Origin of the sequence: Anaerorhabdus sp. (assembly GCF_036637135.1) — a bacterium.
GTDB lineage: Bacteria > Bacillota_I > Bacilli_A > Erysipelotrichales > Erysipelotrichaceae > Anaerorhabdus.
The window spans coordinates 1-44,360 of record NZ_JAVWNC010000014.1; the positions used below are offsets into that span (position 1 = coordinate 1).

General features: G+C 31.6%; 44 protein-coding genes, 1 tRNA gene and 1 riboswitch. Of the genes, 8 read left to right on the forward strand and 37 right to left on the reverse strand.

The window, feature by feature from the left end; all coding sequences use genetic code 11:
• Nucleotides 1–133 (forward strand): GHKL domain-containing protein (locus RR643_RS11690; RefSeq protein ID WP_442881412.1); only part of this gene is annotated, 133 nt, incomplete at its 5' end.
• A 274-nt stretch (nucleotides 134–407) separates the two neighbouring features.
• Nucleotides 408–605: a hypothetical protein gene (locus RR643_RS11695; protein WP_442881413.1), complete on the forward strand. Its 198-nt coding sequence runs from the start codon at nucleotides 408–410 to the stop codon at nucleotides 603–605.
• Here the strand turns inward: RR643_RS11695 and RR643_RS04030 are convergent.
• The 4 genes from RR643_RS04030 to RR643_RS04045 form a co-directional block, all read right to left on the reverse strand.
• Nucleotides 583–1,047 (reverse strand): GNAT family N-acetyltransferase, encoded by a 465-nt coding sequence (locus RR643_RS04030; protein WP_332482392.1) that lies wholly within the window; start codon nucleotides 1,045–1,047, stop codon nucleotides 583–585. The genes RR643_RS11695 and RR643_RS04030 overlap by 23 nt on opposite strands.
• Before the next feature lie 22 nt (nucleotides 1,048–1,069).
• Nucleotides 1,070–1,516 carry a GNAT family N-acetyltransferase gene (locus RR643_RS04035; protein WP_332482393.1) on the reverse strand — a complete coding sequence of 149 codons (447 nt, stop codon included), beginning with the start codon at nucleotides 1,514–1,516 and terminating at the stop codon, nucleotides 1,070–1,072.
• Between the two features lie 586 nt (nucleotides 1,517–2,102).
• On the reverse strand, nucleotides 2,103–3,410 hold the full coding sequence (locus RR643_RS04040; protein WP_332482394.1) for a type II restriction enzyme: 1,308 nt from the start codon (nucleotides 3,408–3,410) through the stop codon (nucleotides 2,103–2,105).
• Nucleotides 3,403–4,257, reverse strand: coding sequence for a DNA adenine methylase (locus tag RR643_RS04045; RefSeq protein WP_332482395.1), 855 nt, complete (start codon nucleotides 4,255–4,257; stop codon nucleotides 3,403–3,405). The genes RR643_RS04040 and RR643_RS04045 overlap by 8 nt, the downstream gene beginning before the upstream one ends.
• Nucleotides 4,258–4,376: 119 nt before the next feature.
• Between RR643_RS04045 and RR643_RS04050 the strand changes: the two genes are divergently transcribed.
• Nucleotides 4,377–5,096: a TRM11 family SAM-dependent methyltransferase gene (locus RR643_RS04050; protein ID WP_332482396.1), complete on the forward strand. Its 720-nt coding sequence runs from the start codon at nucleotides 4,377–4,379 to the stop codon at nucleotides 5,094–5,096.
• A gap of 12 nt (nucleotides 5,097–5,108) precedes the next feature.
• Here RR643_RS04050 and RR643_RS04055 read toward each other — a convergent pair whose 3' ends face one another.
• The 4 genes from RR643_RS04055 to RR643_RS04070 form a co-directional block, all read right to left on the reverse strand.
• Nucleotides 5,109–6,977 (reverse strand): DUF262 domain-containing protein, encoded by a 1,869-nt coding sequence (locus tag RR643_RS04055; RefSeq protein ID WP_332482397.1) that lies wholly within the window; start codon nucleotides 6,975–6,977, stop codon nucleotides 5,109–5,111.
• A gap of 867 nt (nucleotides 6,978–7,844) precedes the next feature.
• Entirely contained in the window at nucleotides 7,845–9,692 is a 1,848-nt protein-coding gene (locus RR643_RS04060; protein ID WP_332482398.1) for an AAA family ATPase, read from the reverse strand.
• A gap of 135 nt (nucleotides 9,693–9,827) precedes the next feature.
• Nucleotides 9,828–10,769 (reverse strand): AAA family ATPase, encoded by a 942-nt coding sequence (locus RR643_RS04065; protein WP_332482399.1) that lies wholly within the window; start codon nucleotides 10,767–10,769, stop codon nucleotides 9,828–9,830.
• The gene (locus RR643_RS04070) at nucleotides 10,760–10,942 is read right to left on the reverse strand and encodes a hypothetical protein (RefSeq protein WP_332482400.1); all 183 of its coding nucleotides are present in this window, start codon (nucleotides 10,940–10,942) and stop codon (nucleotides 10,760–10,762) included. The genes RR643_RS04065 and RR643_RS04070 overlap by 10 nt, the downstream gene beginning before the upstream one ends.
• Before the next feature lie 132 nt (nucleotides 10,943–11,074).
• Here RR643_RS04070 and RR643_RS04075 point away from each other — a divergent pair, with 132 nt between their 5' ends.
• The gene (locus tag RR643_RS04075) at nucleotides 11,075–12,010 is read left to right on the forward strand and encodes a DUF6076 domain-containing protein (RefSeq protein WP_332482401.1); all 936 of its coding nucleotides are present in this window, start codon (nucleotides 11,075–11,077) and stop codon (nucleotides 12,008–12,010) included.
• A 127-nt stretch (nucleotides 12,011–12,137) separates the two neighbouring features.
• Entirely contained in the window at nucleotides 12,138–13,250 is a 1,113-nt protein-coding gene (locus RR643_RS04080) for a tyrosine-type recombinase/integrase (protein WP_332482402.1), read from the forward strand.
• Nucleotides 13,251–13,299: 49 nt separating this feature from the next.
• Here the strand turns inward: RR643_RS04080 and RR643_RS04085 are convergent, their stop codons facing one another.
• From RR643_RS04085 to RR643_RS04095, 3 genes are all read right to left on the reverse strand, one after another.
• Nucleotides 13,300–13,644 carry a MazG nucleotide pyrophosphohydrolase domain-containing protein gene (locus tag RR643_RS04085; protein WP_332482403.1) on the reverse strand — a complete coding sequence of 115 codons (345 nt, stop codon included), beginning with the start codon at nucleotides 13,642–13,644 and terminating at the stop codon, nucleotides 13,300–13,302.
• A gap of 280 nt (nucleotides 13,645–13,924) precedes the next feature.
• Nucleotides 13,925–14,001 (reverse strand) — tRNA-Arg (locus tag RR643_RS04090).
• A gap of 42 nt (nucleotides 14,002–14,043) precedes the next feature.
• A complete protein-coding gene (locus tag RR643_RS04095) occupies nucleotides 14,044–14,505 on the reverse strand; it encodes a metallophosphoesterase (protein WP_332482404.1) in 462 nt (153 codons plus the stop codon).
• Between the two features lie 118 nt (nucleotides 14,506–14,623).
• Between RR643_RS04095 and RR643_RS04100 the strand changes: the two genes are divergently transcribed.
• On the forward strand, nucleotides 14,624–14,917 hold the full coding sequence (locus RR643_RS04100; RefSeq protein ID WP_332468855.1) for a hypothetical protein: 294 nt from the start codon (nucleotides 14,624–14,626) through the stop codon (nucleotides 14,915–14,917).
• 22 nt (nucleotides 14,918–14,939) lie between these two features.
• Here the strand turns inward: RR643_RS04100 and RR643_RS04105 are convergent, their stop codons facing one another.
• The 4 genes from RR643_RS04105 to RR643_RS04120 are packed head-to-tail and all read right to left on the reverse strand — an operon-like array spanning nucleotide 14,940 to nucleotide 20,671.
• Complete coding sequence (locus tag RR643_RS04105) at nucleotides 14,940–15,938, reverse strand: D-alanyl-D-alanine carboxypeptidase family protein (RefSeq protein ID WP_332468856.1); 999 nt, start codon at nucleotides 15,936–15,938, stop codon at nucleotides 14,940–14,942.
• 30 nt (nucleotides 15,939–15,968) lie between these two features.
• Nucleotides 15,969–17,732: an excinuclease ABC subunit UvrC gene (gene uvrC / locus RR643_RS04110; protein WP_332482405.1), complete on the reverse strand. Its 1,764-nt coding sequence runs from the start codon at nucleotides 17,730–17,732 to the stop codon at nucleotides 15,969–15,971.
• A 2-nt stretch (nucleotides 17,733–17,734) separates the two neighbouring features.
• Nucleotides 17,735–20,032 (reverse strand): endonuclease MutS2, encoded by a 2,298-nt coding sequence (locus RR643_RS04115; RefSeq protein ID WP_332482406.1) that lies wholly within the window; start codon nucleotides 20,030–20,032, stop codon nucleotides 17,735–17,737.
• Nucleotides 20,033–20,671, reverse strand: coding sequence for a CvpA family protein (locus RR643_RS04120; protein ID WP_332468859.1), 639 nt, complete (start codon nucleotides 20,669–20,671; stop codon nucleotides 20,033–20,035).
• An 84-nt stretch (nucleotides 20,672–20,755) separates the two neighbouring features.
• On the opposite strand from RR643_RS04120, the gene rnhC reads away from it, so the two are divergent.
• Entirely contained in the window at nucleotides 20,756–21,607 is an 852-nt protein-coding gene (rnhC, locus tag RR643_RS04125) for a ribonuclease HIII (RefSeq protein ID WP_332468860.1), read from the forward strand.
• On the opposite strand, the gene RR643_RS04130 is transcribed toward rnhC, so the two are convergent.
• The 10 genes from RR643_RS04130 to RR643_RS04175 form a co-directional block, all read right to left on the reverse strand.
• The gene (locus RR643_RS04130) at nucleotides 21,604–22,092 is read right to left on the reverse strand and encodes a deoxycytidylate deaminase (RefSeq protein WP_332468861.1); all 489 of its coding nucleotides are present in this window, start codon (nucleotides 22,090–22,092) and stop codon (nucleotides 21,604–21,606) included. The two genes, rnhC and RR643_RS04130, sit on opposite strands and share 4 nt — an antisense overlap.
• Before the next feature lies 1 nt (nucleotide 22,093).
• The gene (locus RR643_RS04135) at nucleotides 22,094–23,341 is read right to left on the reverse strand and encodes a rhomboid family intramembrane serine protease (RefSeq protein WP_332468862.1); all 1,248 of its coding nucleotides are present in this window, start codon (nucleotides 23,339–23,341) and stop codon (nucleotides 22,094–22,096) included.
• Between the two features lies 1 nt (nucleotide 23,342).
• Nucleotides 23,343–24,257 carry an RluA family pseudouridine synthase gene (locus tag RR643_RS04140; RefSeq protein ID WP_332468863.1) on the reverse strand — a complete coding sequence of 305 codons (915 nt, stop codon included), beginning with the start codon at nucleotides 24,255–24,257 and terminating at the stop codon, nucleotides 23,343–23,345.
• A complete protein-coding gene (lspA, locus tag RR643_RS04145) occupies nucleotides 24,244–24,714 on the reverse strand; it encodes a signal peptidase II (protein ID WP_332468864.1) in 471 nt (156 codons plus the stop codon). The genes RR643_RS04140 and lspA overlap by 14 nt, the downstream gene beginning before the upstream one ends.
• A gap of 75 nt (nucleotides 24,715–24,789) precedes the next feature.
• On the reverse strand, nucleotides 24,790–25,296 hold the full coding sequence (locus RR643_RS04150; protein ID WP_332468865.1) for a hypothetical protein: 507 nt from the start codon (nucleotides 25,294–25,296) through the stop codon (nucleotides 24,790–24,792).
• 2 nt (nucleotides 25,297–25,298) lie between these two features.
• Nucleotides 25,299–27,137 (reverse strand): ABC transporter ATP-binding protein, encoded by a 1,839-nt coding sequence (locus RR643_RS04155; RefSeq protein WP_332482407.1) that lies wholly within the window; start codon nucleotides 27,135–27,137, stop codon nucleotides 25,299–25,301.
• Nucleotides 27,130–28,926 (reverse strand): ABC transporter ATP-binding protein, encoded by a 1,797-nt coding sequence (locus RR643_RS04160; protein WP_332468867.1) that lies wholly within the window; start codon nucleotides 28,924–28,926, stop codon nucleotides 27,130–27,132. Before RR643_RS04160 ends, RR643_RS04155 begins: the two co-directional genes overlap by 8 nt.
• Nucleotides 28,927–28,985: 59 nt before the next feature.
• Nucleotides 28,986–29,240, reverse strand: coding sequence for a TIGR03905 family TSCPD domain-containing protein (locus tag RR643_RS04165; RefSeq protein ID WP_332468868.1), 255 nt, complete (start codon nucleotides 29,238–29,240; stop codon nucleotides 28,986–28,988).
• Nucleotides 29,241–29,283: 43 nt separating this feature from the next.
• Complete coding sequence (locus tag RR643_RS04170) at nucleotides 29,284–29,958, reverse strand: potassium channel family protein (RefSeq protein ID WP_332468869.1); 675 nt, start codon at nucleotides 29,956–29,958, stop codon at nucleotides 29,284–29,286.
• A 9-nt stretch (nucleotides 29,959–29,967) separates the two neighbouring features.
• Complete coding sequence (locus RR643_RS04175; protein ID WP_332468870.1) at nucleotides 29,968–31,365, reverse strand: TrkH family potassium uptake protein; 1,398 nt, start codon at nucleotides 31,363–31,365, stop codon at nucleotides 29,968–29,970.
• A 148-nt stretch (nucleotides 31,366–31,513) separates the two neighbouring features.
• Between RR643_RS04175 and RR643_RS04180 the strand changes: the two genes are divergently transcribed.
• Nucleotides 31,514–33,316 carry a DEAD/DEAH box helicase gene (locus RR643_RS04180; RefSeq protein WP_332468871.1) on the forward strand — a complete coding sequence of 601 codons (1,803 nt, stop codon included), beginning with the start codon at nucleotides 31,514–31,516 and terminating at the stop codon, nucleotides 33,314–33,316.
• Between the two features lie 42 nt (nucleotides 33,317–33,358).
• Here the strand turns inward: RR643_RS04180 and rbr are convergent, their stop codons facing one another.
• From rbr to purF, 12 genes are all read right to left on the reverse strand, one after another.
• Nucleotides 33,359–33,895, reverse strand: coding sequence for a rubrerythrin (rbr, locus tag RR643_RS04185; RefSeq protein WP_332468872.1), 537 nt, complete (start codon nucleotides 33,893–33,895; stop codon nucleotides 33,359–33,361).
• A 59-nt stretch (nucleotides 33,896–33,954) separates the two neighbouring features.
• The gene (locus RR643_RS04190; protein WP_332468873.1) at nucleotides 33,955–34,776 is read right to left on the reverse strand and encodes a ZIP family metal transporter; all 822 of its coding nucleotides are present in this window, start codon (nucleotides 34,774–34,776) and stop codon (nucleotides 33,955–33,957) included.
• A gap of 82 nt (nucleotides 34,777–34,858) precedes the next feature.
• A complete protein-coding gene (locus tag RR643_RS04195) occupies nucleotides 34,859–36,457 on the reverse strand; it encodes a putative ABC transporter permease subunit (protein ID WP_332482408.1) in 1,599 nt (532 codons plus the stop codon).
• On the reverse strand, nucleotides 36,454–37,158 hold the full coding sequence (locus RR643_RS04200) for an ABC transporter ATP-binding protein (RefSeq protein WP_332468875.1): 705 nt from the start codon (nucleotides 37,156–37,158) through the stop codon (nucleotides 36,454–36,456). Before RR643_RS04200 ends, RR643_RS04195 begins: the two co-directional genes overlap by 4 nt.
• A gap of 12 nt (nucleotides 37,159–37,170) precedes the next feature.
• Nucleotides 37,171–37,830: a DUF1648 domain-containing protein gene (locus RR643_RS04205; protein WP_332468876.1), complete on the reverse strand. Its 660-nt coding sequence runs from the start codon at nucleotides 37,828–37,830 to the stop codon at nucleotides 37,171–37,173.
• Nucleotides 37,827–38,096, reverse strand: a complete 270-nt coding sequence (locus tag RR643_RS04210) for an autorepressor SdpR family transcription factor (RefSeq protein ID WP_332468877.1) — start codon at nucleotides 38,094–38,096, stop codon at nucleotides 37,827–37,829. Before RR643_RS04210 ends, RR643_RS04205 begins: the two co-directional genes overlap by 4 nt.
• Before the next feature lie 108 nt (nucleotides 38,097–38,204).
• Nucleotides 38,205–38,714, reverse strand: coding sequence for a DNA topology modulation protein FlaR (locus RR643_RS04215; protein ID WP_332482409.1), 510 nt, complete (start codon nucleotides 38,712–38,714; stop codon nucleotides 38,205–38,207).
• 59 nt (nucleotides 38,715–38,773) lie between these two features.
• Complete coding sequence (locus RR643_RS04220; RefSeq protein WP_332468879.1) at nucleotides 38,774–40,213, reverse strand: sensor histidine kinase; 1,440 nt, start codon at nucleotides 40,211–40,213, stop codon at nucleotides 38,774–38,776.
• Nucleotides 40,197–40,868 (reverse strand): response regulator transcription factor, encoded by a 672-nt coding sequence (locus RR643_RS04225; protein WP_332468880.1) that lies wholly within the window; start codon nucleotides 40,866–40,868, stop codon nucleotides 40,197–40,199. Before RR643_RS04225 ends, RR643_RS04220 begins: the two co-directional genes overlap by 17 nt.
• A gap of 63 nt (nucleotides 40,869–40,931) precedes the next feature.
• The gene (locus RR643_RS04230; protein ID WP_332468881.1) at nucleotides 40,932–41,759 is read right to left on the reverse strand and encodes an Mrp/NBP35 family ATP-binding protein; all 828 of its coding nucleotides are present in this window, start codon (nucleotides 41,757–41,759) and stop codon (nucleotides 40,932–40,934) included.
• 44 nt (nucleotides 41,760–41,803) lie between these two features.
• Nucleotides 41,804–42,511 carry a DUF554 domain-containing protein gene (locus RR643_RS04235; protein ID WP_332468882.1) on the reverse strand — a complete coding sequence of 236 codons (708 nt, stop codon included), beginning with the start codon at nucleotides 42,509–42,511 and terminating at the stop codon, nucleotides 41,804–41,806.
• A gap of 46 nt (nucleotides 42,512–42,557) precedes the next feature.
• Nucleotides 42,558–43,952 (reverse strand): amidophosphoribosyltransferase, encoded by a 1,395-nt coding sequence (purF, locus tag RR643_RS04240; protein ID WP_332468883.1) that lies wholly within the window; start codon nucleotides 43,950–43,952, stop codon nucleotides 42,558–42,560.
• A gap of 247 nt (nucleotides 43,953–44,199) precedes the next feature.
• Nucleotides 44,200–44,297: riboswitch (purine riboswitch) on the reverse strand.
• Between the last annotated feature and the right edge of the window lie 63 nt (nucleotides 44,298–44,360).

The following is a 44,360-nucleotide window of genomic DNA, read 5'->3' on the forward strand; positions in this document are numbered from 1 at the left end:
TAAAAAGAAAGAAGATGGTCATGGATTGGGTTTAAAAACGATGAGAAATATCGCTGAGAAATACAATGGAAGTATAGTTATCGCTCAAAAACAAAATGAATTTATTGTTGATATTGAACTTAAAAACTTTTAAGGAAACTGATTAGTTTCATTATAAAAATCACAATTTCCTATTAATAGCTTTCATAACTGATGAATCACGTGTTATCTATCTCAGTGATCATCTTATCAAGCAACTTACAAAAAGATATAACGATATGAAACAATAAACGAATTTTGATTCCACTACATTTTATATTATCAGTGATTTATCGATTCTCTTTCAAAAAACTATCACGAATAACAAAAAGTATATCTTAGATACCTATAACGATTGTCATCCTGATAATCAGTTACCTAGGATTAGAATTCATGACTTTAGACATTCACATGTATCCATGTTGATTAATTCAGAGGTTGATACATTCACGATAGCAGAACATCTTGGTCACTCCAAACAAATGGTTGAGAACGTTTATGGGCATTTGTTTCCAAGTAAAAAGAAAGAGATACTTAATGTACTCAATAACGTTAAAATGAAATTTATAAAATATTTTTCACCATAATAAACTCATCATTGCGATATACTTCTTTAAATCCACACATCATAAATAAACTAATTGAATTGTTGTCTATGGCGATATTATCATATATCTCTGTTATACCGAGATTTTTCGCTTCATTAAGTAGCGCTAGTAATCCTTCTCTACCAAAACCGAGACCTCTATAACATGCTTTAATAATTATGCTGCAAACATAACAATTAAGTTCATCATCATAATGAAAACTTGCTTCTCCAACAAATCCATCTGTATTTATATCATAGATATATCTATAGAACTTTTTGTTAGGATTAATAATCCATCTATCGTACCAGTTCTTCCACTTCTCTTTAGGAAAATTTATAGTCCCACCATAATTTTCGTTATAAGACATTGTATCTGAATCCGATAACAATTCTTGTCTAAAAACCAAATCATTATAATTAGGTTTAATTAATCGAATCATTTTTCACCTCTACAGTTCTAATTTATCTTTCTAATTTAACAATATACTCTGTTGTACCTTCTTCAAATTTTTTCTCACCAGTTAAATAAAATCCATGTCGCTGATAAAACGAGATAGCTCGAATATTTTTCTCTAATGCCCATAAATGATTTGCATGATGTACCTTGATCGCATATTCAATAAGCTCATTTCCAATTCCTTCACTTTGAAAAAATGTGTCTACGTATATTTTACAAATTTCTATATTATTCATTTGAATAAAGCCTTTTATAAGACCATTATCAAATACATATAGGTTTTTTATTATCTCATCTTTTATAAAGTAATTATCCACCAAAGAAACAACTTGTAGCTCACCAAATGAAAAATCTTCATCTTTAAATATTGGAAAATAATTCATTCTATTATTAAAGACATATATTTCAGCTATCCTTGATAAATCTTCTATCTTAGCTTCTCTAATTTTCATTTATTTTCTCCACAAATTCTAATTTGTATTTATATTATACCATCATCTAAAAACTTAACCGTGCTCTTTTAAGACAAAACTCTTAGAAATAGTGGCATTAATTTAAAAACATATCAGAATCGTATCAAGAATTTTGACAGTCATGATCATAAAAGCCTTTAAACATTGCCTACTGCACACATTGTAAAATAAGTCTAGAAAATAAAATCATATCAAAATCATATCAAATTCGGATTTTCATAAAAAAAGCCCCATTTAATGGGCTGATTTAACTAATGGCGTCCTCGAAAGGATTACTTAAAATTGTACACTAGTTTTCATATAGTTCATAAGTTGTTATAAAATCTGTATAATTCACCAATTCCGTACTGTACACCTAGTTTCATATCAAAATCGTATCAAATTACTTCAAAGAATTCTATATTATAGAATTCTAAAAATTAATTAGATTTTAAATCTCTATTCTTTTATCTTAAAGAATTGGACTATTATACTTTCTTACCTTAACTGAGAAGTCTTAATACTACTTAATACATGATCATGTTTTCTTCTTGATAGTTTTACTTATTAAGAATATCAAAAGATTTTAATCGCTAATTAAATTTATGATCCATTTACACCATCCTAATACCGAACTAGCTCTTCGCCCAATTTGTCCTTCGCCACAAACATTGTTTTTCAACATTTTTTCTTTCACAAAAGTAATAGTTGGTACTTTTCCATTAAGAGAAATAAAATCAAAGCAATCTGCAAATATCTGATGTTGTAGCATTAATTCCACAAAAGTTAATTGTCGTTTCTTATACCCCATTTTAAACAATTTATTGCCTAAATCAGTTAAAATAATTAAAATATTATTATCTTCATCTTTTATTTTATCAAACAAACCTAAATACTTACCCGCATTATAGTAATAATCAGATTGTCTCAATTCAAACTCCATTAGTTCAGCAATTTCTTGACTTGACATTGGATTATTATATAAATGTTCAAGTAAAGAAATAATTCTATCAAATCGATCTGCTTGAATAAAAGGAATATCAGTATTATCCATATTATCATTTGTAACTACAGCTGTTTCTTGTTTTATCTGATTAAGTTCATTAAAAGTTATTGAAGTATCTTCTAAAGAATAACATTTTTCTTTGACTAGCTCTATTGAAGAATAATCATTAACATCTAAAAATCTATACTCTAATATTCTGTATATCTTGTTTGAATACACTGAATATATCAGCCTAATAGGTTTATTAACTTTTTCTTTCCATAGTCTATAAGGATAGTAAAGTTGCCTAATATGAAAATCTTCATAAACTACATTCTTTGCTTCCATAATAACAATAGAACTAGAATTTTCAAAACCACCATCAATTTCACATTGAGCATTTTCAACATGAACTTCGCGTTTTACACCGCTAAATGAATCTACTTTAAAATCAAAAATGCCAGTTCCCATTCGACCATTAAATGTACAATAATTCTCATCTGACTCTAAAAAATCACTTAAGGCATTAGACAATAATAAAATATTAATGGCATTTGACTCCGAATTAATATTTTCAATATTTATGGACTCCAATTCAGGTAACTCTATCATCTTAAATTCATTTAAACTTCTTGAACTCTCTGGAAATTCTTTATATAGGATAAAGTCACTTAAAATATAAGATGATCTAGAAGTAGGCAAAATATTTATTTTATTATCAATCAGTATTTTAGGTAAAGTTTCACTACTATCCCACTTTGCCATTAATCGTGGTTCTCTAAATTCTTTTATTTGTGATGACTTTATATTGAAATATCCATTTTTCTTTAATTTATTAAGAATATCATATTTTTTAAGTATTTTAATCCATGCATCATTTGCTGATAACTTAGTATTTTCATCATTCATTATAAATTAACACCTCATCAATTTCCCCACGATCATTGCCTTTACTATTAACACTTCGTTTAGCTTTTACTATTTTAATTTTAAATCCTTCAATGCTTCCATATAAATCAACAATTTCATCACAATATGAATTTGATTGCAAAAATTTAACCCCTTTTTTATGAAGTTTGATACATTCATCTCTTAATTCAACTTGAGATTGATAATTAAATCCACCTTCTGTATAACCAGTAAAAGCAGATGTATCAGATATAGGCATATATGGTGGATCTAAATAAACAAAGCTACCCTTTCTTGCCTTTTTCAAAACATCTTTATAGTCACCGCTAATTATTTTTATGTCATTTTTATTAAAATAGTCTGACATCGCCATAATAACCGTGTTATTAACAATATCTGGATTTTTATATTTACCATACGGAGAATTAAAAAAACCAGAAGAATTAACACGATATAATCCGTTGTAACATGTTTTATTTAAATATACTATTCTTGCTGCTCTTTCAATATCTGATAAATTTGTATACTCATTTTTTCTATCTAATCCACGAATCCTATAAAAATATTCTTCAGAATTCATCTTTTTATGATGCATAAGTTCAATAATTAGTTCTTGAGGATTTTCTTTTATAACTTTATAAACATTAATTAATTCTTCATTAAAATCATTAATAATTGCTTTTTTAGGCTGTAAATCAAAAATTACAGCACCTCCTCCAACAAACGCTTCAATATATGATGAAAAATGACAATTTAAAAATGGTCGTATTTCATCCAACAATTGTCTTTTTCCGCCAACCCATTTAACTATAGGTTTCACTAAAGGATTCTTTTTACATTTTGTCATAAGTCACCTCTATTCTACATTATTCTAACATAATTAATAACATTTATGGGGATCAATATTTTCTTTATTTTTTAGGAGTTTCGACTATTTTTACAAATAAATAAATAGGAGGGATTATGATGATAAACTATGAACAAATGAAAACAACGATATGGAGTTTTCCAGATAGAGGTACATGGGCAACTCATAAAGGTGACTATAGAGGTAATTGGAGTCCTCATGTTCCGAGAAATTTGATTTTAAAGTATACAAAACAATGTGATTTAGTTTTTGATGGTTTTTTAGGTTCTGGTACTACTGCAATTGAAGCAAAATTACTTGGAAGAAATTTTATTGGGGTTGATATTAATAAAAATGCTTTAGAAATAGCAAGTTCAAGATTGAAATTTGAGTCTGATTTTGACTGCGATATACAACTTAGACTAGGTACAAGTGAACAACTTTCATTTATCAAGGATAATTCAGTAGATTTTATCTGTACGCATCCTCCTTACGCTAATATTATTAAATATAGTGACTCAATAGGTGGTGATTTATCTTTATTAGATTACACTTATTTTCTTTATAGTATAGAAAATGTAGCTAGGGAGTATAAAAGAATTTTAAAGAAATACTCAATCTGTTGCTTCATGATCGGAGACATAAGAAAAAGAGGAAATATCATTCCTCTAGGCTTTTTAACAATGCAAAAATTCATTGACACTGGATTTACACTTAAAGAAATAATTATTAAAGAACAACATAATTGTCGATCAACCAATAAGTGGATAAATAAAAATAACGATTTTTATTTGATTGCACATGAATATATTTTTGTACTCCAAAACATTGTCGCATAAATCGGAAATATATTAAAAATTAATCTTATCTTTAAATTTTTTATACATAGCCTCTTGTAATAAGTTTATTTTATCAAAAAATTCATCAAAAGAATTGTTTGAATCGTTAAACAGTTCCTCAAGAGAGTTGAGATATTCGAACGAATACTCACAACCTTCTTCCACCCAAAAATCAGAATTTGATCTTTCGAGTGTTCTAAGATATGCGATTTTATCACTTAAACACTTATTCCCTAAATCGTTATTTATTTGTTCATTTATGGGTATTAAGTTTATGAACATATTTGTCTTTCTAACTTGCTCACTAGTATATTTTTTGTCCGTACCATTCTCTACATATTTTTTGCAATCATTAATAATAAAATGTTCATTAGATAAACTTAGTATGTGCATGAAATTTTCACTATTAAAGTTTAATTCCGTCTTGTCATCACTAAATTTAAAACATTCAAACATTATTGCGAATTGTAGAACCGTAAACTTAATATTTCTTGCAGTTATATTTTCTAATTGTTCTTCCATACAAAATTTCTGAGTGAAATTTAATTTAGGTTCAAGATCATTTTGCAATAGTGAACTAGTTAAAACAAGTAAATTTTCTTTAAATTCACTAATACTCCCAATATTTTTTACTACGCTATTTAACCCCTTCCTTGTCGATAGTGAATCAAACATAAAAGAATAAAAATAGCTGTAATTGATATTTTTTTCACCATTTTCTAAATAATCATTTACACCGCAAACAAAACAATAAGTTATTAGGAATTTATAAATAGATACACAATTTCTAAACAAAAATTTAACCATGCTAAAATAAACATCTCTTCTCGAAGGATCAATACCGTTTAGTTTAAAAACATCTAAAAAATAAGGTGAATCTTTTGAAATATCATTAGTTATAAACTTTCGATTCAAAATAATTAAGCTAATTGTATTGTCTATAATTCTATCAATTGTTGCTGCTCGTGGAATTAATTCCATTATATGAGTTCCTTTTTCATATTCACGAAAATTAGAACCATTTTGCAAAGAAACATCTTCTGATAAGAGAAAATCCTTATCAAAGTTTACGTTTTTTATTGATTCTAGCTCCGAAGCATTTCTAACAATACAAAATAATACATTATACAATAAATCTACTAACTTTATTGAATTGTCTTTGTCAAATAGTTCGAAAAATTCTGTTTTTAGAGAAATCCATTTTGTCTTTGCGGATTGATTATTGCCATTTTTTTTGAAAAAATAACCTTTAAAAATATCCTCACTATCCAACTTTACACCTTTTACATTTATATCAACAAAACTATCAATAGCATCATTTTTTTCTTCATCCGTCAATAAAATTAAATTAAATCTAGATTCTAAAATGTTAGAACAAAAGTCGTGAATTTTTTGTTCTTCAAGATGTTCTAAAAATGAATTTATACAATTGTGAATCTCTACAAATCGTTCTTTTTGTTTGAAGGGATCTTCTGTTTCATCAAATAAATCCTTATCAAAAAAATTTATAAATGTTGGATTATTTAAGTTGATTAGAGAAAAGCTCTCAAATTCGTTCGAAATTTCTGAATATTTTGCTGCCAAAATTGTAAGCAAAATGTATATAACTGTCAACCGTTGTTGTCCATCAATAACCTCAAATTTTCTGATATCTTCCGATAGATAAACATTACCCAAAAATTTATCTTTTTTTAAAATATCAGACAATAATTGGTTAACATTTTGAACATCCCAACGAATTTCTCTTTGATACTTTGGAATTTCTATTATTCTATTGCTACTAAATCTATATATTTCTCGTAAAGTTCCTTCCACTCTAGCTCTAATTAAGAACTCTTCATTGTTCAGAAACTCTCTCACTGTACAAATTGTACCAATCATATATCTACCTCTATAATTTCATTATTTCAATTATACCATTATGTATAAACTTAGCCAATAATTACAGTAAAACTGAATAGTTAATATCCATTAAGTCTAGATCTTCAATATTTACTTTCACTCTTACAAAATTAAAATATATTTGATAGCTGTCTTTTACAATACATTACATAAATCTCAAATTTCCATTTTTGACCCCATAACAAAAGTGGTTATAATCACCTATTCATTGCAGTTACTCCATATTCTTTGGTTTTGGTGACCCCACTTTTGACCCCACGCCTTAAATATGACCCCACTATCAACTTTATTCAAATTTTGTAATTAGCCCTTTACAGTCGGCGTTGCCGGCTGATGTGATATGTGATGGGGAGTGTTTTGACCCCACCACTTTAACCTGCAATCTAAACCTAGGCATAAGATTTTGATAGTTCGAATTATGTTGTTATTCTGAATTCGGCGTACAACCCGCTCACGTTCGCTCAAGGTATCTAGGGTCGAGTATTTATCACACCTTTTTTCAAACGGGGCACAAGAGGGCACAAACTGCCCTCAAACAAAAAAACACCCTGCGTACAGGGTCAGGTTAAGCTGGATTTAGTTAGGTTGGCACTAGCTGGCACTCATAAATGGCGATAAATAGGCACTTTGGTCAACAGGGTCAACTACATAGGCACACACATTCTAGTCGGCACTGTCGGCACTTTTTATATTTTTCAATATTATTATACTTATCTAAATCATAACTCTGAATACACTTAAAAACATCTCTATAATCATTTTTCATAATCAAGAGATGCATTTTAATTTTCTAAATTTCTTTAACGATTATTTTTTTCACCTTTAATGAAATATAATTGTTAATTATTATTCCTTGTTAAAAGAATTAAATAATTTACTCCATTTATCAACATAATCTTTCTCTACTTCAACGTTTTTTTCCAACTGCCTTTTAACAGTTCTTGCAAGTTCAACTTTCCAACCAATTACTAATTCAACGGCATGTTTTGATGCAAATTTTTCAATTTGTGGGAGTATAGCGATAGATTTGTCATATTCATCTTTAAATTCCATATCTTCTACATTTCTAAACAGTCTATCAATATATTTCTCCATTATTGCAAATGGAATAATATCTTCAATCTCACTATTTTCTAATTGAGAAAATGCTTCAATTTCTAAAAGCTTTGTCTTTTCACTACTGTATAATCCTAGTTCAAGTTTATTTTTTGCATCTTTTCCACTTTTATCACTATCAACAATAACATAAGGCAATTTTCCATTTTTTCCACCTACTAAACTCGTTATCCCTGATACTCCTTTTACTCCTCCTGATGGAATAAAAATAAGTTCATTTTTCGGAGTAAATTTCTTATTTTTTATCAAATATATCTTTATTGCATTAAGATAACATTGATCAGATATGCCTTCAACAATTATTGGCTGACACCCTTGAAGAAGGATATCAGAAACAGTTAATCCTAATGCTGAATGAACTGCATAAATTGACTGTTCATTACATTTATCACCAGCTGCGCGTAAGTCACTTGATACTACAGTGTATCCATCACTATCCGAATAAACAACCTTCACTCGATCAATGTGTGTTGTGTCTATTAGAAAAGGCGAGTGAGTAGTATGTATAATTGGATTAGTTATAGATAAATTATCGAAAAATACTGTTAAATCTTTTTGTGCCATCGGATGCAAAGTTAGCCCAGCTTCATCCAAAAGCAAAATAGCACCTTTATGTGCATCTTGACTTTCTACAAGAAATGTAAGATAAAAACTTAAGAACCATTGCAAACCAGTACTCCGGCGCTCCAATTCAATTTCTTCAGTACGTCTATCATCTGAAACCCATATTTTGAAGAAATCACCATCCGCCTGTAAACGAAAACGATATTCTCCTTGTTTCCACCATTGTTTGAAATCTTTAGTTAATTTTGCAGATGCAGAATTAAGTAAAGTTGTTCTTTCTTCCTTACTTTTTGTTGCTTTCTCAATGTCAGCAGTAGTAATTTCTTTTTTCGTATATTGTGAACCACTGTAATGAGTGAATTCTTGAGGATCCTTTCCTAATTCTAGTACTTCTTCAGGTTTCAACCCTACATAATCAAATAATACACGAAGAGTCCTTACTTTATCATCATTATCAAAACCATCAATTTTATCTCCATTCAAAAGTTTTATTACATGTGGTAGATATATTTGAGCATCCAAATTTCCGTAATTTGAATAATATACAAATTTTGGAATTTCTTTTACAATATATTTTTCAGGATTATACGTTTTTTCTACATCATCTTTTTCATCTTTTTTTGTTACTTTCTCAACTTCTACTTCGATATTTTCTTTATAAAACTTTACACTGTACATTTCATCATAAAATCGTGATACTAAAACACTCTCTACATCCTTCCCGTAGAAAGATTTCATATGTCTTTTCTGATCAGAATCTAAATCAAAAAAAGCAGAAACAAAACAAATTTCATTTTTTCTACTACGCCAACTTGCATATTCCTTATTAGGCATATCATGAAGAGCATCTATTTCCCCATTGCGAGCAGGATTTAACTTCCACAAAGCCAAAATGATGTTAGATTTACCAGCTTCGTTTATACCAACTAAAGAGGTAACATCATCACATTCAATCCACCCACTATCAATAACAGATCTAAAATTTGTAACATTAAATTTTTTAAGTTTCATCATTATAAGCGCCTTCTTTCAATATTATTTGTATTTTACATTTTTAGTTTAGTTAACTAAATAGTAATAATTTCATTATTACATTACCATTAAAAAAAAAATTTCACAACAAAGTATCCCTCAAATTACTTAATTTTACTAGTTTACTGGGTCATTATATTTGAGAATGCATTTTCTTTTACCATTTGTTCTACCTCTTTCAAAACTAATTCCATTTGAGTCAAGAATACTTTTATTTCTATCCAGTAGAGATGCAATCGCTACTGGATTCAGTTTTAATTTTAAAGTTGATGCTAACTCTTGTGCTGACATCGTTACTTCTTTTTTTGATACTACATAATTGATGATAGCGGATAAGTTATAGTCAATTTCTTCAACAAGTTCCACGTTAGAGGGATTCCATCGACAAGTTTTTTTATCAAATTCTATCACTAGATTACTTTCTTCTATATCTCGTCCTGCAGCATAGAGTGTGGCGATAGTTGTACTATCATTCCTACTCAATCGAAGGATACAATCTGCAGAAGCACTCAACCCTCGCCCAATTACTTTTTCAATTTGACTATTCGCTTTGCCTTTCTTCTCATGGATCACTAGAATCAAGGAAATATTATAGGAATCTGCTATCGCTTTATATTTTCTCGCAACTTGTAAGTCATGATCATATTCTGCAGTTACGGCTCCAGCTTCAGCTAATAAGAAGTGATCCACAACAATACATCGACATTTAGGATTCTTATTCATATACTCGTGAAGTATATCTTCTAGTGACTCACCATTTTGCATTTCGGTAATAAAATCTAGATTTTCAGAAAATGATTTCTGTTTTCGCATTCGATTGTTTAGACGTGCATCTGTATCTTCAAGTGCTAAGTATAATGCTTCACTTTTTTCTACTTCATGTTCCATAAATGATTCACCATTACAGATAGATCCAGCTAACTGGAGTAATAAGAACGATTTTCCTATCTTCTCTCTTCCAGTAAATACAGTTAAGCCCACTGGTAGCAAGCCTTCTACAATATAATTTATTGAGTTATATTTTTTCCCCATGATATTAAATGAGTTCTTTACTTCCAAGTCATCATCTCCTCTCTGATTCTATATTTTTCAAAGAAATATTCCTTTGATACCCTACCCGTTACTGTGCAATATCCATTTTGTTTTAGTTCTCGATTCAGTTCACGAATGATTTCGTAGGCTTTTGTACGTTTTACTTTCACTATGCACATTACATCTTCTACTGTTAACACACCATCACTCCTTTATGTAGATAATTATTTTATATCTTGTACATTTTCTATTTATATGTTTTAATTAGAACATAGGATAGAGAATGTGTCAATAATATTTAATGATTTATATTATTTTCTACAGGAGGAATTATGATTACAAAACAAAGATATGGATATTACAAATCTAAAAAAGGAATAGAAGTATTTACCTTTGGTGATTCAAAAGTCGAGCTACCTTTCTTTACCTTTATTTCTGATTTTTTAAAGACAAGTGATGTTGAAGAGGATGTTTCACCTTTTAATCAGTTCTTAAACAACAAGACCATCAGTTATGAAGAAGAATTGAAAAAGATAAATACGCCACGTTTTTCAATAATCCAACGGTTGTATGCATGTTATTACTTAACTCTCTTTCAACAAGATGAATCAAAAGAAATCCATGAACTTCATGAAATCTCAAAAACAATTAAAAATCTAAAAGGTTCACTTATCGATTTGATAAATTACACTTTAGATGATTCAAACCCTAAATTTGCAAACCTAGATTATGAAGACCGCCTTTCTGAATGCATTAAAAAATCAAAATATAGTGACTATTTATTATCACAGTTAAATAAGGGTGTTGTATTCAGTTATACGAATGATAAAAAAGAAGTATTTGAAAAAATAAGTGCTGAAGATCCAGCAAGTCTTATCCAAGGTATTGTTATGTATTACTTTAGAAAAGGAATTAAGATTAAACGCTGTAGAAACTGTAATCGCTTCTTTATTCCTTCTCGACTCTCTCAAGACTATTGTGATTATATTGCACCTCACTACACAGATAAGACTTGTCGAGATATAGGAGCAACTAAGAACTTTGCAGAAAAGAAAAGTGATGATACGGCATATCAACTTTACTCAAAGTATTACAAACGAGTATATCGCTATGTATCTACAGGTAAGTTATCTAAAGATGATTTTCAAAATTGGAATATCTCTGCTACTCTTGGACGTGATTCTGTTCAAGCTGGCAAACTTAGTCTTAATAAATACACTGAAAAGTTGGATAAACTATTTACCGAAGTATTAACCCATACAAAATAAAAAAAGTTCCTGTATTGGCGTACAGGAACTGGTCGCAATACCACAAAGGTGATACCACAAATATCCAATGGAATTATATCATCTTTGTAGGATATTGCATAGATAACACTACAAAGGAGATGAACGTATGCCTGTTTATCAAGATAAAAACAAAAACTATTATGTATCAAAGAGTTACAATGATCCATTGACTGGATATCCGAAGAACCATTGTAAACGAGGATTTAAAACAAGAAACGAAGCCAAGCGATATGAAAGTAAATTCGATATTAACCTACGTTGTGCTCAATCGACAAACTACAATGTTGAAGTTCTTGTCGATATGTTTCTCGATTATAAGAAAGAACGTGTAAAATCAAGAACATACTATGACATTAAAAAAATCGCAGATAAACATATCACACCAACCTTCAAACATTTAGGAATTAAAGATATCAAACCCCCAATGATCGAACATTGGCAAAAGCAGTTACTAGAAAAGAATTACAGTAATGATTATCTTGAAGCCATTCAAGGATTATTCTCACGTATCTTCAATTATTGTATTTCAAAAGAAATTGTGGATACAAACCCTGTAAAGATTGTCGGATTTGTAAAGAATCAATCCAAATCAAGTCGTAAGTTACAATTCTATACTACAGATCAATACTTGAAATTTAGAGGCAGTATAACTGACGAAAGATACTTACTTGTATTCGACCTACTCTACTTTACAGGAATGAGAATTAGTGAGTTACAAGCTAGAACTTGGAGTGATTTAAACTTTGATGAAAATACATTATACGTTCATTCCAATTATGATTGTAAGAATCATGTGATTACCCCTTCTACTAAAAATGGTGAATCACGTATCATTTATCTCAGTGATAATCTTATGATTCAACTTAGAAAAAGATATAATGAAATGAAGCGATATAAAAACTTCGATTCCACAAAATTCTACATTATTAGTGATCTATCTATACTTTCTCAAAAAACTATCTCTAATAATAAGAAGTATATCTTAGATACTTATAATGATTCACATCCTGATGATCAATTACCTAGAATTAGAATTCATGACTTTAGACACTCTCATGTATCGATGTTGATTAATTCAGAGGTTGATACATTCACGATTGCAGAACGTCTTGGTCACTCCAAACAAATGGTTGAGAACGTTTATGGACATTTGTTTCCAAGCAAAAAGAAAGAGATACTCAATGTACTCAATAACGTTAAAATCACTTCCCTAGCCTAATTACTGGCTTAAGAAGTGATTTTTTTAATTTTACAAAAACTGAGATTTGTTATTCTTTATTGTTTGTTCTGCAATCTTTTACAAACTGCTCTAAATTTACTCTATGATTATACTTTATGGATGCAGTTTTATCCTTAGAGATTATAACATCATTCATATCAATACTATTTAAAGCAGCAATGGCAATTGTGTAGTGAATCACATCAGCTAATTCATTACCTAATTGGGTTTGTAAGTCTTCTTGATCAGCAGATTTTCTGCCTGCTTTTTTATTAAGAACTTCAGCTACTTCACCAATTTCCTCTACGAGTTTCATAAACAGGCTTTGATCAACTCCACCATTTTTATAATGATCGAATAAGTATTCTTGCAGTTCATCTATTGTAATTTTCACAGTATCTTCTCCTCATATAAATTTAGTTCATAGTTATATTATACCATCATCTAAAAACTAAACTGTGCTCTTTTAAGACAAAACTATTAGAAATAGTGCCAAAAAACTAAATTCGCATCAAAAACGTATCAAGAATTTTGACAGTCATGATCATAAAAGCCTTTAAACATTGCCTACTGCACACATTGTAAAATAAGTCTAGAAAATAAAATCATATCAAAATCATATCAAATTCGGATTTTCATAAAAAAAGCCCCATTTAATGGGCTGATTTAACTAATGGCGTCCTCGAAAGGATTCGAACCTTCGACCGTACGCTTAGAAGGCGTATGCTCTATCCAACTGAGCTACGAGGACACTGCTATATTATAATAACAAACGCTATCATAATTTGCAACCTTATTTGTACTCTTTTCTCACTATATCCACTACACTACCTTCAATTGTAAGTATTGCGTATGATGGTGTGCTGCCATCACGATTGCGTGAGATAGATCCCGGATTGATTAGATAAATTCCATCCATCTTCCTACATTCGAAGATATGTGTATGTCCAAAACAAACAATATCACAATTACAACTTTTTGCTTTGTTGATTAATAACTCTCGATTATCTAAAAACATTAAGCGATGACCATGAGCTACTAATATACGATGTTCACCCAACTCAAGTACTTTAAAATCAGGTAAATCACCAAAAAAATCATTGTTTCCTCGAACAGCGGCATACCCTGATAAATATTCAGCAGGTAATTCACTATCTCCACAATGGATAAATGCTTCTGCATCTTGATGCATGTTTAAAATATCTCTTAATGGTTCTACTCTTCCATGATTGTCACTTATAACTACTATTTTCATAAATATTAAGATTCCTTTATAATTAATGCCCCTATAATTTTACTAGAAAACAAGAATTTATCAAGAAGAACTTATCATTCTCATTCTTATTTGCTATAATACTCCTAGAGGTGTTACTATGAACAACTTACTTACTTTATATCAAACTTATATTAATCCGATTGTTATTGGATTGTTTGTTGTTATGATTATTATAACATTGTTTTACTTTGTTCGCCTGCTTCTTAGTCTTCGGGGGTTATCGAACAATGTTAATGAGTGTCAAATTCAAATGGATGATATTCATCAACAACTTATTTTAGTTGAAACAAAACGTGATGTTGTTAGTTCTTATTATAAAAAGAAGAAAGCTCAACTTAATTTCTTAGTATCTTGTTTATTCTTCTTACATATTCTAAATCATAAAGATTAAAGGAAAGTTCTCACTTTCCTTTTTAATTTGATATAACTTCACTTAGGCTAAGATTATTATCATGTAGATAACGAGCCATTTCATGACCTACATATCTAAAATGATAGCTTTGTTCTGCTTTATTTGTAAGATAAGCATTTTCTACTTTATATGATTGTACTAATCCAAAACGGTATGCATTTTCTTTTAGCCAGTTGTATTGTTCCGTTTTTGCAAAGTCATTATTGGATAATCCTTCTAATACGAAATCAACACTAAGTCCCAATTGATGTTCAGAATGACCTGGCATGAATTCCATCTTACTCACACTGTCTCCATAGACCTCTTTAGCAGCCTTGTAGAGCTTATCTTGTTCAACATAAGAAATATATCCATTGTCTACTAATAAACCGCCACATGCCCTCTTTATGGCTAATTCTTCATCAATCGCTTGGCATAGGTTTTGCAATGGTTCTTGTAATGCAACATCAACTTCGATATCTTTATCATCTACCGTTGGAATATTTTCATTCAACAATTGTAAATTAAATGGTTTTCTTATACTCAATGTATGGGTATCATCAACAAATGCATTGGCATTCCCCGCATTTGTCACAAGAATTGCATTGGCATTATATGGATCACCATGATCAATCCAGTACAATACTTCATCAAATCGATAATGTACAAGATAATTAGCCAAGGTCATTACATCCATCGCATTACGAGTACGTTCCACCATATTTACAATTGATGCAGGTGTTTCATCCCACAACAATTTATTTAATTCTCGATATTCTGATGCATGATAAATATTGAAGTTATTCTCTTGAATATAAGCAATAAACGTAGCTGGTGCTATGGAGTATTCTATAATGTACTCTATCTCTTCATCATTTAAATATTTTCTAATTAAGCGATTATTTTCTTCATTTTTATATGGATAACGTGATAATTTATCGTAATTCACATTCATAAATGCAAAACATAAGATAGATACAACGAGAATCATGCTTACAAATAGAGCACGTTTAGTTTTCATCTCATTCACCTCTTTCAGTATTATAGCATATTATTCTTCATTCGACTCGCTTAATATTTGGACAACATTCTCAGCGATTTCTCTTGGTAATACTTCCATAAGTTGTTCAATGGAAGCATTTTTTATTTGTTTAAAACTACCAAAATGTTTAAGTAGTTTTTTCTTTCTTACTTCCCCTATACCCTCAATTTCATCCAATATAGATTTAGTTTGTGCTTTTTGACGAAGTTTTCGATGATACGTAATCGCAAACCGATGCACTTCATCTTGCATTCTTGTTAGTAGAAAGAAGAATGGACTATTCTTATCAATTTCTTTTAACTCACCCATTTGATTCATCATGCCTGAGGTATTGTGTTTATCATCCTTTACAAGACCAAATAAGGGGATATCTAAACCTAAAGGATCCAGAATTTGTTTCGCTGCTTCGATTTGTTGAATACCACCATCAACTAAGATACAATCGGGCATACGTACCTCTTCAATCATCAACCGATAATAGCGACGATAAAGAACTTCTTTCATAGAATCTACATCACTGTTCGTCGTATGTAATTTATAGATACGATATTCTGCTTTATTAGGTCGTCCATCATCAAATACAACACATGCCGCAACTGTAAAAGCTCCTGATATATGACTGTTATCGAAGATCTCTACGCGATGTACATCACGATGAGCTAACTCTGAGAATATTTTCATCATGGATGCATCATCATCTAGTTTCGCTTCTATAACATCAAACTTCAAATACAATTGATTCTTTGCATTATTTTCAGCTAAGTCTAATAATTTCTTGCGATAACCTTTTATAGGCACCGTTATCTTTGTTTCCAATGCCTCTTCTAGTACTGTAATATCATCTAAATTTGGCAATACAATCTCTGGTGGTAGTGGATGTTTTTGATAGTATTGTGTCACAAATGAAATAAATTCATCTTGTTCCTCACCATATAGAGGTGACAATGATAATTCACGCTCCAACAACTTACCTTGTCGTATAAAAAATCCTTGAATCGATAAATATCCTTTATCACAATAATAACTAAAGACATCACGATTTGATTTATCTTGTGTTTGTACTTCTTGTTTATCTGCTATGTGTTCAATGGATTGAATTAAATCTCGATACTCAATCGCATTTTCATATTGCATCTTTTCTGTTGCGTCTTGCATTTTCATTTTTAAATCATGCAAAATCTCTTTGTTGTCTCCATTTAAGAAACGTGTAATTTTTTCAACAATACTCAAGTATACTTTAGGATCCACTTCATATTCACAAGGACCAAGACATTGTCCCAAATGGTAATATAGACATACTTTCTTTGGCATCACTTTGCATTTTCTAAGTGGATATAGGGTTTGAAGTAATCGTATTGTTTGATGAGCTGCAGTTGCATCAGGAAAAGGACCGAAATACTTACTTTTTCGATCTTTTTTAGTTTCTCTTACCACTGTTAAGGTTGGATAATCTTCTTTTGTAATCTTAATGTATGGATATGTTTTATCATCCATAAACATAATGTTATATCGCGGACGATGTTTCTTAATTAAATTAATCTCTAGTAATAGTGCTTCTTTCTCTGTCCGAGTAATAAAGAAGTCAAAATCTTTTACATGACTTACCATTTTCGTCGTTTTGAAATCATGTGCTCCAACAAAGTATTGATTTACACGATTCTTAAGTTTCTTTGCTTTTCCAACATAAATAATGGTACCTGTTGCATCTTTCATCAAGTAACATCCAGGTTCCATTGGTAAATTTTGTAGTTTTGCTTGTAAATCAGTATTCATCTTTAACCTCTAAGTGTTACCACTGTTGCTCCTGTTGATCCCTCATTTGGAGCTCCTAGTCTATAGTTTACTACATCCCTATCACTCTTTAAATACTCATGCACAGCTTTTCGTAATGCGCCTGTACCATCACCATGTATAATGCGAACTGTTGCCATGTGATTGAACTTTGCATCATCCATGTATTTTTGTAAAACAGGCAATGCTTCCTCTACTCTTAACCCAATCAAATTACATTCTAGTTTAAAAGATTGAATTTTCTCTGTACGCATAGAAAATACTTTTTTAGGCTTGGTAATGACTTTGTGTGTGTGTTTAATTTTATCTTTCGTTGATTTTACCGTTATCCCATTTAAATCGAGCGTGATTTGGTTTTTATTTACTTGTATTATTTTTGCGATCTGATGTGATTGTCGAATTTCAATTGTATCTCCTACTTTGAATTCTTTTTCTTCAATCTCTTCTTCCTCTTCTTCATCAAGAAGTGTTAATTTTTTCTTCACATCCAAAACTTCATGGTATTTTTCTGTTTCTTGTTTCTTTCTCATTTCATCTAGTATGGCTTGTGCTTCTTCTTTCACCATATGTAAATAGTCTTCAGCTTCTTGTTTTGCTTTCTCGATATTCTTTTCTTTATTTCTTTCAAAAACTTCTTTCTCATTTTGAAGTTCTTTAAACATTTTATTTTGAATCGTTTGTTGTTCAACCAATTTTTCTTTTAATTGTTGGTTCTCCAATACTTGAAGTTCTAGTTTTTCAATTAGACGATCTTCTTCTGTTTTTTGTTGATTCTTTAAAAACTCAGCACTCTTAATAATGCTTTCTTTTAAATTATATCTTCGTGCAATTTCAAATGCATTACTTTGTCCTGTTAAGCCTTCAACAAAATGATAGGTTGGTACTAATTTTTCTACATCAAATTGTACAGAAGAAACTAGAATGTCTTCATGTCGTTTTCCATATGCTTTCAATCGACCATAGTGGGTAGTCGCAACCACTAAACAACCTTTATCACGTAAATCATTTAATATTGCGATGGCTAAACTCTCTCCTTCTTTAGGATCTGTTCCTGAACCTAACTCATCCAATAAAACAAAGCTATCTTTTGTAGCATGTTGACTTACATCCGCAAGTTTTGATAAATGAGCACTGAATGTACTTAAAGATTGTAATACCGATTGATCATCTCCAATATCAATAAAGACATGATCAAAGAAAGGAATTTGTGCTTCTTCTGCACAAACTGGTATACCACAATATGTAAGGAGTACCGCTAAGCCTAAACATTTTAAACTTACAGTTTTACCACCTGTATTTGGTCCTGTAATTAATAAAACTCGGACTGGTTCAATAATACGATATGTGTTCTCTACAACCTTCTTTCGATCAATTAATGGATGTCGAGTATTCTTCAAATAGATTGATTTTTCCTGAGTTAATTGTGCAACACATGCATCTTCTTTTTTACCCCAAGAAGCTTTCGCAAATAGAGCATCTAATATCGCACATGTTTCTAAGTTATTTAAACAATCTTCTGCAATATTAGAAACTACTTCACTACATTCCCAACATATTCTTTCCATTTCTTCTTGTTCTTGATAAAGAAGACTTTGCTTACGATTATTAATTTCTACAAAACTACTTGGTTCAACATAAGCAGTTTGCCCAGAAGCACTTTCTCCATGAATAAAACCACCAAAACTATTTTTATCTCCAGCTTTAACCAAAACTACAACACGATTATTTCTCGTTGTTACAATATTATCAATCATTGAGGAAGCATGTTTTTGCATAAAACGATTTGTTTCAGTTTGTATTTCTCCATCAATTTTAAGTAAAGCTTTTCTAATACCTCTTAATGTATCACTTGCAGTATCTAAAATTTCTCCATCGTCACTAAAACAAGATTCAAGTTTATCTTGAACTTCTTTGAAAATCACAATGGATGAAACCAAATCTTGTAGTTCTTCACACTCTTCTTCAATTCCTTTTGTATAACTTACTATCCCACGTGTTGCGCGAATATGATTCATGGTTTGCACAAAATCAAGTGGTGTTAATGTCATACCCTTTTTCGCTTGTTCCAAAAGAAGTGTAATGTCTTTTAATCCAGTAAGTGGCATCGCTGAATATTTAATTGTACAAGCTAGTGCTTCTTTTATTCGTTTATTCTCTCTACGTAAAACTAATGGGCTAAAGCTTGGTTCAAGGGAAAGAATCTTCTGTTGACCAAGACTAAAAGCACAAAGATTTGCGATTTGATTCTTTATGACTTCAAGTTCAATCCCTGCTGTACTCATCTAATTACCTACCTCATCTAAATTGTTTTCTTCAAACCATTCTTTTAGTGCTTCACGATCATTATCAGAAAGTTCATTCATATCTTCAACTATATTGGATAATGCATTATTTTTCGATAGTGGTTCTTCTAAATCATTAATCAATGTGCTTGTGTTTGTTAAAATTGGTTGTAGCCATGATTGAGTAACATAATTACTTCCATTCGGTATAATAGGTAATGTTAATATAAAAGCCAACAAGACCATCCAAACGGTTGAATAAACGATACTAAATAATGATCCACAAATACTATTCAATTGTTTAAGAATAGGAATATTTTGTAGTACCTTAATGAGCGGTCTAATAATCATTAAACATAATTTTAAAACAATGAAAATAAGAATAAACCAAACAAATTGATTAACGTATCCATAAATAGCATCTTGAAATATGGATGCACTCAATGGTATTAAGTCTTTTGGCCATATTGCAAAATAGGATGCAAGTACTGGAGAAAATAACCACGCTATATAAATTACCGCAATTAATCCAATCAAATCTATTAGTTGTAAAACAAAACCCTTTTTATATCCCATGAAAAACATAACTATATAGAATAGTACAATGCCTCCATTAATCATCATATATGTTAACTCCATTTGTCTCCCTCTCAATCCTTATAATAATAACTAATTCTAAACCGAAGTGCAAATACTATGGTATGATATTAGCGAGGTAAATCTATGTCTACAATTACTCTTTTATTAACTGATCAACAAATAAAACAAATACAAACCACTTTTCAAAGTGAGATACAATCTAAAACACCACCCTATGCCCTATTCCAGTGCAAACTTGAAGGTTGTGTTATTACCGCCTATCAATCAAAAAAAGTTGTTTTTCAAGGTAATGATGCAGAACTATTTGCAAGTGCCTTCAGAAAGACTGAAATCAATGATGATCAAGCAGGAAGTGATGAGGTGGGAACTGGTGACTATTTTGGACCTATTTGTGTTTGTGCTTGTATTGTCACGAGTCAAAATCGACAACAACTTGCACAATTTCAAATTCAAGATTCCAAAGCATTAAAAGATGATTATATTATTCAAATTGCACCTAAGATCATGAAAATTTGTGAATACAGTCTCTGTGTACTTGATAATCATAAATACAATATTGTACAAAGAACGAATAATATGAATCAAATCAAAGCGAAATTACATAACCAAGCGTATGTTAATCTTTCAAAAAAGACAACACTACCTAAACATATCATCATTGATCAATTTACTCCTGAGAAAAACTACTATAACTACATCAAAGGTGAACCCACTATTATTCAAGGTATTCATTTTGAGACAAAAGCAGAGAATAAATATCTTGCAGTTGCATGTGCTTCAGTAATAGCACGATATGCATTTCTTGAATGTCTTAAACAATACGAGGAACATTACCACATGACATTTAAGAAAGGCGCTAGCGATTTAGTCGACCAAAATGCAGCAGAATTTGTCAAAGAATTTGGTTTTGATGAATTGCGTAATGTTGCGAAACTTCATTTCAAGAATACTGATAAATTAAAGGAATATCTCTAGATATTCCCTTTTTCTATATCAATATGAATTGCGATTGTTTCTTGTAACTGGATTAATTTTACACCAGCTGCAATTAACATTTTTTTACTTGCTTTAACCGCATCTGTATCCGCATATTTATCACATTCATACACAATCTTTTTAATACCCGATTGGATGATTGCTTTTGCACATTCATTACATGGAAATAATGAAACATAAATTGCACAGTTTTGAACAGGACGAGGACTGTTTAATATCGCATTAAGTTCTGCATGAACTACAAAGGCGTACTTACTCTCTAACATGCTACCTTCTCTTCCCCATGGAAATTCATCATCATTACAACCACGTGGTAATCCATTATATCCAATACTTACAACACGATTTGTTTCATCAACGATTACAGCACCCACTTGTGTTGAAGGATCTTTAGAACGTAAAGCAGATAAATGAGCCATGCCCATAAAGTATTGATCCCAATTTAATACATTTTCTCTTTTCATCTTATTTCACCTTTGTTAAATCAAATCCATAAAAGCGATTTAATTTTGCTCTCATATTATTACTATAACCACTTAATCCGGCAGAATCAAGATAATCTAAAACTGCTGTATCTGTTAAATAATATATCGGTTTTACATTGTAATTCTTATAACATTGATACCCTAATAATCCAAGTAATAACACAGAAGCAACCATTGCATTTTGTCTAAATACCTTCCATGTCTTATTCTTCGTTAGTAATACCGCAATAAATAATCCACCTATGAAACCACCAATATGTCCAAACATTGAAACACCTGGTATAAATGTAATCAACAAGTTAATTAATAATGTTGAAATAAAACTTTTCGCAACAGCTGGATTGTAGATGACTTTAGAATCAAAACCATACACTAGAAGCGCTGCCATCAAACCATACAATCCTCCACTTAATCCAACAGTAAGTACATTGTCTTGTGCTGCAAAGATAAACAAGCTACCGCATAGAATTGAACCTAGAAGAATAAGTAAGAATTGCCATTTTTTATAAATTCGTTCACAAATTTGTCCAAGTGACATTAATGCAGCCATATTCATTAAGAAATGGAATAAATCAACATGAACAAACCCTACTGTTAATAAACGAAAGAATTCATTTCCTGCAACAATAAACGCTTTATAGTATGCACCCATAATAATACTCGCAGTTACAGCTCCATTATCAATAGAACTTGCGATGAGATTTGTAATCACAAATACAATTAAACAAATAATTCCAATACCATATGTCAAATAAGGCATATCTTTAAATTCTACTTTTGCCTTCTTACGAGGATTGAATGTATCAAATGGTGTTTGTAATTTTGGACCTGATTCTTTGTAGTTATTGATTTCGATAACTGCATTTTGTAAATCAGGGAAAGCATTCGAAATATCTTCACCTGACAAAGATTCATTGTTGATCCCAACTTGAATAAATTCTTCTTCACTTGCTTCAATAACTTCATCTGTCACATGAATATCTAACAACTTTGCATTTTTATGAAAGAACTCACAAATTGCTTTGCTTGTTTCTAATAATCTTGGTTTTTCAAATGTTGTTTGTGAAGCTGCCGTTAATGAAATACGAATAACTGGGTATTCATCACTATTGTTACTTCCTAACCAAATTTCATGATTATTATGTTTTATATCCACAAACTTATATTGATATTTCGCTACAAAGTATTGCGCCAGTTTCATCAAGATTAAGTCTTTTTCAATTGCCATATTAATAACCTCGCATTTCTTCAATTAATGCTTTGAAGTATTCAGGTAATGGTGCTTCAAAAGTCATTGTCTCATTCGTTCTTGGATGTACCAAAGTTAATGCCTTCGCGTGTAAAACTTGTCCCTCCGTATCATTTCTTGTATTACGGAATGAATACTTTGGATCTCCTACAATTGGAAAACCAATGTATTGCATATGAACACGAATTTGATGTGTTCTTCCAGTTTCTAGTTTAAAACTTACTAATGTATATCCTTTAAATCGTTCTTCAACACGAAAATGAGTGACTGCATCACGACCATTTTTATCTGTTACCGTCATTTTTTGACGATCCTTACTATCACGGCCGATAGGTGCATCTATCGTTCCATATTCATGTGGTAATTCACCATGCACAATGGCAATATAATCTCTAGAACATGTTTTATTAGATAATTGTTTTGATATTGCTTCATGTGCTTTATCGTTTTTACACGCAACAATACAACCTGTAGTATCTTTATCAATACGATGCACAATACCTGGTCTTAAAACACCATTAATACCTGATAAATCTTTACAATGGTAAAGTAATCCATTAACCAATGTGTTATCTGGATTACCAGCACCTGGATGGACTACCATCCCTTTTGGTTTATTAACTACAATAATATCTTCATCTTCATAAAGAATATCCAAGTTTAAATCTTGTGCAAATGCTTCAAGTTCTTTTACCTCTGGGATATCAATTGTGATTTCATCATTCACTTTAACTTTATAATTGTTTTTCTTGATTTCATCATTCACAAAAATAAGTCCTTGATCTAATAATTGTTGAATTCTTGATCGAGAAAAATCCTCATTCTTTTCTGATAAGATTTTATCAAGGCGGTTACCCGCTTCATTTTCGTCAATTGTATAATTAATTCTTTCCATCTGTCTCCTCCTTCTTAAATAATGTAATGATTATGAGTAGACCAATTCCTATACATAGTGCTGAGTCGGCAATATTAAAGATTGGAAAATCATAACCAAAGATAATAAAATCTAAAAAATCTCTAACATAACCAAATACAAATCGATCAAATAAATTACCTGCTGCTCCTGCAATCATGAGAGTGATACTGATTCTTTCCCATTTATTCTCTTCTGGAACACGACTATACATATACGCAAATAAGCCAACACCTACAAGCGACATCAAAGTAAGAATACCAACACGGCCGCTAAACATACTCCAAGCAGCACCTGTATTCTTTGCATAAGTAATATAAAAGAAATCATTAATGATTGGAATTTGACGATGCAAATCCAAGTTTGATTGTACTAATAATTTAGAACCTAAGTCCAAAACAAGTACACCTATAAAAATCCAAATATCTCTACGTTTCATATCTTCACCTTTACAAGATGTAATTATACCAAAAAGACTAGTTTTACACTAGTCTTTCCCTCATAGTTTCATCAATTAGAAATCTTGTGATGTTTTAATGAATTCTTCTAATTCATACGGTTCATAACGTTTTTGCATCTTAGTAAGTGCAATATTAAACGCTTTTTCATCATAATCATTCATTCTTTGTTCTCTTAGACAATGCTTAATCTTAGAACTAACATCAAATGACATTGCCCCTTCTTTACGAGCACGTATCTTATTAGAACCATCAATTAGTAAGAATAACGCATTGTAATTTTGGTTATCCTTCAGTGTATTCAAGAATTCTTTTGTCGCATCAAGGATACAAAAAGGAACATCTGAAGTCTCAATTACATCATTTACTTCAATTAAAAATCCATCAATAATTCCCTTTTGAAAATAACTTAAATGAACTTTCTTCTTTCTAAACATTTGAATTTCTTCTTCTACCCAAACAGAATCTTTAATAAAGAAAATCCAAGTTTGTTCTAAAAAATCGAGCCATATGCCATCTTCAATCGTTGTATCGACTACATCTTCCATTTTGTAAGAAATCATGATTATCCTTTATGCAGTAATTGATTTTCTAAATCCTCTGTAAATTGGTTGGTATATAAGCGATAATAATATCCCTTTTTATCCATCAATTCCGTATGAGTTCCAGATTCAACTACTATCCCCTTCTTTATAACTAAGATTATATCGGCATTTACGATCGTTGACAATCGGTGAGCGATAATAAAGCTCGTATGATGCGTTAAAACATGATCAATTGTATGTTGAATTACTTGTTCAGTCTCCGTATCAATGGATGAAGTTGCTTCATCCAATACAAATATTTTTGGATTAACTAGAACTGCACGAGCAAATGAGATTAATTGTTTTTGTCCAGTGGATAATTTCCCTCCACCTTCTCCTACTTCAGTATCATATCCATTATCCAGTTTCACAATAAAGTCATGTGCATTTACAAGTTTACATGCTTCCATGATTTCTTCATCTGTCGCATCCAATCTACCAAAACGAATATTCTCTTTAATTGTTCCCGAGAATAGATGTGGTGATTGAAGCACATAACCTAGTCTTGATCTCAACCAACCCAATGAGCGATCTCGATATTCAACACCATCAATTAAGATTTGTCCTTCTACTGGTTCATAGAAACGACATAACAAGTTAACGATTGTACTTTTACCAGACCCTGTTTCACCTACAAGCGCAACGGTTTGTCCTTCTTTTACTTTTAGATTAAAATTCTTTAATACTGGTTCTCCAGGTAAATAATGGAATGATACATTTCTAAACTCTACATTACCTTCAATAGGTTCATAGTTCTCTGTTTTAGGGTCAAACAATGTACCGTACTTTTCAATTACTTCTGGTTTATCAATAATATCAGGTTCACTGTCTAATAAACTCAATACACGTTCTGCACTAGCTTGAGCCATTTGTAATTCCGCAATTAATCGAGCGATTTGTCGTAAAGGTTCAAAGAATTGCGTTGCATATTGTGTAAACATCATCAATGTACCAAATTGTAAAGTACCTAATAAAACTTCATATCCACCATACCATAATATCGCAGCAGTACTAATTGATCCAAGTCCCATAACAATTGGCATAAATAAAGCAGAGAGTGTTGCTGCCTTAATACTTGAACGGCGCATATTTTGTGTTTCTTCTTCAAATTCTTTGAAGTTTTTCTCTTCAAGAACTAAAGTTTTTGTTGTTTTGGCTCCTGTAATGCCTTCATTGAATCCACTTGTAATACGTGAATTAATTTTACGTACAGAACGATAATTTTTAAGAATTCGTATTTGGAACCAAACACTTAAGTACGCAAGAATTGGAACTACAATTAATACAAGTAACGCTAATTTCCAATTCACAATTAACATTACGATGGTAACACCAATCATAACGCTAAAGCCCCATACTAAATCCATTAAACTCCATGATAAGATTTCTGCAAGTCGTCCAATGTCACTAGTCATACGCGCCATTAACCAACCAATAGGTGTCTTATCAAAATAAGAGAATGATAATGATTGTAGTTTATGAAATGCTTTTTCTCTTACTTCATACGCAAAATTCATTTCGATTTTTCCTGCTTGTAAGAAGAATAAGTAAACGATTGCTGCTTGTGCAATAATTCCGACAATAAAGACTAGTGTAAAGATTGTCAATTTGTAGTCAATGACTCCATTTCCTACAAAGTAATCAATTGCGATTTTATTCATGAATGGAAATGCAACATCCAAAATGGCAATAAAGAAGTTCAATGAAAATAAAATATATAAGTTCTTTTTTTGTGATTTCATCATTCCTAAAATCTTACGCCATAGTCCCGTATCTAATGATTCAGTATTGAATTCTTGTTCTTGGAATTGACTACTCATTGTCATCACCTCCTCGAATAAATGAACTTTGTATCTCGTAAATACGTTTATATAAGCCATCCTCATGAATCAATGACTCATGATTTCCAATTTGTGTAATTCTTCCATCTTCTATGACTAGTATTTTATCTGCATCTTGAGCAGAAGATACACGTTGAGTAATAATAATTTTTGTTGTTTCTTTATTCAATTCATTCAATGCATGACGAATGTTTGCATCTGTTTCAGTATCAACAGCACTTAAACTATCATCAAATATTAAGATTGGTGTTTCATTAATAATTGTACGTGCAATCGCAATTCTTTGTTTTTGACCACCAGACAATGTAACACCCTTTTCACCTACAAGCGTTTCATATCCTTGTTCAAATTCTTGAATTACTTCATGAACTGACGCCACTCTTGCAGCACGTTCAACTTTACCTTCATCAGAAAAGCGATTTGCCAAACGAATGTTGTCATGAATTGTTTTAGAAAATAAGAATGGTTCTTGCAATACAATACCAATATGACGACGAATGTGTTCTCTTTGAATCTTATTTAATTCAACACCATCCATTTTGATTGAACCACCTGTGTAATCATATAAGCGAGAGAGTAAATGAACTAACGTTGATTTACCTGCTCCTGTAGGACCTATAATCGCAACAGTTTCGCCTTTATCAATTGTGAATGAAATATCTCTTAGAATTGGTTCATTTGCATCATGATATTGAAAATCACAATGTTCAAATTCAATCTTACCTTCAATTGTAGGTGTTAATCCTGTTGTGATATCTTCTATTGGCTCATTTAATATTTCATTTAAACGTCCAACCGATACAGTGGCTTTACCTATATCCGCAAGTATTCTTCCTAAGTTACGAATTGGCCATAAAATCATTGTTTCATAAGAGATGAAAACAAAGAAATTACCAACGGAAATATTTCCAGCGATAGCAGTAAAAATACCTACCACTAGAATCAACAAGATTTGAGACAAACAAATCAAGTCACTCGTACTCCAGTAAATCCCCAACAAACGAATTAATTTGAATGTTAAATCTTTAAATACTTCATTCTTCTTTTGGAATCGATCAATCTCATATCGTTCACGATTGAAAGCTTTGATAACACGAATCCCAGATAAACTTTCTTGGATCGTTGTTGTCATAACACCTTCTGCTTCATCTGACTCTAAGAATGTCTTTTGTGTGTTCTTAAAGAAAACATACGCATAGAAAATCAATAATGGCATACTTACAATCGCAAGAATTGCCATTGGTGGATAAATAGAAAATAATACAATGATTGCGATAACTGCGGTCGCAACTGAATAAATCATTTCTGATAGTTGTCCTGCAAATACTTTACGTACTTGTTCAACATCACTTGTACAACGTTGAACTAAATCACCGGTTTTTGCTGAAACATGATAAGCGTATGGTAAATGTTGTAGATGATCATATAGATCATTACGAATATGGTAACTCATATTTTCTGATATAACACCATTTAAGCGTCCTCTAATAAAAACACCTAAACAGACAAATACGTTAACTAACAGTACACACGCTGCACCTATCCATAAGTTTTGTCTAACATAATCACGTCCACCTAAGAATTGAAGAATACTTCCAAACAATTCATTAGTGATGGGTTTGTTATCAATGATATTATCAATGAAAAAACTAAAGATAAGTGGTGAAACTAAATTTAAAAATGCATAAAGTAATGTAACTACAATCATAAAATAAAGCTTAAATTGATTGTCTTTGCAATACTTCTTCACAAAATCCCATGTATTCATGGTCATTTCCCCCTCTACTAAAATAAAATAAAAAACACTTTACGTGCTTTTTATCAAGTTTAATGGAATTCCTCCATTAAACATTTCGCGATTTGATCTGGACAAGAAGTTTTCTTGTTACCACAAGTAATCCCGTTAAAAGCACTAATGACTTCCTCTACGGTCTTGCCTTTGATAATACTACAGATCCCTTTTAGGTTTCCATCACATCCACCTGTGATTTGTACATCTTTGATAATATTATCTTCACACTCAAATTCAAAGAGTCGTGAACAAGTTCCGTTAGGTTTATATGTAAATTTCTTTACTGACATGATGCCACCTCCTTTACAACAATATTATGATACCATAATTTATTTATCTATTAAAGTTTTTATCAAACTTTTTAAACACTGCATTATCTGCAATAACTAATAGACGATCATTTTGCTCTATTACATATTCTGCATCAGGAGAGATTGATAAATGCTCACCTGGTTTTTTACGAATACCTAAGATATTAATTCCATAATCTGCACGCAAGTTTAAATTCTTAAGCGATTTAGATACCCAACTTTCTGGTGCAATAATTTCTACAACACTGTATTCTGAATCAATATCAATTAAATCAACTATATTTCTTGAGATTAATTGCTTAGCAACACGCTCACCCATTTCCTTTTCAGGACGAATGACACGATCCGCACCAATTTTTTCAAAAATTTGCATGAATTTCTTATTTTTAGCCTTGGCTAAAACATAAGGAACACCCAATTCTTTTAAATTCATAATCGCCATAATACTGTCTTCTAAATGTGATCCTGTTGCAACTACTGCAACATCACAATCTTGAATACCAATTGAACGTAATTGTTCAATATCAGTAATATCAGCTTGAACAGCATTTGTAACGAATTCTGCAATACGATCCACACATGTAATGTCACGATCAACTGCAATGATTTCATAGTTATAATCTGATAATGCTTTAGCAATTGTAGACCCAAAAATACCTAAACCCAAAATTGCATATGTTTTACTTTTGTTTGACATAGAGTTCTCCTAACCTATTAATATATCCCCGTGGGCATATGATATTTCTTTTGTCTTTGCTTTTGACTTAACTCTAAAGAGTAAGACAAGAATTGTGATAGGACCAACACGTCCTATAAACATCAACAAGATGATGACAATTTTTCCAACACTTGATAATAATGGTGTTACATCCATCGACAATCCTACAGTAGCGATAGCTGAGAAGCATTCAAAGATATTAGCTAAGAATGATGTACTTTCAGTGATAGATAAGATAATAATCGCAATTACAAGTGATGTTAAATAGATAATTGTGACCACGTAGGCTTTCATGAAGTTTTCTCGTGGTATATCACGTTTCATAACATTAATGTGATTATCATTTCTTAATACAAACAACACAAAGATGAATAACATCGCAAATGTTGTTGTTTTAATACCCCCAGCAGTTCCTCCTGGAGATCCACCAATAAACATAAATAAACACATAATAAACTGTGTAGCAGGTTTTAATGCCGCTATTGGAAGCGTTGCAAACCCTGCTGTACGTAATGTTGTTGATTGAAAGAACGATGCCATCCACTTACTTCCTTCTGATAAAGGACCTAAAGTAGCTGGGTTATTAAATTCTAAAGCATAAATAATTACTGTACCCGATAACAATAAGAATGCAGTCATGAATAAGACAATTCTTGTATGAACTGACAATTTATTCGCGATTTTTCTAAAGCCACCTTTTCCTTTAAATAGGATAGAGACATGTTTACGTAAATCAAACCATACAATAAACCCTAATCCACCAGTTATGATTAATCCAGCAACAGTGAAGTTAATCAAAGGATCATTAACAAATGGAATTAAACTCGATGTTGTGATGTTATCTAAACCTGCATTACAAAATGCAGATACCGATAAAAAGATTGAATTAAAGATGCCATCAAACCAACCATAAGCCGGTATAAAGCGAATAGAGAACAACAATACTCCTATTGTTTCAAATATTAACGTATAAATGACAATACCTTTGATAAACTTTGGAATATCACGTAAATCCGATTTACCTAGTGAATCTTGTAATAACTTTTTTTCTCCAATAAATAATTTATGTTTCATTAAAGACATTATTAAGGATAATAGTGTCATTAACCCAAGTCCCCCGACTTGCATTAAACATATGATAACAATATGACCTAATCGATTGTATTGTTCTACAACCGGATAAGGCACTAACCCGGTAACGCATGTTGCACTAGTTGCAACAAATAAGTTATCCAAGAAACTTGCGGGTGTTTCTATATTTGTTATAGGTAAACATAAAAGTAACGTTCCAACAAAAATTACAAAGGCAAAACTAAGTGCCAACATTGGCATTGCACCAACCTTTTTAAATAATAATTGTCGTATAGACATATTAGCCTTATTCATAAAATCCCCTTTATCTATAGCAATATTTAGTTTACTCCTTTATAAATAAAAAGCAACAGTAACATATATAGTTATTTCTTTCACAACAAAGAAATAACTATACATTATTAAATGTTTGTGTTATAGTTTTCCTTTGGAGAAATAAAATATGAAATTTAACGAATTACAATTATCAAAAGAAATGCTTCGAGCTATTCAAGATTGTGGTTATAACGAAGCTACTTATATCCAAAGTGCTTGTATTCCAGTTCTGTTAACTGGAGGAGATATTTTGGGTCAATCACAAACAGGGACTGGTAAAACAGCTGCCTTTGGCGTTCCATTAATCGAGTTAACAGAAGTATCAAAGCACAAAAGACCCCAAGCATTAATTCTTACTCCTACTCGTGAACTAGCTTTACAAGTAGTTGAAGAAATCCGCAAGTTTGCAAAGTATAAAGAAGGATTACGTACTGTATGTTTATATGGTGGTTCTCCTATCCAAAGACAAATTCTCGACATGAAAAAAGGTTGTGACATTGTTGTTGGATGTCCAGGTCGTGTGCTCGATCACTTAAGAAGACACACACTTAAGATGGAAAACTGTACCAAACTTGTCTTAGATGAAGCAGACGAAATGCTTAACATGGGATTTAGAGAAGATATTGAAGCTATTATTAAGGAGTTACCAGAAGAAAGACAAACTATTCTATTTTCTGCAACAATGCCTAAAGCGATCCTTGATATTACTAAATTATATCAAACTAACCCTGTTCACATTAAAACACCTGCAACAGAATTAACAGCTGCAAAGATTGAACAAGTTGTTTATGAATGTAAACAAAGTGATAAACGTGAAGTATTAATTCAATTAATTGAGCTTCAACGTCCTAATCTTGCGATGGTTTTCTGTAACACAAAGAAGATGGTTGATGATCTAACAAGCGATTTAGTTGCTAAAGGTTACCCTGCTGCTGCAATTCATGGTGACATGAAACAAGAAGCACGTGCAAACGTTATGGAACGATTCAAAAGTAGAAAAATCAATATTCTAGTTGCAACTGATGTTGCTGCTCGTGGTATCGATGTTGACAGTATGGATGTTGTTTACAATTTTGACTTCCCTCAAGAAGCTGAGTATTATGTTCACCGCATTGGTAGAACTGCTCGTGCTGGTAAAGAAGGACTTGCCGTTACTTTATTAACACCTAGACAAAGAGGTCTAGTTCGTGAATTAGAACGTACTACAAAATCAAAAATTGAAACTAAACCATTACCAAATCAAAAAATGATTAGAGAAATTCGCTCTAACCAAATTAAAGAAGATATGAAAAACATGCTTAATGAAGCAGTTTCTAAGGAAATTGAAGAATTAGTAAATGAATTTCAAACTCAAGGATACACAGATAGAGAACTTGCTTTAGCTCTTGCAAACAACATGTTTGCATCAAGTTTATTACAAGAAATCAAAGTTGCTGATAAACAACCTAATTCTCTTAAAGTTAATTCTAAAGACAAAGCTACAATTGAAATCAATTTAGGCCATCGTCATAAAGTAAGCCCTGCTCACTTATTAAGTGCTATTGCAGAAGCTACAGGATTAAGTGGTAAAGATATTGGTAAGATTAACATCGAAGATCGCTCTTCAACTGTTGATGTACCAAAAGAAGTTATCAAAGATATTCTTAGAGATCTTAAAAACGCAACAATCAAAGGATATGCCATTGAAGTTACGCAAGTATCTGGTGGTGGTTCTAGAGATCGTGGTGATTCTAGAGGTAGAGACAGAAAACCTAGAACAGATTCTAGAAGATCTGATCGCAAGCCTGATGAAAAACGCACTGAACGCAAGACAGATGATCGTCGTAGTGATCGCAAATCAAGCAGTCGCTTTGATGATAGAAAACCTGCTCGTAAAGATGACAGAGATTCTAAACCAAAACGCGAAAGAAAACCTAGAAAAGAAGATTAATAAAATGCCATTAGCAATTTCGCTAGTGGCATTTTCTTTTGATTAATAGTTAAGTGGGTGAACCATGAAATAGGATTTTGCATGGTTACATACAGGACAAACTTCAGGAGCTTCTTTACCAACATGTAAATGTCCGCAATTTCTACATTCCCAAACAGTTTCTTCTTTCTTAACAAACACTTCACCATTTTCAATGTTTGCTAATAACTTTTTATAACGTTCTTCATGCGTTTTTTCAATTGCAGCTACTCCACGCATTGTCGTAGCGATTTCTGGAAAACCTTCTTCATCAGCTTCATCTGCCATACGAGCATACATATCTGTCCACTCATAGTTTTCACCTGCTGCAGCATCTTTTAAGTTATCCATTGTAGTTCCTATACCGTGGAATAATTTAAACCATAATTCAGCATGTTCTTTTTCGTTGTCTGCAGTTTGAATGAATAAGGCAGAAATTTGCTCATAACCCTCTTTTTTAGCTTTGCTTGCATAATAAGTATACTTATTGCGAGCTTGGCTTTCTCCTGCAAAAGCATCCATTAAATTCTTTTCAGTTTTTGTTCCTTTTAAATCTTTCATGTTTTATTTCTCCTTTTACACTTTTATTATAACGCAATTTACATAGGATAAGTTAGTTTTTATCCTAATGCAACATCAAGAATCATCATGATAACAAAACCCACAATACAACCCATGGTTGAAAAGTGCGTTGCTTCATGTCCTCCCGATTGGCTTTCTGGTATGAGTTCTTCAGTAACAACATAAATCATTGCTCCTGCAGCAAACGCTAAAGCATAAGGTAAAATTGGACGAATAGCTGTAACTAGGAAAGCTCCTAGAATTGCAGATACAGGTTCAACTAAACCACTTGCTTGACCATATAGAAACGCCTTTGTGCGTGATAAACCCTCTTTTCTCAAAGGAATCGATACCGCTGCTCCTTCAGGAAAGTTTTGAATACCAATACCCAGTGCAACGGTAAACGCCGCAATTAATTCTGCTGGACTTGCATTTTGTGCAAGCAATCCAAATGCTACCCCTACGGCAAGACCCTCTGGAATATTATGCAAAGTGATTGAAAATACGAGTAATATACTTCTTTTTAATTTCGTTGGTACACCTTCAATGTGATTTGAATTATCTTGAAAGTGCATATGTGGTATTAAATGGTCTGATATCCAAAGAAAAACAGCACCCGCTAGAAATCCAATCGCAACAACTACCCAAGGTATCATATTTAAATCCTCGGATAATTCAATAGCTGGGGCAAGCAAAGAAAAGAAACTTGCCGCAATCATGACCCCTGATGCAAATCCTAACATACCATTCAATATTTTTTGGTTTATGTCTTTAAAAAAGAAAACAAGTGCTGCCCCTAAAGCAGTCATAAACCAAGTGAACAATGAAGCACACAGTGCCAACGCGACTGGACCCATTGCTATTAGTTGATCAATGTTCATAAAATCCCTCCACTATAATTATTGATATTTCGTATCAAAAAGGCAAGCAATATGCATTGAAAAAGGATTATTTTCATAATCCTTAATATAGTTCATAAAATTTACGTACACCGCTTGTTTTTAAATAGAACCAGAAAGCAACATCCAATAAACTAATAATTCCAATTAGTAAAAGAATAAATAGCTTAGGATCCATCACCGATGTCGCATTAACATATATAAAAATAATTGCAAATCCAAGAATCATTCCTCCAAAGATTGATATGAATGAACTCATACTTTGTTTGATAACAATAATTTCTCGGTCGAATTCCAATTTTGGAAAATTTATGTTTACACATAACCCAAATAATCCAACAAAAATACCGAGTACAAAAACAAGAAGTAATCCCATGAGAATTTCAAGTATCGAAAACCCCAAACCAATACTCACAGTCAATAAACCAATTGAAGATGGAACCCAAATTACGAACGCATTTGCTAATGCCTTTGAAATAAAAATCGTTGTTGTAGCAACAGGTAATGTTTTGGTAATCCAAAATTGTTTACCTTCAAGTGAAATACTAACTGAAGATGTTGGTGTCATAAATGCAAACAAACAAATTGCAACACATACTAAACCAAACAACATTGGCATTACTTCAAATCCAAAGGCATCAAATTGTTGTAGCATTTGAAATACGGTTTCCCTATTCAACATCAAATATATACCACCAATAACAAGCATAACTTGACCCATTCCCATGTTCATAAAATACATCATATTTGATGTAAACTTAGATATTTCTTTGTTACATAATGCGAAGAGCGGTGACTTTCCTTGTCCTTTTCTGAGTTTGAAATTCTTTGCTTTATATCCATTTTGAACTGTACTATTAATTGTGATAAATGTCTTGCTAAATAAATAAACAAATAACGCGAAGACACCACCATTAATCACAACTACCAAGATAAAATCAATAACATTTCCAGTAATTGCACCGTGAACATAAATATATACAGGATATAAATATGTCTTCATGAGATTTACAACTCCCACTAATACTTCTTCAGGAATTACAGTTCCTTCCATTGATGACAGTGAGAAAGACCCTATCATAATTCCGCCAAACAGAATAATTGATCCTAAATTAATCAATAAATTTTTGTGTTTTCCATTTCCAGCAAGCTTACGAATTAGAAAAGCAAGTAAGCTTGAAATCGTAATTGGAATGAGTGGTAAAAATAAGATTCCAAGAAAACCAAAAATATAATAAAGAATTCCCATTGACTCATAGATTCCAAAAATAACCAACGCGGGTAGCAAAAACAAGAAACAATACATATACATCATGATAACAAAAGACAAAACTTTAGCGAGAAAGACAGTTGTTCTCGATATTGGCCATGTCATCAATAAATCAAAATCTTTAAACTGAAATAATTGACCTTGAGCAGTTGTTATCGAGAAGATAAACACCAACAATACCGTTGCACTTGTCATTGTATATAAAACAAGATCCTTATAACCTACAGGTAAACTACTGTAAATGCCCATACTGTATGTAGCAGATGCAAAAATTAAACTGACCACAATAACTAGAAACAACACAATTCCTTTTGAACCATTTGATCCAGATCTTACTGTTGACTTGATCATATTCATAATTTGTATTTTAGCAATTTCTAAAAACTTTTTCATTTTTCTAATCCAAGGAAGATTTCTTCAAGTGATTCATTTCGAATAATTTCATCCGTTTCTCCTTGTAATACAATTTGTCCTTCTTTTAATATCGCAACTTTATCACACAGCTTCTCAACAACTTCCAATACATGTGATGAAAAGAAAATGGAACAACCTTCATCACAAATTTTCCTCATTCTTTTCTTCAATGTAAATGCTGCTTTGGGATCTAACCCAACGAAGGGTTCATCAAGAACCAACAACTTTGGTTGATGAACAAATGCGCAAATTAGTGCTAACTTTTGTTTCATCCCGTGAGAATAGGAACTAATTGAATCTCCTAGATTTGTATCCAATTCCAATTCTTTTGAAAGTTCCTCAATACGAGCTAATCTAACTTCATTTGGTACACCATACAAATCACAGATAAAATTAATATATTTAATCCCCGTTAAATGTTCATACAAATCTGGATTATCTGGTATATATGCCATCACTTGTTTACAAGCGATTGGATCTTTCTTAATACTTTTACCATCAATTAAAACCTCGCCACTTTCAAAATCAAGAATACCTACAACACTTCGAATTGTCGTGGTTTTTCCTGCTCCATTATGACCAATAAAACCAAATATTTCTCCACTTGAAACCTCAAGGTTAATCCCTTTTACTATTTCTTTTTGTCCATAAGATTTATGGAAATTCTTAATTTCTAACATCATTTTCTTTTCTTAATCCTTTCTGTAAATTCTCAAAATAAACCATGTTGCTTCCAACAATGAAACAATTAGTAACAAAATAATTACACCAAATGAATATTCAGCTGGTAGTAAGACAGATAAAATACATAGAAACCCAAACAAAACAAAGGTAATCCCTTGTACTCGATACATCTTTTTTCTTAATACTGGATCAAAGTTGTATAGTTTAGAGTCTTTGTTTTTACTAAATAAAGCAACCTTCGTCTTATATGTACCACTCGTTTTTGGTAGATAATTACCTATTAGTATAAAGATACTTCCTATCAACATCATCATGACCAATCGCATATCATAATGAATTCCTATCGAATAACTAATTGACAGAAAATAAACAATAAAACTCAATACTGGAATAATAAACTTAGCTATATATTCTACTTTTGGCTTTTGTAATGCATCTATATTCCTTACATCATTGAGATAGCAAGTAAATATTTGTAGAAGTCCCATAATGAACGGCAAAACAAATAATATAATCTCTTTTGGCATATAAGCATCTGGTTGGCCATAGATATTAAAGTGTGATGCTATCATTTTGGGCATATCTTGGTATAGGATAGCCCCAACAATCATTGGAGACCAAGTAATTGCAGTAGTTATAACTATTATTTTCCAATCTACTTTTCTCATTTTTGATTACCTCCTAATTGTTGTATCCATACAAGGATATCTTCAAACACTGATAAATTTAATTCATAATAGATAAAATTCTTTTGTTTCTCTTCGATGATTAGTTTTGCTTTTTTTAAAATTGATAGATGATATGAAACCGTTGCTCCCGTTAAATCAAAACGTTCAGCGATATCACCTGCCGACATTCTACCATCTTTTAATAACTCCAATATGTCTCTTCGTATTGGATCTGATATTGCTTTTAAAGTATCATTGATTCCCACTCCATCACCACCTATTTAGAAATCTATCTAAATACATTATAGATTCAACTTTTACAAAATACAATACCTATTTAGATATTTTTCTAAATAGAAAAAGTAGTATTTCTACTACTTACTTATTTGTTCTATCAATTTTGCAACATCTTTGTCATTTTTACATTCAATAAACTTATCTTCGTAAATATGACGTTGATTTTTATATCGCGTTGTATACTTTCTTGATCTACCCTTAATTAAGCACCAATAAATAAATTCCAAATCTATTTTCTCAATGCATCCCTCAGCAATTGAATCACGTGTTTTTCCTTTATTTTCATAATATCTTTTGATTACTCTTGGAAATGCAATCCTCCTTGGAAAATTCATAAATACGATTAAATTTGCTTCACTCATTCTTCGGTCAAATTCAAATGCAGAGTAATTACCATCAATTACCCATGATGAATGACTTAATGATTCATTTACTAATTCTTTTACTTCATCACGGTCTCTTTCTTTCCATCCCTGAGTGAACTGAATACAATCATAGTGATATACAGGAGCTTGAAAGATTTGTCCTAATGTCTTCGCTAGTGTTGATTTACCTGACCCACTGTATCCAATAATCGCTATTTTCATTTTCATCACCTCTCAGTAAATTTTACATTAATATTGCTATAAAAACAAAAGGAAAGTGATTATTCACTTTCCTTAATTGGTGCAACAAAATAGAAAATCGACCCTTCATTTAATTTTGATTTTACACCATATTCAAATTCATGTAATTCAAGGACTTCTTTAACAATTGCTAAACCAATACCCGAACCTTGTACAATTCGATTGTGCTCTTTATCAACTTTATAATAGCGTTCCCATACCAATGGAATTTGGTCTTCTGCTATTCCTAACCCAAAATCTTGAACTTCAATTCTAACTTGTTCTCCATTAACAATTTGACGGAGTTGAATTAATTTACTTTCATTTGAATAATTAATCGCATTATCAATAAAGTTATGAAGTACTTGAGTCATTCTATTCTTATCTGCAAAAATATTGACTGTTTCATTATAATCAAAAATGAGTTCAATATTTTCTTGTTTTAAGTATGTATCATATGTTTTGATGACATTTTGAATACACTCTGTGATGTTGAAAACTTCCTTGTTTAAAATTACTTTATTTTCATTAAGACGAGATAAATCCAACAAATCATTAACAATTAAGTTCAGGCGTTTTGATTCTTCAATAATTACTTTAATGTTTTCATCTGTCTTCTCATTTGGTAAATCCAACATCATCTCGCCATAACCAGTAATCATAGTGAGTGGTGTACGTAAATCATGAGATACATTCGCAATTAAGTCCCGTTTCGCTTTATCTGCTTTTTGTATTTGAATTGCAGCTTGTTCCAAGGTAGCATTCAATTCATGCACTTCTAAATATTCATGTCTTTTGCTTACATTATCATAAATACCGTCCGCTAATCTTTCTGTAGATTTCTTGATTTTGACAATTGGTTGTACTATTTTTTTAGTAAGAAATAATACAAGTGCTACTGTTGCGAAAAAGATAATACATCCAATTACAAATAATTGATCAGATAGAGTTTGAGTTGCTGCATTAACACGCGTGACACGTGTATTTACCATAATTACACTAGAAACACTATCGTTGTTACTTACTACTTTTGTATAAACAACGTTTTTATCTCCTTTATCTCTTGAGACAAAACTTTCATTTGGTGCATTGGGATTAAATGACATTTCTACAAGAGCTGATTTCATTAAATAACTTCCACCATTCGCTTGCGCTAAGGAAACATATTCAACTAATTGATCATATGGAAGACGATTAATCATGCATCCAGATACGTTCGTACGTACAGTTTGGTCATTTGTCATAACAAGTACACACAAGTCATTTTGTTCCGAAACAGATGTTAAATAATCACCCAAATTTTCAGAGTCAACAACCTTCTCGATATTGGATGCAACATCCTTAACAACACTTACTTTATTATATTCATACAGTGGTTGTAGTAACCCTATTTGAAAGACCCACAGTAGCGCAAGAATACCCAACATAAATGTCATAAGGTAAATTAATAATTTCCATTGAAGTTTAATCGGCTTTTTCAAAACGATAACCTACCCCTCTTAATGTCACAATGAACTTTGCATAAGGCCCAATATTTTTACGTAGTAATTTAATGTGTGTATCCAAAGTACGATCATCTCCAAAGAAATCGTAACCCCATACCTTTTGAAGTAATTTTTCTCTTGTTAATGCAATACCTTGATTACGTATCATATACTCTAACAAATCAAATTCTTTTGGTGAAAGTGATATACGATCACCATCTATTTCAACGTTATGTGCCGTAAAATCAACACTTAATCCTTCTTGAGTAAATACCTCAGCTAACTCGCTTTGTGACTTAGTGCGCTTTAAAATCGCTTGTATGCGCATCATCAATTCCTTTGGTGAGAATGGTTTAACGACATAATCATCTATACCTAAATCAAACCCATGTATTTTGTCATATTCCTCACCTAATGCTGTCAGCATGATAACTGGAATATCTTTCATTTTTTTAATTTCTTTACATGCAGAAAAACCATCAAGGTTTGGCATCATTACATCCATGACAATTAAGTCATAGTTATTATTTGCACATTTCTCCACGGCATCCATTCCATCTTCTGCTTCGCTAACTTCGTATCCTTCATATTGAGCATACTTACGAATCATTTCTCTAATTTTAATTTCATCATCAACAACTAATATTTTCATCTTTATCACCATTTTTATTATAACTTGGAAATGTGAATTTTGGGTGAATTAAGCAAAAAGAGGCTATTTAAGCCCCTCAATTTTTTCTATTGCTTTATCTAATAATCGAACATCAGCTACTTCAATATTTCCAGCATCACAAAGACTTGCAATCATTGGATCTAATGGTAATTGTGCAAGTACATCGAGTTCAGCATCTCTCGCGATTTTCTCAATGTTACTTTCTCCAAAGACATAAATCTTGTGATCACATTCATCACATTGTACATAACTCATGTTTTCAATTAATCCTAATACATTGATATTCATCATTTTTGCCATGTTGATTGCTTTTGCAACAACCATACTTACTAATTCTTGAGGCGATGTAACGATTACGATTCCATCGATAGGTAATGATTGAAATACCGTGAGTGGTACATCTCCAGTTCCTGGAGGCATATCTACAAACAAATAATCTACATCTTTCCAAACAACATCTGTATAAAATTGTTTTACTAACCCTGCAATAACAGGTCCTCTCCAAATTACTGGTGTCTCATCTGTTTCTAACATCATGTTGATGGACATCACTTGAATACCACCTTCAGTTACACATGGATAAATTGCATCTTGCGTTCCTTCTGCCTTTGATGTAATACCAAATACTTTAGTCATACTTGGTCCTGTGATATCCGCATCAAGTACACCTACATTAAATCCCTTACGTGACATAGCAGTAGCTAAAAGACTTGTAACTAAGCTTTTCCCTACTCCTCCCTTACCACTAACTACTCCAATTATTTTTTTAATATGACTATCTTTGTGTGGTTGTATTAAGAAGCTCTCTGGATTACTACGTTCCGAGCAACTTTGACTACAAGACCCACAATCATGATTACAATTACTCATACAATTTACCACCTTTCAACGTACATTATCATAACATAAATACTTTAAAACAGCATCAAAATGACATTGTAAACAATGACCACTAAAATTGCTGGTAACATATTCGCAACTTTAAGCTTATTTGGTGCCAAAAAATTAATCCCAATACACAAGACCAAGACATATCCAACCATACAAATTTGGCGTAAAAAATCACCAACTAAAATTGTAGAAATTGAACCCGATAATAACGTAATTGCTCCTTGATATATCAGAACAGGAATACTAGAGAAAATAACTCCCATACCCAATGTTGCTCCTAAAATAATACTTGTAATCCCATCCAAAATACTCTTTACAAACAAGACAGTAGGATCATGTAATAATCCATCATTAATACTACCAATTATCGCCATTGCCCCAACACAAAATATAATTGATGCAACTACAAAACTATTCGCAAATCCTGCAAGATGAAATTTTTCTTCAATCTTTTTTGACAAACCATTAAGTTTTCCATCAATATCTAACAACTCCCCAATTAATGTACCCAAAACAATACAAACCACCATAATCAATTCGCCACTTGTCGAAAGTACACCTTCCTGAATGATTGCCATATTAGAAAGCACACCATTGATACCTATAACAATGACACATATTCCTATTGCTTTATAAATACTATCTTGAATGCTTTGTTTAATACCATGTTTAAACATGACACCAAGTAAACCACCAAGAATAATACAAATTGCATTTACTATACTACCCATATGCCCTCCCTATATGAAAACAGGACTTTCATCCTGTTTAATTTTACTACTTCTTAATTATCTTTCCTAGTGAAAATAAGTTTGTTGGATATTTGCCACTGAAGCATGCAACACATAAATCAGTACCATTTGCTTCTTTTACTTCATCAATAGATAAAAATTTCAAACTATCTGCACCAATATAATCTTTCAGTTCTTTAACACTAAGTTTAGAACTTATCAACTCATCATACGTTGATGTATCTACACCATAGAAACAAGGTGATTTAAATTCCGGAGAAGCAATTCGTACATGTACCGATTTTGCACCTGCATCTTTCAACAACTGTACAATTCTCTTCATGGTTGTACCACGTACAATTGAATCATCAATCATAACAATACGCTTACCACTAACAATTGCACTAATAGCACTCAATTTCATACGAACACCACGTTCTCTTTGTTTTTGAGTTGGTTGTATAAATGTTCTACCTACATAGCGATTCTTAATTAACCCAATTTCATAAGGTAAACCACTTTCCTCTGCATATCCAATTGCAGCACTAATTGATGAATCTGGAACACCAATAACAATATCAGCTTTAACACTATCTTTACGTGCCAGTAATTTTCCTGATAATTTACGTGCATTGTGTACATTTACACCATCAATCACACTATCCGGACGAGCAAAGTAAATATATTCCATCGAACACATTTTCTTTTGAGTTTTTTCAGCATACTTAAATGATTGAATACCATCATTTGCAATGCGAATTACCTCTCCAGGTTCAACATCTCGAATAAACTTAGCATTTACAATGTCATATGCACAGCTTTCACTTGATACACAATATCCATCTTCCAGTTTGGCAATAGATAAAGGACGTAATCCATTCTTATCTCTTACTGCATACATACAATCTTTTGTCATAATGATGACTGCAAATGCACCTTCAAGTTTAGCACATGCATTCATAATCTTATAAACCATTGTTCCTTCTTCTCTTTGGATTAAGTGTAGGAATATTTCACTATCACTCGTTCCTTGAAAAATACTTCCTTGATTTTCTAATTCTACTTTTATTTCTTCAGCATTAACGATTTGTCCATTATTAACCAATGCAAATGACCCTTGATGTGCACGTACCATAATAGGTTGTACATTCTCAATTTGATTTTGTTGAGCTGTTGAATAGCGAACATGCCCAACTGCATGTTTACCTGATAATCCATCCAGAACCTTATTTGTAAATACCTCGCTAATAAGACCCTTTCCTTTATAACAAGTAATGTTCTTGTTATCACTTGCTGCAATACCACAAGCTTCTTGTCCACGATGTTGTAATGCATGCAAACCAAAATACGATAAACTAGCTGCATCCTTTACATTATAAATTCCAAAACATCCGCATTCTTCGTTGAGCTTATTGCCCATCAATTCTCTAAATTCATCCATCATGTACCCTCCATTAAAACAAGAAATGATTTGTTATCAAATCATCTTATGAACACATAGTCCATCAAGACCAGTTCTCTTTCTTGTAAGAACTGCTTAGTTTCTACATATTAAGATATAAATAATCATCCTAAAAAATAAAAAATACATATTGAAAGCAATATGTAATTGTTAATTTACTTGTGTTTTATTTTAAGTTAAGAGTCATTCCTTTTCCTCCATTACAAAGTAAACCCATCGCGTAGTTACGGGGAAAAGGTTTACTTGTAGTCCACTATAGGCCAGTGGGTAGAAACATGTCAGCCAGTTATTGACACTTATACAAGCAAATGTGATGTTTAATCACGAATATAGTATACACAAGCTATTACCTCATTACAAGGTTTTTTACTAATATTTTCATAAGAA

Bases quoted from the DNA above. Each gene is read 5' to 3' on its own strand.
- RR643_RS04195 (WP_332482408.1), bottom strand. From the start codon at position 36,457: ATGAAAAAGTTTTTAGAAATTGCTAAAATACAAATTATGAATATGATC.
- RR643_RS04200 (WP_332468875.1), bottom strand. From the start codon at position 37,158: ATGTTAGAAATTAAGAATTTCCATAAATCTTATGGACAAAAAGAAATA.
- RR643_RS04235 (WP_332468882.1), bottom strand. From the start codon at position 42,511: ATGGGTAGTATAGTAAATGCAATTTGTATTATTCTTGGTGGTTTACTT.
- RR643_RS04035 (WP_332482393.1), bottom strand. From the start codon at position 1,516: ATGAAAATTAGAGAAGCTAAGATAGAAGATTTATCAAGGATAGCTGAA.
- RR643_RS04135 (WP_332468862.1), bottom strand. From the start codon at position 23,341: ATGGCAATTGAAAAAGACTTAATCTTGATGAAACTGGCGCAATACTTT.
- RR643_RS04105 (WP_332468856.1), bottom strand. From the start codon at position 15,938: ATGAAAACTAAACGTGCTCTATTTGTAAGCATGATTCTCGTTGTATCT.
- RR643_RS04030 (WP_332482392.1), bottom strand. From the start codon at position 1,047: ATGATTCGATTAATTAAACCTAATTATAATGATTTGGTTTTTAGACAA.
- RR643_RS04120 (WP_332468859.1), bottom strand. From the start codon at position 20,671: ATGGAGTTAACATATATGATGATTAATGGAGGCATTGTACTATTCTAT.
- RR643_RS04095 (WP_332482404.1), bottom strand. From the start codon at position 14,505: ATGAAAATAGTAGTTATAAGTGACAATCATGGAAGAGTAGAACCATTA.
- RR643_RS04190 (WP_332468873.1), bottom strand. From the start codon at position 34,776: ATGAACATTGATCAACTAATAGCAATGGGTCCAGTCGCGTTGGCACTG.
- RR643_RS04130 (WP_332468861.1), bottom strand. From the start codon at position 22,092: ATGAAAAGAGAAAATGTATTAAATTGGGATCAATACTTTATGGGCATG.
- rnhC (WP_332468860.1), top strand. From the start codon at position 20,756: ATGTCTACAATTACTCTTTTATTAACTGATCAACAAATAAAACAAATA.
- RR643_RS04225 (WP_332468880.1), bottom strand. From the start codon at position 40,868: ATGAAAATATTAGTTGTTGATGATGAAATTAAAATTAGAGAAATGATT.
- RR643_RS04155 (WP_332482407.1), bottom strand. From the start codon at position 27,137: ATGAGTAGTCAATTCCAAGAACAAGAATTCAATACTGAATCATTAGAT.
- RR643_RS04230 (WP_332468881.1), bottom strand. From the start codon at position 41,759: ATGAGTAATTGTAATCATGATTGTGGGTCTTGTAGTCAAAGTTGCTCG.
- RR643_RS04040 (WP_332482394.1), bottom strand. From the start codon at position 3,410: ATGAATGATGAAAATACTAAGTTATCAGCAAATGATGCATGGATTAAA.
- uvrC (WP_332482405.1), bottom strand. From the start codon at position 17,732: ATGAATACTGATTTACAAGCAAAACTACAAAATTTACCAATGGAACCT.
- RR643_RS04080 (WP_332482402.1), top strand. From the start codon at position 12,138: ATGCCTGTTTATCAAGATAAAAACAAAAACTATTATGTATCAAAGAGT.
- RR643_RS04175 (WP_332468870.1), bottom strand. From the start codon at position 31,365: ATGAATAAGGCTAATATGTCTATACGACAATTATTATTTAAAAAGGTT.
- RR643_RS04170 (WP_332468869.1), bottom strand. From the start codon at position 29,958: ATGTCAAACAAAAGTAAAACATATGCAATTTTGGGTTTAGGTATTTTT.
- RR643_RS04075 (WP_332482401.1), top strand. From the start codon at position 11,075: ATGATTACAAAACAAAGATATGGATATTACAAATCTAAAAAAGGAATA.
- RR643_RS04050 (WP_332482396.1), top strand. From the start codon at position 4,377: ATGATAAACTATGAACAAATGAAAACAACGATATGGAGTTTTCCAGAT.
- lspA (WP_332468864.1), bottom strand. From the start codon at position 24,714: ATGAAACGTAGAGATATTTGGATTTTTATAGGTGTACTTGTTTTGGAC.
- RR643_RS04055 (WP_332482397.1), bottom strand. From the start codon at position 6,977: ATGATTGGTACAATTTGTACAGTGAGAGAGTTTCTGAACAATGAAGAG.
- RR643_RS04215 (WP_332482409.1), bottom strand. From the start codon at position 38,714: ATGAAAATAGCGATTATTGGATACAGTGGGTCAGGTAAATCAACACTA.
- rbr (WP_332468872.1), bottom strand. From the start codon at position 33,895: ATGAAAGATTTAAAAGGAACAAAAACTGAAAAGAATTTAATGGATGCT.
- RR643_RS04160 (WP_332468867.1), bottom strand. From the start codon at position 28,926: ATGAATACATGGGATTTTGTGAAGAAGTATTGCAAAGACAATCAATTT.
- RR643_RS04180 (WP_332468871.1), top strand. From the start codon at position 31,514: ATGAAATTTAACGAATTACAATTATCAAAAGAAATGCTTCGAGCTATT.
- RR643_RS04150 (WP_332468865.1), bottom strand. From the start codon at position 25,296: ATGATTTCTTACAAAATGGAAGATGTAGTCGATACAACGATTGAAGAT.
- RR643_RS04115 (WP_332482406.1), bottom strand. From the start codon at position 20,032: ATGAGTACAGCAGGGATTGAACTTGAAGTCATAAAGAATCAAATCGCA.
- RR643_RS04205 (WP_332468876.1), bottom strand. From the start codon at position 37,830: ATGAGAAAAGTAGATTGGAAAATAATAGTTATAACTACTGCAATTACT.
- RR643_RS04165 (WP_332468868.1), bottom strand. From the start codon at position 29,240: ATGTCAGTAAAGAAATTTACATATAAACCTAACGGAACTTGTTCACGA.
- RR643_RS04060 (WP_332482398.1), bottom strand. From the start codon at position 9,692: ATGATGAAACTTAAAAAATTTAATGTTACAAATTTTAGATCTGTTATT.
- RR643_RS04140 (WP_332468863.1), bottom strand. From the start codon at position 24,257: ATGGAAAGAATTAATTATACAATTGACGAAAATGAAGCGGGTAACCGC.
- RR643_RS04045 (WP_332482395.1), bottom strand. From the start codon at position 4,257: ATGACAAAATGTAAAAAGAATCCTTTAGTGAAACCTATAGTTAAATGG.
- RR643_RS04100 (WP_332468855.1), top strand. From the start codon at position 14,624: ATGAACAACTTACTTACTTTATATCAAACTTATATTAATCCGATTGTT.
- purF (WP_332468883.1), bottom strand. From the start codon at position 43,952: ATGGATGAATTTAGAGAATTGATGGGCAATAAGCTCAACGAAGAATGC.